The sequence below is a fragment of the Bacillus pfraonensis genome (genome assembly GCF_050768835.1).
Lineage (GTDB): Bacteria > Bacillota > Bacilli > Bacillales > Bacillaceae_G > Bacillus_A > Bacillus_A pfraonensis.
In genome coordinates this window covers 1-57,671 of sequence record NZ_JAHCDO010000013.1, presented here as the reverse complement: position 1 = coordinate 57,671, position 57,671 = coordinate 1, and the positions used below count along the sequence as shown (strand labels likewise).

61 protein-coding genes and 2 pseudogenes (1 of these 63 running past the window's edge) are annotated in these 57,671 nt (G+C 36.3%); 12 read left to right on the top strand and 51 right to left on the bottom strand.

Going from position 1 to position 57,671, the window contains the following annotated elements:
• The 16 genes and pseudogenes from ftsZ to KFD70_RS13935 all read right to left on the bottom strand — a co-directional run.
• Nucleotides 1-331: the 5' portion of a cell division protein FtsZ gene (gene ftsZ, locus KFD70_RS14010; protein ID WP_336452061.1), read on the bottom strand. Its footprint begins 827 nt before the window's first position; 331 of the gene's 1,158 nt are visible here — the first part of the coding sequence; its start codon is at nucleotides 329-331; the stop codon falls past the left edge of the window.
• A 39-nt stretch (nucleotides 332-370) separates the two neighbouring features.
• Nucleotides 371-1,678, bottom strand: coding sequence for a cell division protein FtsA (gene ftsA, locus KFD70_RS14005; protein ID WP_336452062.1), 1,308 nt, complete (start codon nucleotides 1,676-1,678; stop codon nucleotides 371-373).
• Nucleotides 1,679-1,836: 158 nt separating this feature from the next.
• Nucleotides 1,837-1,953, bottom strand: a pseudogene (locus KFD70_RS14000) (DUF1290 domain-containing protein); the annotation flags it as partial.
• A gap of 124 nt (nucleotides 1,954-2,077) precedes the next feature.
• Nucleotides 2,078-2,848, bottom strand: coding sequence for a cell division protein FtsQ/DivIB (locus KFD70_RS13995; protein ID WP_336452063.1), 771 nt, complete (start codon nucleotides 2,846-2,848; stop codon nucleotides 2,078-2,080).
• 98 nt (nucleotides 2,849-2,946) lie between these two features.
• Nucleotides 2,947-3,852, bottom strand: coding sequence for a UDP-N-acetylmuramate dehydrogenase (murB, locus tag KFD70_RS13990; protein ID WP_336452064.1), 906 nt, complete (start codon nucleotides 3,850-3,852; stop codon nucleotides 2,947-2,949).
• A gap of 60 nt (nucleotides 3,853-3,912) precedes the next feature.
• Nucleotides 3,913-5,007, bottom strand: coding sequence for an undecaprenyldiphospho-muramoylpentapeptide beta-N-acetylglucosaminyltransferase (gene murG / locus KFD70_RS13985; protein ID WP_336452065.1), 1,095 nt, complete (start codon nucleotides 5,005-5,007; stop codon nucleotides 3,913-3,915).
• Nucleotides 5,008-5,115: 108 nt separating this feature from the next.
• Nucleotides 5,116-6,207, bottom strand: coding sequence for a stage V sporulation protein E (gene spoVE, locus KFD70_RS13980; RefSeq protein ID WP_336452213.1), 1,092 nt, complete (start codon nucleotides 6,205-6,207; stop codon nucleotides 5,116-5,118).
• A gap of 90 nt (nucleotides 6,208-6,297) precedes the next feature.
• The gene (murD, locus tag KFD70_RS13975) at nucleotides 6,298-7,650 is read right to left on the bottom strand and encodes a UDP-N-acetylmuramoyl-L-alanine--D-glutamate ligase (protein WP_336452066.1); all 1,353 of its coding nucleotides are present in this window, start codon (nucleotides 7,648-7,650) and stop codon (nucleotides 6,298-6,300) included.
• A complete protein-coding gene (mraY, locus tag KFD70_RS13970; protein ID WP_241815805.1) occupies nucleotides 7,651-8,625 on the bottom strand; it encodes a phospho-N-acetylmuramoyl-pentapeptide-transferase in 975 nt (324 codons plus the stop codon).
• A gap of 22 nt (nucleotides 8,626-8,647) precedes the next feature.
• On the bottom strand, nucleotides 8,648-10,123 hold the full coding sequence (locus KFD70_RS13965; protein ID WP_431613208.1) for a UDP-N-acetylmuramoyl-L-alanyl-D-glutamate--2,6-diaminopimelate ligase: 1,476 nt from the start codon (nucleotides 10,121-10,123) through the stop codon (nucleotides 8,648-8,650).
• A 286-nt stretch (nucleotides 10,124-10,409) separates the two neighbouring features.
• Complete coding sequence (locus tag KFD70_RS13960) at nucleotides 10,410-12,332, bottom strand: stage V sporulation protein D (protein ID WP_336452068.1); 1,923 nt, start codon at nucleotides 12,330-12,332, stop codon at nucleotides 10,410-10,412.
• A gap of 100 nt (nucleotides 12,333-12,432) precedes the next feature.
• A complete protein-coding gene (locus tag KFD70_RS13955; protein ID WP_336452069.1) occupies nucleotides 12,433-14,580 on the bottom strand; it encodes a penicillin-binding transpeptidase domain-containing protein in 2,148 nt (715 codons plus the stop codon).
• 21 nt (nucleotides 14,581-14,601) lie between these two features.
• Nucleotides 14,602-14,964, bottom strand: a complete 363-nt coding sequence (gene ftsL / locus KFD70_RS13950) for a cell division protein FtsL (protein WP_336452070.1) — start codon at nucleotides 14,962-14,964, stop codon at nucleotides 14,602-14,604.
• Nucleotides 14,965-14,981: 17 nt separating this feature from the next.
• On the bottom strand, nucleotides 14,982-15,914 hold the full coding sequence (gene rsmH, locus KFD70_RS13945; RefSeq protein WP_336452071.1) for a 16S rRNA (cytosine(1402)-N(4))-methyltransferase RsmH: 933 nt from the start codon (nucleotides 15,912-15,914) through the stop codon (nucleotides 14,982-14,984).
• A 371-nt stretch (nucleotides 15,915-16,285) separates the two neighbouring features.
• Nucleotides 16,286-17,902 carry a bacillithiol biosynthesis cysteine-adding enzyme BshC gene (bshC, locus tag KFD70_RS13940; RefSeq protein WP_336452072.1) on the bottom strand — a complete coding sequence of 539 codons (1,617 nt, stop codon included), beginning with the start codon at nucleotides 17,900-17,902 and terminating at the stop codon, nucleotides 16,286-16,288.
• Between the two features lie 79 nt (nucleotides 17,903-17,981).
• Complete coding sequence (locus tag KFD70_RS13935; protein ID WP_336452073.1) at nucleotides 17,982-18,863, bottom strand: 2-dehydropantoate 2-reductase; 882 nt, start codon at nucleotides 18,861-18,863, stop codon at nucleotides 17,982-17,984.
• Nucleotides 18,864-19,173: 310 nt separating this feature from the next.
• Here KFD70_RS13935 and KFD70_RS13930 point away from each other — a divergent pair, with 310 nt between their 5' ends.
• Entirely contained in the window at nucleotides 19,174-19,647 is a 474-nt protein-coding gene (locus tag KFD70_RS13930; protein ID WP_336452074.1) for an N-acetyltransferase, read from the top strand.
• A 28-nt stretch (nucleotides 19,648-19,675) separates the two neighbouring features.
• Here the strand turns inward: KFD70_RS13930 and KFD70_RS13925 are convergent, their stop codons facing one another.
• From KFD70_RS13925 to KFD70_RS13915, 3 genes are all read right to left on the bottom strand, one after another.
• Nucleotides 19,676-20,197, bottom strand: a complete 522-nt coding sequence (locus KFD70_RS13925; protein ID WP_336452075.1) for an RsfA family transcriptional regulator — start codon at nucleotides 20,195-20,197, stop codon at nucleotides 19,676-19,678.
• Nucleotides 20,198-20,398: 201 nt separating this feature from the next.
• Complete coding sequence (gene rpmF / locus KFD70_RS13920) at nucleotides 20,399-20,572, bottom strand: 50S ribosomal protein L32 (protein ID WP_001984764.1); 174 nt, start codon at nucleotides 20,570-20,572, stop codon at nucleotides 20,399-20,401.
• A 61-nt stretch (nucleotides 20,573-20,633) separates the two neighbouring features.
• Entirely contained in the window at nucleotides 20,634-21,134 is a 501-nt protein-coding gene (locus tag KFD70_RS13915; protein ID WP_336452076.1) for a YceD family protein, read from the bottom strand.
• Nucleotides 21,135-21,287: 153 nt separating this feature from the next.
• Between KFD70_RS13915 and KFD70_RS13910 the strand changes: the two genes are divergently transcribed.
• Nucleotides 21,288-22,529 (top strand): nucleotidyltransferase, encoded by a 1,242-nt coding sequence (locus tag KFD70_RS13910; RefSeq protein WP_336452214.1) that lies wholly within the window; start codon nucleotides 21,288-21,290, stop codon nucleotides 22,527-22,529.
• A 120-nt stretch (nucleotides 22,530-22,649) separates the two neighbouring features.
• Here KFD70_RS13910 and KFD70_RS13905 read toward each other — a convergent pair whose 3' ends face one another.
• On the bottom strand, nucleotides 22,650-23,675 hold the full coding sequence (locus KFD70_RS13905) for a SepM family pheromone-processing serine protease (protein ID WP_336452077.1): 1,026 nt from the start codon (nucleotides 23,673-23,675) through the stop codon (nucleotides 22,650-22,652).
• Complete coding sequence (locus KFD70_RS13900) at nucleotides 23,668-24,459, bottom strand: patatin-like phospholipase family protein (protein WP_336452078.1); 792 nt, start codon at nucleotides 24,457-24,459, stop codon at nucleotides 23,668-23,670. The genes KFD70_RS13905 and KFD70_RS13900 overlap by 8 nt, the downstream gene beginning before the upstream one ends.
• A 113-nt stretch (nucleotides 24,460-24,572) precedes the next feature.
• Here KFD70_RS13900 and ylbJ point away from each other — a divergent pair, with 113 nt between their 5' ends.
• Nucleotides 24,573-25,805, top strand: coding sequence for a sporulation integral membrane protein YlbJ (gene ylbJ, locus KFD70_RS13895; protein WP_336452079.1), 1,233 nt, complete (start codon nucleotides 24,573-24,575; stop codon nucleotides 25,803-25,805).
• Here ylbJ and coaD read toward each other — a convergent pair.
• Together coaD and rsmD are read right to left on the bottom strand one after the other, a co-directional pair.
• A complete protein-coding gene (coaD, locus tag KFD70_RS13890) occupies nucleotides 25,797-26,288 on the bottom strand; it encodes a pantetheine-phosphate adenylyltransferase (RefSeq protein WP_017151158.1) in 492 nt (163 codons plus the stop codon). The two genes, ylbJ and coaD, sit on opposite strands and share 9 nt — an antisense overlap.
• The gene (rsmD, locus tag KFD70_RS13885; protein ID WP_336452080.1) at nucleotides 26,285-26,851 is read right to left on the bottom strand and encodes a 16S rRNA (guanine(966)-N(2))-methyltransferase RsmD; all 567 of its coding nucleotides are present in this window, start codon (nucleotides 26,849-26,851) and stop codon (nucleotides 26,285-26,287) included. Before rsmD ends, coaD begins: the two co-directional genes overlap by 4 nt.
• 567 nt (nucleotides 26,852-27,418) lie before the next feature.
• Between rsmD and KFD70_RS13880 the strand changes: the two genes are divergently transcribed.
• Nucleotides 27,419-27,808: a DUF7147 family protein gene (locus KFD70_RS13880; RefSeq protein ID WP_336452081.1), complete on the top strand. Its 390-nt coding sequence runs from the start codon at nucleotides 27,419-27,421 to the stop codon at nucleotides 27,806-27,808.
• A 71-nt stretch (nucleotides 27,809-27,879) separates the two neighbouring features.
• On the opposite strand, the gene KFD70_RS13875 is transcribed toward KFD70_RS13880, so the two are convergent.
• From KFD70_RS13875 to KFD70_RS13850, 6 genes are all read right to left on the bottom strand, one after another.
• A complete protein-coding gene (locus KFD70_RS13875) occupies nucleotides 27,880-28,146 on the bottom strand; it encodes a YlbG family protein (protein WP_026049165.1) in 267 nt (88 codons plus the stop codon).
• A 137-nt stretch (nucleotides 28,147-28,283) separates the two neighbouring features.
• The gene (locus tag KFD70_RS13870) at nucleotides 28,284-28,736 is read right to left on the bottom strand and encodes a YlbF/YmcA family competence regulator (protein WP_336452082.1); all 453 of its coding nucleotides are present in this window, start codon (nucleotides 28,734-28,736) and stop codon (nucleotides 28,284-28,286) included.
• A 119-nt stretch (nucleotides 28,737-28,855) separates the two neighbouring features.
• Nucleotides 28,856-29,428 (bottom strand): histidine phosphatase family protein, encoded by a 573-nt coding sequence (locus KFD70_RS13865; RefSeq protein ID WP_336452083.1) that lies wholly within the window; start codon nucleotides 29,426-29,428, stop codon nucleotides 28,856-28,858.
• A gap of 77 nt (nucleotides 29,429-29,505) precedes the next feature.
• Nucleotides 29,506-29,751, bottom strand: coding sequence for a YlbE-like family protein (locus KFD70_RS13860; RefSeq protein ID WP_336452084.1), 246 nt, complete (start codon nucleotides 29,749-29,751; stop codon nucleotides 29,506-29,508).
• Between the two features lie 12 nt (nucleotides 29,752-29,763).
• Nucleotides 29,764-30,177: a YlbD family protein gene (locus tag KFD70_RS13855; protein WP_336452085.1), complete on the bottom strand. Its 414-nt coding sequence runs from the start codon at nucleotides 30,175-30,177 to the stop codon at nucleotides 29,764-29,766.
• Nucleotides 30,178-30,266: 89 nt separating this feature from the next.
• Nucleotides 30,267-31,304 carry a CAP domain-containing protein gene (locus KFD70_RS13850; protein WP_336452086.1) on the bottom strand — a complete coding sequence of 346 codons (1,038 nt, stop codon included), beginning with the start codon at nucleotides 31,302-31,304 and terminating at the stop codon, nucleotides 30,267-30,269.
• A gap of 201 nt (nucleotides 31,305-31,505) precedes the next feature.
• Between KFD70_RS13850 and KFD70_RS13845 the strand changes: the two genes are divergently transcribed.
• Nucleotides 31,506-31,871 carry a YugN family protein gene (locus tag KFD70_RS13845; RefSeq protein ID WP_336452087.1) on the top strand — a complete coding sequence of 122 codons (366 nt, stop codon included), beginning with the start codon at nucleotides 31,506-31,508 and terminating at the stop codon, nucleotides 31,869-31,871.
• Between the two features lie 45 nt (nucleotides 31,872-31,916).
• Here KFD70_RS13845 and amiF read toward each other — a convergent pair.
• The 7 genes and pseudogenes from amiF to cyoE form a co-directional block, all read right to left on the bottom strand.
• Nucleotides 31,917-32,378 (bottom strand): annotated as a pseudogene (amiF, locus tag KFD70_RS13840) (formamidase); the annotation flags it as partial.
• Nucleotides 32,379-33,284 carry a cytochrome c oxidase assembly factor CtaG gene (gene ctaG, locus KFD70_RS13835; RefSeq protein WP_336452088.1) on the bottom strand — a complete coding sequence of 302 codons (906 nt, stop codon included), beginning with the start codon at nucleotides 33,282-33,284 and terminating at the stop codon, nucleotides 32,379-32,381.
• A gap of 88 nt (nucleotides 33,285-33,372) precedes the next feature.
• Complete coding sequence (gene ctaF, locus KFD70_RS13830; protein ID WP_017151147.1) at nucleotides 33,373-33,711, bottom strand: cytochrome c oxidase subunit IVB; 339 nt, start codon at nucleotides 33,709-33,711, stop codon at nucleotides 33,373-33,375.
• A 3-nt stretch (nucleotides 33,712-33,714) separates the two neighbouring features.
• Entirely contained in the window at nucleotides 33,715-34,338 is a 624-nt protein-coding gene (gene ctaE / locus KFD70_RS13825; RefSeq protein WP_000557899.1) for a cytochrome c oxidase subunit III, read from the bottom strand.
• Entirely contained in the window at nucleotides 34,338-36,173 is a 1,836-nt protein-coding gene (ctaD, locus tag KFD70_RS13820) for a cytochrome c oxidase subunit I (RefSeq protein WP_336452215.1), read from the bottom strand. The genes ctaE and ctaD overlap by 1 nt, the downstream gene beginning before the upstream one ends.
• 60 nt (nucleotides 36,174-36,233) lie before the next feature.
• Nucleotides 36,234-37,283 carry a cytochrome c oxidase subunit II gene (gene coxB / locus KFD70_RS13815; protein WP_336452089.1) on the bottom strand — a complete coding sequence of 350 codons (1,050 nt, stop codon included), beginning with the start codon at nucleotides 37,281-37,283 and terminating at the stop codon, nucleotides 36,234-36,236.
• Between the two features lie 96 nt (nucleotides 37,284-37,379).
• Nucleotides 37,380-38,303 (bottom strand): heme o synthase, encoded by a 924-nt coding sequence (cyoE, locus tag KFD70_RS13810; protein ID WP_336452090.1) that lies wholly within the window; start codon nucleotides 38,301-38,303, stop codon nucleotides 37,380-37,382.
• Between the two features lie 487 nt (nucleotides 38,304-38,790).
• On the opposite strand from cyoE, the gene KFD70_RS13805 reads away from it, so the two are divergent.
• Nucleotides 38,791-39,738, top strand: a complete 948-nt coding sequence (locus tag KFD70_RS13805) for a COX15/CtaA family protein (RefSeq protein ID WP_336452091.1) — start codon at nucleotides 38,791-38,793, stop codon at nucleotides 39,736-39,738.
• Nucleotides 39,739-39,854: 116 nt separating this feature from the next.
• On the opposite strand, the gene pyc is transcribed toward KFD70_RS13805, so the two are convergent.
• The 3 genes from pyc to KFD70_RS13790 form a co-directional block, all read right to left on the bottom strand.
• Entirely contained in the window at nucleotides 39,855-43,301 is a 3,447-nt protein-coding gene (gene pyc, locus KFD70_RS13800; RefSeq protein WP_336452092.1) for a pyruvate carboxylase, read from the bottom strand.
• Nucleotides 43,302-43,629: 328 nt separating this feature from the next.
• The gene (locus KFD70_RS13795) at nucleotides 43,630-44,811 is read right to left on the bottom strand and encodes an FtsW/RodA/SpoVE family cell cycle protein (protein WP_336452093.1); all 1,182 of its coding nucleotides are present in this window, start codon (nucleotides 44,809-44,811) and stop codon (nucleotides 43,630-43,632) included.
• Between the two features lie 123 nt (nucleotides 44,812-44,934).
• Nucleotides 44,935-45,222, bottom strand: a complete 288-nt coding sequence (locus KFD70_RS13790) for an Fpa/YlaN family protein (protein WP_336452094.1) — start codon at nucleotides 45,220-45,222, stop codon at nucleotides 44,935-44,937.
• A 153-nt stretch (nucleotides 45,223-45,375) separates the two neighbouring features.
• On the opposite strand from KFD70_RS13790, the gene KFD70_RS13785 reads away from it, so the two are divergent.
• Nucleotides 45,376-45,873 carry a molybdopterin-binding protein gene (locus tag KFD70_RS13785; RefSeq protein WP_336452095.1) on the top strand — a complete coding sequence of 166 codons (498 nt, stop codon included), beginning with the start codon at nucleotides 45,376-45,378 and terminating at the stop codon, nucleotides 45,871-45,873.
• Between the two features lie 180 nt (nucleotides 45,874-46,053).
• On the opposite strand, the gene KFD70_RS13780 is transcribed toward KFD70_RS13785, so the two are convergent.
• Together KFD70_RS13780 and KFD70_RS13775 are read right to left on the bottom strand one after the other, a co-directional pair.
• Nucleotides 46,054-47,382 (bottom strand): PhoH family protein, encoded by a 1,329-nt coding sequence (locus KFD70_RS13780; protein WP_336452096.1) that lies wholly within the window; start codon nucleotides 47,380-47,382, stop codon nucleotides 46,054-46,056.
• A gap of 278 nt (nucleotides 47,383-47,660) precedes the next feature.
• Nucleotides 47,661-48,113: a pyridoxamine 5'-phosphate oxidase family protein gene (locus KFD70_RS13775; protein WP_336452097.1), complete on the bottom strand. Its 453-nt coding sequence runs from the start codon at nucleotides 48,111-48,113 to the stop codon at nucleotides 47,661-47,663.
• A gap of 141 nt (nucleotides 48,114-48,254) precedes the next feature.
• On the opposite strand from KFD70_RS13775, the gene KFD70_RS13770 reads away from it, so the two are divergent.
• A complete protein-coding gene (locus tag KFD70_RS13770) occupies nucleotides 48,255-48,455 on the top strand; it encodes a YlaI family protein (protein WP_026049164.1) in 201 nt (66 codons plus the stop codon).
• Nucleotides 48,456-48,491: 36 nt separating this feature from the next.
• Here KFD70_RS13770 and KFD70_RS13765 read toward each other — a convergent pair whose 3' ends face one another.
• The 3 genes from KFD70_RS13765 to typA all read right to left on the bottom strand — a co-directional run bounded on the left by KFD70_RS13765 (nucleotide 48,492) and on the right by typA (nucleotide 51,164).
• Nucleotides 48,492-48,767: a hypothetical protein gene (locus KFD70_RS13765; RefSeq protein ID WP_336452098.1), complete on the bottom strand. Its 276-nt coding sequence runs from the start codon at nucleotides 48,765-48,767 to the stop codon at nucleotides 48,492-48,494.
• Between the two features lie 13 nt (nucleotides 48,768-48,780).
• Nucleotides 48,781-49,083: a YlaH-like family protein gene (locus KFD70_RS13760; protein WP_336452099.1), complete on the bottom strand. Its 303-nt coding sequence runs from the start codon at nucleotides 49,081-49,083 to the stop codon at nucleotides 48,781-48,783.
• Nucleotides 49,084-49,319: 236 nt separating this feature from the next.
• Nucleotides 49,320-51,164: a translational GTPase TypA gene (typA, locus tag KFD70_RS13755; protein WP_336452100.1), complete on the bottom strand. Its 1,845-nt coding sequence runs from the start codon at nucleotides 51,162-51,164 to the stop codon at nucleotides 49,320-49,322.
• Nucleotides 51,165-51,304: 140 nt separating this feature from the next.
• Between typA and KFD70_RS13750 the strand changes: the two genes are divergently transcribed.
• Nucleotides 51,305-51,484, top strand: a complete 180-nt coding sequence (locus KFD70_RS13750) for a DUF5325 family protein (RefSeq protein WP_336452101.1) — start codon at nucleotides 51,305-51,307, stop codon at nucleotides 51,482-51,484.
• Between the two features lie 44 nt (nucleotides 51,485-51,528).
• On the opposite strand, the gene KFD70_RS13745 is transcribed toward KFD70_RS13750, so the two are convergent.
• Entirely contained in the window at nucleotides 51,529-52,320 is a 792-nt protein-coding gene (locus tag KFD70_RS13745) for an inositol monophosphatase family protein (RefSeq protein ID WP_336452102.1), read from the bottom strand.
• Between the two features lie 88 nt (nucleotides 52,321-52,408).
• The gene (locus KFD70_RS13740; protein ID WP_001250169.1) at nucleotides 52,409-52,597 is read right to left on the bottom strand and encodes a hypothetical protein; all 189 of its coding nucleotides are present in this window, start codon (nucleotides 52,595-52,597) and stop codon (nucleotides 52,409-52,411) included.
• A gap of 207 nt (nucleotides 52,598-52,804) precedes the next feature.
• Between KFD70_RS13740 and KFD70_RS13735 the strand changes: the two genes are divergently transcribed.
• On the top strand, nucleotides 52,805-53,431 hold the full coding sequence (locus tag KFD70_RS13735; RefSeq protein WP_336452103.1) for a YktB family protein: 627 nt from the start codon (nucleotides 52,805-52,807) through the stop codon (nucleotides 53,429-53,431).
• An 82-nt stretch (nucleotides 53,432-53,513) separates the two neighbouring features.
• Here KFD70_RS13735 and KFD70_RS13730 read toward each other — a convergent pair whose 3' ends face one another.
• Complete coding sequence (locus tag KFD70_RS13730; protein WP_336452104.1) at nucleotides 53,514-53,783, bottom strand: UPF0223 family protein; 270 nt, start codon at nucleotides 53,781-53,783, stop codon at nucleotides 53,514-53,516.
• Between the two features lie 609 nt (nucleotides 53,784-54,392).
• Here KFD70_RS13730 and KFD70_RS13725 point away from each other — a divergent pair.
• On the top strand, nucleotides 54,393-55,865 hold the full coding sequence (locus tag KFD70_RS13725; protein ID WP_479846096.1) for an aminotransferase class I/II-fold pyridoxal phosphate-dependent enzyme: 1,473 nt from the start codon (nucleotides 54,393-54,395) through the stop codon (nucleotides 55,863-55,865).
• A gap of 75 nt (nucleotides 55,866-55,940) precedes the next feature.
• On the top strand, nucleotides 55,941-56,771 hold the full coding sequence (locus KFD70_RS13720; protein ID WP_336452106.1) for a protein-glutamine gamma-glutamyltransferase: 831 nt from the start codon (nucleotides 55,941-55,943) through the stop codon (nucleotides 56,769-56,771).
• Nucleotides 56,772-56,802: 31 nt separating this feature from the next.
• Here the strand turns inward: KFD70_RS13720 and KFD70_RS13715 are convergent, their stop codons facing one another.
• The 4 genes from KFD70_RS13715 to KFD70_RS13700 all read right to left on the bottom strand — a co-directional run bounded on the left by KFD70_RS13715 (nucleotide 56,803) and on the right by KFD70_RS13700 (nucleotide 57,512).
• Entirely contained in the window at nucleotides 56,803-56,934 is a 132-nt protein-coding gene (locus KFD70_RS13715; RefSeq protein ID WP_336452107.1) for a GapA-binding peptide SR1P, read from the bottom strand.
• A 62-nt stretch (nucleotides 56,935-56,996) separates the two neighbouring features.
• Complete coding sequence (locus tag KFD70_RS13710; protein WP_336452108.1) at nucleotides 56,997-57,128, bottom strand: GapA-binding peptide SR1P; 132 nt, start codon at nucleotides 57,126-57,128, stop codon at nucleotides 56,997-56,999.
• Between the two features lie 62 nt (nucleotides 57,129-57,190).
• Nucleotides 57,191-57,322 carry a GapA-binding peptide SR1P gene (locus KFD70_RS13705; protein WP_336452109.1) on the bottom strand — a complete coding sequence of 44 codons (132 nt, stop codon included), beginning with the start codon at nucleotides 57,320-57,322 and terminating at the stop codon, nucleotides 57,191-57,193.
• 61 nt (nucleotides 57,323-57,383) lie between these two features.
• Nucleotides 57,384-57,512: a GapA-binding peptide SR1P gene (locus KFD70_RS13700; RefSeq protein WP_000536782.1), complete on the bottom strand. Its 129-nt coding sequence runs from the start codon at nucleotides 57,510-57,512 to the stop codon at nucleotides 57,384-57,386.
• Nucleotides 57,513-57,671 lie beyond the last annotated feature (159 nt).

Genomic DNA, 57,671 nt, shown 5'->3' with positions numbered 1-57,671 from the left:
TACCAGTTCCACCGCCCATACCAGCTGTTACAAAGACCATATCTGCACCGCGAAGCGCTTCCTGGATTTGTTCTTTACTTTCTTCAGCGGCTTTTTTTCCTACTTCAGGGTTTGCGCCGGCACCAAGTCCACGCGTTAATTTCCCGCCAATTTGCATTTTTGTTTCAGCTTTTGATAAATTTAATGCTTGTGCATCAGTGTTCACGGCGATGAAATCTACACCTTGTACACCGTGCTCAATCATACGGTTTACAGCATTATTTCCGCCACCACCGACACCGATAACTTTTATGCTCGCTAATTGATCTTGAGTAGTATCAAACTCTAACATGTCGAAATCCCCCTAGAACCTCATTTTTCGTGTGCAATTTTAATCCCATAAATAGCGGAATACACGTTTCACTTTTGACATCATACGCTCATTGTCTTCATTATTTTTACTCTGCTTGCGAGTTGTTTGCTTTGCAGGTTGTTGCTGTACCGGCATTGGCATTGGTGCTGGTACTGGCTCAAAATGTTCTTCCTTTTCCTGAACATTTTTCCCACGCAATTTCGCTTTTTGATAAGAATGTTTAATTAATCCAACCCCAATTGTATACTGAGGTTCACGAACACCAATATAATCTGGAGTTGCTATACGAATATTTTCATGTAAAATATCATATGCAAGATCAAGAACACCCGGCATAGAAGCAATACCTCCAGTAAGTACATAACCAGACGCTACTTGTTTTACTCCTAGCTTCCGGACCTCTTCCTGAACAAACATCAAGATTTCCTCTACACGTGCCTCAATAATATCAGACAACTCTAGTTGTGAATATTGTTCTGTTTGATCGCTTCCCATAATAGGAACCGTAAATACCTCTTCTTCAGATGCCGTATCATAAAAAGCATGTCCATATTTCAACTTAATTTGATCCGCATTTTCAGTTGAAGTTTTAAGTCCTATAGCAATATCCTTCGTTATATGATCTCCACCTAAAGGCAATACACTTGTTGCTTGTAACTCTCCATCTTGAAAAATTGATAGAGTTGTAGATCCCCCGCCAATATCTACAAGAGCTACACCTCTATTTTTCTCATCAGAAGATAAAGCAACCGTCGCAGCTGCTAAAGGTTGAAGACAAATATCAACAATTTCAAGGCCCGCTTTTTCTACACAACGTAGTAAATTATGTAGTAACGTTCTTGAGCCTGTAATTAATGTGCCTTCCATTTCTAATCTTACACCGATCATCCCGCGTGGATCGTTAATCTCATCAAGACCGTCTACAATGAACTGTCGAGGCACCACATCAATAAATTCACGTTCAGGAGCAATTGATACAACTTGTGCTGCATCCAGAACGCGTAAGACATCTTCATTTCCAATTTCACGATCTTCATTTGAAACAGCGACAACTCCGTGACAAGGAAGAAGCTGTACCTGATTGGCATTTACTCCTACAACAACTTGTTCAATGTGAATTCCTACCATACGCTCAGCTTGTTCAATTGCTTTTTTAATTGATCGAACAGTTTCGTCTATGTCAACTATGGAGCCCTTTTTCAAACCATTTGATTTTACGTTTCCAACACCAATAATGTTTAAGCCGTCATTAACCATTTCACCAATGATGACTTTAACATTGGATGTACCGATGTCAAGACTAACATATATTTCATTGCTGTTCATTCTTTGGCACCTCCTTCTTTATTTATACCATACAAGTCAATATATGGAACAACAATCGCAGCTTTACTATTTATAAGAAAAATATTCAACGTCTTTATGCGTTTCCCTTTTTTAACCCTGTATTTTTCTTATTTTTATTTAACATTCACTTATTGATGTTACAGTAACCTATAAATGACTGCTTTATTTTGAAATAACTCGATTTCAAATGCAAAGATTACCGCCAAATATAAGTCTACACTAAGATGTACTCGTAGAAAAGCTAAACTTGTACCAATCCTAATATGAATCAAAGAAAATCTAGCTATTTTCACCCAATTGATTCTAATTGTAATGAAATTTACACATAGAAGAACAAACTTGTCATTATTGTATTTAAAAAGAAATAAAACTACTACTCTACTTCTTTTTTTCTTCCTCATCTAAATATTTAAAGTATGCGCCCACTTCTAAATCAATTAAAACTTTTCTACCTGATTCTATATTTTTTATAATCAATGGATATGCTTCCATACGCTTTGCAAAATCTTGTATCGTTGCACTCACTTCATAGCCTTCATTCATATATAAAGTAAGATGATCTTCATTTGCATTCGTTGGAGCATAATGAATTTCAGAAATAGACCTGAGGATAGTTGGAGTTAATTTTTCTAGTTCTTCAATTAACTCTTTCATTTTCTTTTCTTTAAACGGCTCAAAAATCGGAGCTGCAACAGGTAACTTCCCGTTCGGTAGTATCTCAAGCGTTTTGCCATTCTCTAAAAGCGGTTGTAATTTCCCGCCTTTATTTATATACCCTATCGTTACATACTCTTCAATATGAATGTCAATTTTATTTGGAAAACGCTTTTTGACATTCACTTTTTTAATTTCATTTCGTTTTGTTAAATTCTTTTCCGCCTTATGTGCTGTCACTCGAAAATAGCTCGTTTCATATGTAATTCCAGATTCCTTCATGACTTGTGCATCTGTCATATAATGATTTCCTAAAACACTTATCTTTTTTATATTACTAAGTGGAGATCGAAAGTAAATTAAAAAAAGTACTAGTAAAAACAAAATTGATACATATAAAATTAATCTCTGATTGACAGGCTTTTTATTCTTTTTCTTTTGATTCTTTAGTTTTGGTACACGATCTTGTAGTTTAATCACTTTACTATTTTTCATGTACGATCCCCCTATGTAACATAAAGAACGGCATGTAATGCATGCCGTTCTTATCTTCTTATTATACCATAAATGATAATGAGCGGAACAAATAACAGCTATCTTCCAATGATTTCTACTTCTGTATGCATATCGACACCAAATTTTTCTTTAATTGTTTTTTTGATAAACGCAATTAAATCCAGTACGTCTTGTGCTGATGCAGATCCTGCATTGACAATAAAATTCCCATGCATTTCAGAAATTTTCGCACCACCGATTTGATATCCACGTAGACCTGCCTTTTCCACTAAATCTCCAGCAAAATTGGGTAGAGGATTTCTAAATATACTGCCAGCGCAAGGGTGGTTCCATGGCTGCGTTTCACGGCGATAGTCTTTATTCTTTTGCATGATACTTACTATTTCTTCACGATTGCCTGCTTTCAATTGTAATTCCGCTTCTACTACAATGCCAGGACGTTTTGTTTGTAGTACCGAAGTCCGATAAGAAAATTCCATCTCTTCTTTTGTTAGCCACTTCATTGTACCATCCTCAAACATAATACGAGCTCTCGTTAAAACTTCTGACATATCTGATTTATGTGCACCAGCATTCATATATACTGCCCCGCCCATACTCCCTGGGATACCACTAGCAAATTCTAATCCAGCTAGACCTTGGCGACTAAGTAATGTTGACAACTTAATAAGAGGATATCCTCCTCCAACTCGTACAGTAGTTCCTTCTACTTCTAGGTGATCTAATCCTTCTCCTAAACGAATTACGACACCTTCAATACCTTTATCAGATACAAGAAGATTAGACCCACGTCCAATTGCTGTCCACTTTGCGTGATATTTCTTTACTAAACCTAAAGTTTTTTCCACACCAATCACACTACTTGGCACGATTAGAATATCAGCTGGCCCACCTATTTTCATAGTTGTATAACGAGCTAACGCTTCATTTTCTAATACTTTACCAACTTCTTCTTCGATAAGTTCCTTTGCTAATTGTTTCATGATGATCTCCCCCATATGAAATCTCCGTATTACAGTAGTATGCAGGGCATTCACCTAACGTTATTTCTGTGCAAGCTTTTTCATCACTTCAAATAACTTATTCGCTGCATCTGGCATTCCTAACTGAGTAGCAGCTAGTTTCATATTTTGTAATGTTTGTGTATTTAATAGAATTTCATCAATATCATGAAGAAGTGTTTCAGCAGTCAAATCTTTTTCAAGAAGCATTTTTGCTGCTCCCTTATCGACAACTGATCTCGCATTTTTCTCTTGATGGTTATTTGTCACATAAGGACTTGGAATTAAAATACTTGGTTTTCCTAAAGCTGTTAACTCTGCTAACGTTGTAGCACCAGCACGGGAAACAACAAGATCCACGCCAGTAAGTACCTCTGGCATATTATGAATAAATGGTTTAATGATTACATTACTTGGATTTCCCTTTTGTTTTACAGCTTCCATGACTTTATCATAATGCACTTCACCTGTGATATACAATACTTCATAATCTTTGTTACCAAATTGTTCAATTGCTGCTACAAATGCATCATTAATCGGTCTTGCTCCGCGACTCCCACCAAAAATAAGCACAGATTTTTTAGGAAGAGATAATCCAACAGAACGCTTTCCTTTCATGCCATTTTGATTCATTACTTCTGATGCACGTGGATTTCCTGTCATAACAACTTTCGACTTTGGAAAATGTTCAGCTGCCGCTTCAAAACAAACAGCTACCTTATCCACATAGCGACTTAAAAATTTATTCGTTACACCAGGTACACTATTTTGTTCATGTACAATCGTTGGAATTCCTAATTTTGCTGCAGCATAAACGACTGGACCACATACATAGCCTCCTGTACCAATTACAACATCTGGATTGAAACGACGAATATACCTTTTACTATCTTGCACCCCTTTTAGAAAACGCATCACTGTTTTGACATTATCAAGGGATATTTTTCTTTTAAATCCACTAATAACAATTGATTGAAATGGTATCCCTGCCTTGGGAACAATTGTACTTTCTAGTCCATTCTCCGTACCAATGTATAAAAACCTTGCTTCAGGATGTATTTTTTTTATTTCCCTAATTAAAGCAAGAGCTGGATATATATGACCTCCTGTGCCACCACCACTAACTAATACTCGCACTGCAAATTCCTCCGCTTCTCTGTTCTAAATTCAATTTTATATATTCATATACTTATTCATATATTTTCCGTTTTCTACACACGAAAAACCCTGTCTTATAAACAGGGTTTAGTAGCGAGAGTGACGACTTATATTCAATAATACGCCAACTGCCATTAGCATTAAGGTCAAACTTGACCCACCATAACTTAGAAATGGCAAAGTAATACCCGTAACAGGCATCAATCCTGTTACAACACCAACATTAATCATCACTTGAATCGCGATCATCGCCACAATACCTACTGCTAAAAACGTACCATATAAATCCGGCGCTCCTAATGCTATACGAATCCCGCGCCATAATAACAGACTAAATAATAATAACACAAACGACCCACCAATAAAACCTAATTCTTCCGATAAAATCGCAAAGATAAAGTCAGTTTGCGGCTCCGGCAAGTAAAGAAATTTTTGTCTACTTTGTCCAAGTCCAAGCCCAAATAAACCACCAGGACCAATTGCAAGTAGCGATTGAATAATTTGGAATCCACTCCCGAGCGGGTCTGACCATGGGTCCAAGTATGAAGTAATTCGTTTCATTCGATATGGTGCTGATGCAATTAATCCAACAAACCCCGCTACTCCGATTAACCCTAACATCGAAAAGTGAAAAACGCGTGCTCCTGAAATAAAAATCATTACGATACATGTCCCAACCATTACTGTCCCTGTCCCCAAATCTGGTTGTAACATAATCATGCCAAATGCAACAAATACAAAACTAAGCGCTGGAAGTAGTCCTTTTTTAAAAGAAGTGATTAACTTTTGCCTTTCTGCTAAAAATTTAGCTAAAAAAATGATCATCGCAAATTTCATAAATTCTGATGGCTGAATCGAAAATGCTCCAACCCCAATCCAACTTCGCGCTCCCCCCCGAACAAGTCCAACTCCAGGAATCAGAACAAGGATAAGGAGAATAAAACAAACCAGTAAAATCACCTTCGAATAGGTTCGCCATGTCCAATAGTCAATTCTCATAATAAAAAACATAGCAGCTACACCAAGCCCCGCAAATAACAGCTGTCGTTTTGCAAAAAAGAATGAATCACCCATCTTATAGGAAGCCCAGACAGCACTTGCACTGTAGACCATTATCATTCCAATTGTTAACAACAAAAGCGTAACGATAATTAAAATAAAATCAGGTGTTTTCTTCATTGGCAATGAGCACCACCTCTTTTGAAGAAGCTTTTTTGTTCTATGTAACAAAACATCAGTAGGTGTTAGCCTACTGATGTTTTGTTTACTTTATATAAGTTTATGCACAGCTTGTATAAAAATGTCTCCTCTTTCTTCAAATGTTTTAAATTGATCCCAGCTCGCACATGCTGGTGAAAGAAGAATTACATCTCCATCTGCTGAAAGAGCATATGCTCGTTCTACTGCCTCTTCTAAATTATCGACAGTTTCAATCATATCTAATCCTGCTTTTTCCGCTGCCTTTACTAATTTTGGTGCAGTTTGTCCATATGTCACAATTGCTTTTACATGTTCAAAATATGGAATTAAATCATCAAATTCATTTCCTCGATCAAGCCCACCTGCTAGTAAAATAACAGGCTGCGCGAATGCTGATAAAGCTTTTTCCGTCGCTAACATGTTCGTTGCTTTGGAATCATTATAAAACTTACGATTGTTAATCGTTGTTACATACTCTAGACGATGCTTTACACCCGTAAATCGTTTTAATACAGTAACAATAGCCTCATTTGCTACACCTAGTAATTTTGCAATGCTCATTGCTGCTAAAATGTTTTCTAAGTTATGTTTACCTGGTAAAACGATGTCCTTGATTTCAACAACTTTCTCACCCTTAAAATAAAGAGCACTATCTTTTATACATGCACCATCTTCAATTACTTTCGTGGCTGAAAATAATATTTTTTGTCCTTTACTATTTGCTGATAAGGCCATTACATCTGCATCATCAGCATTCATTACACTGTAATCTGCTTCAGTTTGGTTTTTAAAAATATTCGCTTTCGCTAAACCATACTCTTTCTTTGTGCCATGATAATCTAAATGCGCTTCAAATAAATTTAAAAATGCTGCAATTTTGGGTTGGAATGTGTCCACTCCCATTAACTGGAATGATGAAAGTTCTGTAACAACTACTTCATTTTCTTTCGCCGCCTGCGCAACCTCACATGCTACCGTACCTATGTTTCCAGCAATAACAGGATGTTTCTGCCCTTCTTTCAGCATTTCAAATGTTAGCATTGTTGTTGTTGTTTTACCATTAGATCCTGTAATCCCAACAAATGGGGCCTCTGAAATACGATACGCGAGTTCTACTTCTGTTACAATCGGAATTTGTTTTTCTTTCGCTGCAACAAGTAGTGGATTAGAATACGGAATCCCTGGATTTTTTACAACAAGTGAAATATTTCTTTCTAACAATTCTATTGGATGACCACCGCATACAACATCCATTCCCTTTGCTTGCAATTCTGCAGCTAATACATTTTCAGCTAAAGGTTTTCCGTCATTTACAATTACATTTGCACCTAAGCTTTTTAGCAAAGTTGCTGCTGCATAGCCACTTTTCGCAATACCTAATACAAGAATATTTTTATTTTGATAATCAGTTACAGTTTTCAATTACATCCACACCCCGATATAAATTCCTAATACTGCCAATAAAAATCCTACAGACCAGAATGTTACAACAACACGCCATTCTGACCAACCACATAATTCGTAATGATGATGCAGTGGACTCATTTTAAAGACACGTTTCCCTGTCGTTTTAAATGAAATAACTTGAATAATAACAGATAATGTTTCCATTACAAATACGCCGCCAATTACAACAAGTAATAGTTCTTGTTTTAATAAAATGGCTACAGCAGCTATTGCACCACCTAAAGCAAGAGAGCCTGTATCTCCCATAAACACCTTAGCTGGATTTGCATTAAATACTAAAAATCCAAGTACCGCTCCAACAACCGCCATACAGAAAATCGCTACTGCATACTGATTTTGCGCAACTGCAATAATACCAAATGCTCCAAATGCAATTGCAGCTGTTCCTGATAATAATCCATCTAGACCATCCGTTAAATTGACTGCATTTGATCCACCAATAAGCATAAACAGTACAAGAATAAAATACGCCCAGTGTAGATCAAATTTAATATCGGTTCCTGGAATCATTAAATTTGTATCAAATCCCTGTCCTTTTGCGATTACAAAAAATGCAATTGCAATAACTAACTGACCGATTAATTTTTGTTTTGATGTTAAACCAAGATTTCTTTTTTTAACAACTTTTATATAGTCATCTAAAAAGCCAATCAATCCATAGCCAAATGTAACTAATAACAATAATGATACTTCCGCACCTAAATGTTTAAATTTAATTGCCATAATAAGTGTTGTCACCATCATAGATACATAAATGACAATACCACCCATCGTTGGTGTTCCTGATTTCTTTTGATGTGATTTCGGTCCTTCATCACGAATACTCTGCCCAAACTTTAACTTACGTAAAAATGGAATAAACAATGGCGAAAGGGCAACTGAAATTAAGAAAGCTACCCCAGCCGTTACTAATAAACCTTGTTCAAGCACATGTAGTCCCCCTCTCATGTTGTTACTCTTTGTTGTTTAAACGTTCAGTGATTGCCTCTTTTGCAATTTCACGATCGTCAAAATGATGTACTTCTTTGCCAATAATTTGGTACGTTTCATGCCCTTTTCCAGCAATGATAATAATATCTTCTGCTTTCGCCTCTGAAACTGCATGGAAAATCGCTTCTTTTCGATCAACAATTACTTCATAATTATTTCCTTTTGCACCTGTTAACATATCATCTAAAATTGCTTTTGGATCTTCACTCCTCGGATTATCTGAAGTCAAGATTGCATGTGTTGCGTATTCTGTAGCGACACCCGCCATAATTGGCCTTTTCGTCCGATCACGATCACCGCCACAACCAACAATACAGTACACATTCCCTTTCGCAAATTGTTTTGCCGTAGTTAATACATTTTCTAAGCTATCTGGTGTATGTGCATAATCAACAATGACTGTATAATCCTGACCGCCATCCACAACTTCAAAACGTCCTGGAACTCCAGTTAATTTTTTCACAACATCAATAATTGTTTGTAGAGATACACCCGAAACAAGACCCGCTGCTATCGCCGCTAAAACATTGTATACGTTAAACTTTCCAATTAACTTCATCGTAATATCTCTACTCTCACTTGGCGTAACAAGAGTAAATGTTGTTCCACCGCTCGTCATCACAATATCTTTTGCCATAATATCACTATGTGTATCAATTCCATACGTAATAACTGTAGCCGCAGTACTTCTCATATACTCTTCTGCTACTGGATCGTCATTATTTAACACTGCGTACTTTTCACGACCATGATGATAGCTATTACCAAGCTGAGCAAACAGCAAACCTTTAGCATGTTTATATTCTTCCATCGTTTTATGATAATCTAAATGATCTTGCGTTAAATTTGTAAATACGGCCACATCATAATCACAGCCATGTACACGGCCAAGATCTAATGCGTGTGAAGAAACTTCCATTACTGCGCTATTTACATTTTGCTCAACCATACGGTGAAACGTTTGCTGAAGTGTCAGTGCATCTGGCGTTGTATTTTTCACCTCGAATGTTTCATCACCGATTTTCATATTAATTGTTCCAATTAGCCCTGTTTTATGACCATGTGCTCGCATAATTTCATCCATAATATGCGACGTTGTTGTCTTTCCATTTGTACCTGTAATTCCAATCAAATGTAACTTATGCGTTGGCTGTCCGTAAAAGTAATCAGCTAAAACCGCTAAAGAACGATAGGTATTTTTCACAAGTACAACTGGAACGTCAACATCAATCGGTCTTTCCGCAACAATAGCAGCCGCACCTTGCGCGGCTGCTTGCTTAGCAAAATCATGGCTATCAACCGTATACCCTTTCATACATACAAATAAGCTTCCATTTGTCACTTTTCGTGAATCTGCTTCAATGGATGTAATTTCTGGATTTTCTTTTGGAACAACTGGAAAATCATGCAAACATGATACAAGTGTGTGCAACTTCATTTCACTAAACCCTCTCTACATTGTTTATTTATCTCTTACTTAATAAGTAGTTCTTCCCATCCTTCATTCGTTAAAAATTGAGAAAGGAAGCATTTCCTAAGAGCCCTAGAAAATCAGACTCTTTTATCAGTATGGCGTATAATAGCCCACTGATAAATTTTTCACTCTATCTCTTATATTCGAGAGCAATATACTCTGTTTTCATAGAAAATAAATTTCTATGAAAACAGATATTTATATTAACTCAACTTCCACCAATTGTATCATAAAACACAATCTCTGACTTTTAATTACCGAAGTAAATTCTAATTTTTGAACCTTCTTTTACTTTGGCACCAGCTTCTGGTGATTGTTTAATTACTTTATCGCCTTCACCACTTACATCCAGCTGCAAGTCTACAAGTTGCGTTTGTAATTCTTTCTTCTTCATCCCAATTAAATCTGGAACTTCTATTGTAGGTGTATCTGTATCTCCCCATTTATATTCCTTTTCAACTTGCTCCTTACGCGGCTCTACTCCCATAACAGGAAGCACATCACGAAGAATATTCCCTACAATTGGCGCAGCAACAACACCACCAAATTGCGTAATTCCTTTTGGATTATCAACCGCAACATACACAACGATTTGCGGGTCATCTGCTGGAGCAAATCCAATAAAAGATACAATATAGTTATTGTCCAAGTATTTCCCGTCTTTTACCTTTTGAGCGGTTCCCGTCTTTCCACCAACACGATAACCATCAACGTACGCCTTTTTACCAGAACCTTTCGCTACAACATTTTCTAACGCATAGCGAACTTTTTCTGATGTTTCCTTGGAAATAACCTTCTTTTTTGCAACTGGTGTTTTCTTTCTTACAACTTGATTATTCAATGGATCAACAAACTCTTTCGCAATATAAGGCTGGTATAATGTCCCACCATTTACTGCTGCTGCTACCGCAGCGACTTGTTGAATTGGTGTAACAGAAACCCCTTGCCCAAAAGAAGTGGTTGCTTGTTCAACAGGGCCAACCTTATCTAAGTTAAATAAAATCCCTTTTCCTTCTCCTTGCAAATCAATTCCTGTTTTTTGCCCAAAACCAAAATCATGAATGTATTGGAATAACTTTTCCTTCCCAAGCCGGTCTCCAAGCTCAATAAAACCTGGGTTACAAGAATTTTGAACAACTTCTAAAAATGTTTGACTGCCATGACCACCGGCTTTCCAGCACCGTAGCCTAGCTCCCCCAACTTCAGCTGCTCCATCATCATAAAACGTATCTTTCTCTAAGTCTACTAATTTTTCATTTAAGGCAGCGGCTAATGTAATGATTTTAAAAGTGGATCCCGGCTCATATGTACTCCATACAGGTAAGTTTCGATTAAATACTTCTGGTGAAACACTCTGAAAATCTGCTGGATCAAAACTTGGCCGACTCGACATCCCTAAAATCTCACCATTTTTCGGGTTCATCGCGATTGCTATCATACCATCTGGGTTATACGTAGAATCTGCGATATTCATTTCCCTCTCTATAATCGTATTGATTCGAGAGTCAATCGTTAATTTCAAATCTAAACCGGCCTCTGGTTTTTTGAAATCATCTCCAACATTCGGCATTCTTTGTCCTTTCGCATCTGCAAAAAAGCGCACATGGCCTTTATCACCATTTAGCTCTTTATCATAATATGCCTCGAGTCCCATAAGCCCTTGGTTATCACTACCAGCAAAGCCTAGTACATGCGATAAATATTTTCCAAAAGGATAGTACCGAATAGAATCTTCAGCAATATAAACACCTTTTAAACTTAAAGCACGCACTTCCTTTGCTTTATCATGAGAAATTTTCCTTCCACCTTTATCCAATCTTACAATAGACTCTTTTTTTGTAATCCGTTTATAAATTTCCTCTTTTTGCACACCTAAAACTGCAGCTAACCTCTCTGCAGTCTCTGCTGGTTTTTCAATTTGTCTTGGTACAACAAAGACAGTTGGTGCACTTTTATTCGTTGCAAGCTCCACACCATTTCGATCTAAAATCTTTCCTCGTTCAGGTTCGAAAGTAATATTACGACTCCAAGAATCCTTCGCACGATCTGTTAACATATTCCCAAGAAAAAACTGTACATATCCAAGACGAATATCAATAATTGTAAAAATGAGTATACCTGATATCAGTATAAAAATGAGTCGTTTTCTAACTGTTACATTTGATACACGCATATTGGAACAAGCCTCCTTTACGCCTAGCTTGTTCCAATATATGCTTGTATCTGTTCAGATAGAACCTCTTGCACTTCTTGTATTATATACACTTAAAACATTATGGTGTTTCAGCCTCTTGCTGTGGTTCAAGCGGTGGTACAAGTGTTACAGCTAATTCCGTACCTGCTTGTAACGGCGTTCCTTCCGCCACGCTTTGTTCTGTCACATATCCAGTACCAGATGGTTTCAAATTAAGATTTAACGTTTTTGCTAGATTCATTACATCACGAAGTGCCCATCCTTGTACATTTGGCATCAACGGTTTCTCTCCTACTAAGAAGATTCGATCGCCCTTCAATGTTTTTTCAGTCGCTTTTGGTACCTGTTGTTTTACTTTTCCTTGACCTAGTATAATCGGACGGAATTTAGATTTTTCTAATGTCGCCTTCGCTTCTTCCATTGTTTTTCCAGTTACATCTGGTACAACCGTCTGCTGCTCTTTCACATATTTCTTCGGATCTTTCACTTCATTCGGTTTAATTTTTAAATACTCTAAGCTATTTTTCGTTACAGATTTGAACATTTCTGCAAGAGGTTGTGCTCCGTATTCATTGTCTTTTAATTTCGGTTGCTTAATTGCAAAGTAAACAATTAACTGTGGATCATCCATTGGTGCCATACCAAGGAATGAGAAAATATAATTTTCTCTTCCTGTCATATATCCACCTTTTCCATCCGGAATTTGCGCTGTCCCTGTTTTACCACCAACAGAGTATCCATCAATTTTATACGCATTCCCCGTGCCTTTTGGTGATGTAACAACTTGTTCTAATAATTGTCTTACTTGCGCTGCTGTTTCTTTTGAAACCGGCTTGCCTACCTCTTCTGGTTTGTGTTGTAACTCCACTTTATTCGTTATTGGATCTACAATTCGATCAATGGCATACGGTTTCATCATTTTTCCATCATTCGCAATTGCAGTTGCAGCTTGCACAAGCTGTATCGGCGTTACAGTTGATCCTTGCCCAAATGCAGTTGTTACCTGTTGAATCTGCTGGTCAAATATAATTGTATTTTCACCTTCACCAGGTAAGTCAATACCAGTTTTTTCATCTAGTCCAAACTTATGAATATATTGTCGGAAACGATCTGCACCCAGTTTTTGATCTCCTAAAATGGCAAACGCAACGTTAGAAGAGCGCTCAACGCCTTCATCAAATGTAATAGATCCCCAACCTGCACCACCATTATGGTCTTTTATTTTACGATTTCCAACGGGATACGTACCTGACTGGTAATATTCTTGGCCATTATATACACCTTCATTAATCGCTGCAGCTAATGTAAATATTTTCATCGTAGACCCTGGTTCATATGCATTTGCAATTGGATCATTTAAAAAGTATTCAATATCGCGCTTATTCGGATCATAGCTAGGTCGACTGGACATCCCTAGTACTTTTCCTGTTTTTGGATCTGCAACCACTCCAATTAGCATAGAAGGTTCATAGTGCTGATCAGCTGCTTTCATTGCCTCTTCTAAAAAACCTTGAATTCGTTGATCAATTGTTAAATACACATTTTGTCCATTTTTCGGTGGCTTTACACTTTGTTTTCCACCATCGAGAGAAACACCCTTACGATCTCCTGTATACGCTACACTTCCATTCGAAGCACGTAAGTACTTATCTAAACTCTTTTCTAATCCAAAAAACCCCTTCGCAATTCCTTTATCATCAGGCTTTGCATGACCTAACACGTAAGATGCGAAATCGCCATTTGGATACACCCTAGCTTTTTCAGTAACAAATGAAATGCCTGGTATATTAAGAGCCTCTATTTGATCTTTCTTCTCTTTCGTCAAGTTCTTTCCTATCGTTCCGAACTCTACTTGACTCTTATCTTTGTTTAAAGCAGCTAAAATTTCATCTTCGCCTTGCCCAAGTACACCTGCGATTTTTTTTGCGGTATCCTCTTTATCTTTTACAGGTTTTGCACCTTTTAATGTCGCAACAAGCTTGTATGAATTCGCATCTTGCGCTAACACATGTCCATTTTGATCATAAATCGTTCCACGACTCGCTTCCAGTACGCCATTCTTATTGTGCTTGTCTTGTGCAAGTTTCTTTAAATCTTGACCATGTACCGTTCCTGTTGCTTGAATATAAAAGAATCGGGCTAACAACAGCAAAAAGAGCAGGAGGAAAAATATCATAAAGTAACCTGCTCCTTTATTGGTATGAAATTTGTTCATATTCATCTTCATATTTTCTTCACACCTACTATATTAATGTAAACCTTTCACATTATTCGCATTAATTTCTAGCCCGTGTTTTTTTGCGATTTCTGCGATACGCTCATAGCGGCTTAACTTTTCCACTTCAGCTTGTAATTCTTGATTTGTTTTTTGTTGTTTTACAATTGAATTCTCTATTTTTGCTGCTTCCGCATCAACTTGGTACAGTCCCGCTTTATTTCCAATAAAAGCAACACAAGCGTATAATAAAAAGCCAACAAAAGCCACATACAATATTTTTTCAATTCTTGTAATCTTTGTTTTTACCTTTGGTTGTGCTTTTGGCTGTGGAACTTGAGTTTGTACTTGGTCTTGTACTTGTTGTTGTTTATACTTTACAGCTAAATTTGTCATACCTCTCTCTCCCTTTTTTATCGTTTTTCAGCGATCCGTAACTTTGCAGAACGAGCTCGATTATTTTCTTCTAACTCTTCGTCAGAAGGTAAAATCGGTTTTCTTGTAATAAGTTTTAATTTCGGCTTAAATTCATCCGGAATAATTGGTAATCCTGGAGGAAGCTGTGGCGTTGAACTATTTCGTTTAAATGTTGTTTTACAAATACGATCTTCTAACGAATGGAACGTTATAACACTAATTCTTCCGCCAGGCTTGACCATCCCAATCGCAGATTCTAGCGCTTCTTCAAACACTTTCAATTCGTCATTTACAGCAATCCGAATCGCTTGGAATACTCGTTTTGCAGGATGTCCACCCGTTCTACGCGCTGGAGCAGGAATTCCTTCTTTAATTAACTCCACTAACTCTCCTGTTGTTTCAATCGCTTTATTCTCACGATATGCTTCAATTTTCCTTGCAATTTGCTTTGAGAATTTTTCTTCACCATATTGGAAAAAGATTCTTACGAGTTGTTCATATGACCAGTTGTTCACAACATCATATGCCGTTAATGAGGCATCTTGATCCATCCTCATATCTAAGGGTGCATCATGATGATAACTAAAACCACGTTCTGGTGTATCTAATTGTGGGGATGAAACACCTAAATCAAATAAAATGCCATCTACTTCTGTTATTCCTAATTCGTGTAATTTCTCTGATAAATAGCGAAAATTACTCTTCACTGTTACAAATTGATCACCATAAGAAGAAAATTTTTCTTTTGCATTTTGAATCGCAATCTCATCTTGATCAAATGCAATTAATTTTCCCCCTTCCGTTAGTTGGGATAATAAATAAGAACTATGTCCCCCGCCACCTAGCGTACAATCCACATATGTACCGCTCGGTTTTATATCCAAACCATCTACTGTTTCTTGTAAAAGAACTGTTACGTGTTTAAACATTGTTGCACCTACTTTTTGCAAAATAATTACGTTGAATGTCTCCTTTTTCCTTTTAATAAACCTCACAATGTGCCAGGAAATTAATACTCCGAAAACATGTCACATCCAACTTGGCGTCAGTGGAATTTTAATAGCCACAAATCGCAGTTTCACTTTATTATATACTAAATTTTATCATTTTTTGCGGGAAATTAAATAAAAACATGTCGAAAAGCACAATAATACGTTTACATTTTGTTCTATTTTGTCATATGCACACGTTTCATTGTCAATATCATACTCCTGATTGATTCGTTCGATAATTCAGAAAAAAACACTTTACAGTTAATTCCACAAATCAAAAATAAAATCCTGCTCCTAAGAGCAAGATTTTATAGTTTTATAATATGATGTTTTCCGTCCCAAGAGTAGGATTGCTTCATCACTCGTTCAACAAAGTCTAATCCAAACTGATTTAAATAATAACATATATTCCATACCCGTTCTTGCGGAGCACCTAACGGGCGAAGCGCATATTGCAAACGACGGAATTTATTCAGCTCTACTTCATGTTTTTTCTCAACATTCCGCTTTAACGTTCTTTCTAGCAACTCCATTTGCTCTTTAATTTTCCATTCATTTTTCTCAGCAAACTGCTGCAATCCAGGATCTATTTTTTTCACAAACTGTTGTAAAGAGGTATGAATTTCTACGATTTTCTCTTTCGCCTCTGCAAACTGACTATCAATTGGCTCTTCTATTCGGTTAGAAAGCCAATCTTCACGTAGCATACCTATGTCATTTACAAACGGATCACTCTCTTGTAGTTGTAAATCATGTAAATCTGTTAAAATACCGCGTTCCATGTAACTAATTGTAAGTCTTGGAACAACAGGAGGCACACGAAAACCAAACACATGAAATACTTGCTGTAATTCACTCCAGTAAGCAATTTCACCAGGTCCTCCAATAAACGCTAATGTCGGGAATATATATTCTTGCATAAGCGGTCTTGTTACAACATTATTGCTAAACCGTTCCGGATTTTTTTCCATTTCTGCTATCAATTCTTCATACGAAAACGAATAAGTACCATCTTTTCCAACGAATTTCCCATTCTCTTCTTCTAACAACACACGTTCTTCATCAATTTGCATAAATATGTGCACTGCATTTGGTTTCGTTTCAATAATTGGCTTATATCCTTGCTCCCTTACTAATTGCTGTTGTTTTTGAAGACTCATCTGCACTTCTTTATATCGACTTAGTATTTGTTTAAAAAAGGAGACTTCCAATTTCCTTAACGCTGGATGATGCGAATCAACGAGAATCAAGCCTGAATCTACAAATAATTTCATAATAAGATGCGCAAAGAAATCTACATATGTACGTGAATTCTGCAAAGCATTTTCAACAACCTGTAATACATCCTTTGTAAAATTCGTTTCTGGATATGTCTTGAAAATTTCTTCCAGCCACTTTCTACAGTCTTCTATCGAAATGTCAGATTCAGACGCGCTCGCCTTTTTCGGATAACGATCATGAAAAATTGTCTTTTTTATTTTTTTATTTTTCATTACAAACACATGGTTAATTTCATCGATATCGTGGTCTTCACCAGCAATCCAAAAAACTGGAACGACGCGGACTCCTAAACTTGCTTCTTTTTCTTTTGCAAGCTGTAAAATCGAAATAATCTTATGCACAGTATAAAGAGGTCCTGTTAATAGCCCTGCCTGTTGTCCTCCAACAACAACATATGTATTTTCATCCGCTAGCGCCTCTATATTCCGAAGAGTATGCTCTCCAGCATGTAAATTCGTATTATATTCTAATAAATGTGCCACTAAGTCCTGACGGAAAAACTTCCTATTGCGCAAATCATGCAGACGTTGTCCGAATCCATCTTCTGTTAACGGATAATCGAAGTATGCCTGCACTTCTTTTTTATCCTTCATATAGTCCGCTACAACACCTTGTAGTGGAACAGAGATTTCTTTTATCTCCATATAATTCTTCCTTTCCTATCCTGTTCTCTCACCAATCCAAATTGTAGTCAATGTTTGATGTAAAAGCAAAGAATATCTCTTATAGTGCTAATCCTTTTATTGAATTGTATAAAAATTGTAGTGTGGGAACTTGTTTTTGTTGTTTTCTCGCTTCTTCTATCGCATAACCAATAATAGCATCAACTTCCGTCTCTCGATTCTCTCTTACATCAGCTAACATAGAAGATGTATTATTGGCTGTAGTTTCACATACACGACAAACCAATTGCCACAGCTCTTCTTTTTCGCCCTCCCCTGTAAGAAACACAACCTCTTGAAATATTTGCTCCATAACTTTATAAAAATAAGGATTCGACAACAATTCTCCATTTTGTATACCGAATAAAGCTGTTAGCGGATTAATGCAGGCATTTATTACAAGTTTATAACACATCGTCTGTTTCCAATTTTCTTCTACTTGCACCCGAAAATATTTTAGAGAAAAACATTCTAATAGTGATCCAAATTGAGACAAATCACTATGTACTACCCCAAATTTTGTAACCCCTACCCCTGTATGCTTCACTGTATATTCATTTTCTTTTTTTGCCCCATGCTCTACAATCCCCACCGCTACATTTTTACACTTTATTTCTTGCAAGATATGCAGATGAGACATCCCATTTTGTAAAAAGATAATCCGTCTTTGTTCTTTTATGAAAGGAAGTATATTCGCTAAATGATATTGTTTAACAGCAATGAACGTATAGTCCATTTGTTCGTCTACAATATTCTCTAACGGCATAACATTTATAAATACCGTTTCCACTTCTCCCTTACGAATACACCTTATCCCCTCCTGCATTAACTTTTCAGCTTGTTCTACTGTTCTTGTAAATAATGTAACATCCTGTTTGTTCTTTTTTAAATAAAAGGCAAATAACAGACCAATCGCTCCCGGACCAACAATCCCAATTCTCATCTCTCTCCTTCAGAAGCTCCTAACAAGTACTAAAAAGAAATATATTCTTCCATTAATTAGAAGCCTTCTGATTCCCTCCTCTCTATACTTGTCCTAACATTGATTATATCTTATTTATATTTCAACAATCGAAAGTACATTTCATAAATATGTATAAATCGCCTTCCTATGACTAGTGTAACAAACACTTCAAAAAAATACTGAAAGAAATATTCTATTTTCTTCATAAAAATGAAAAAATGAGTTATAATATTATTGAAAATATTTATACTTTTCTTTATTTTTCAAAACGAGAAAAGGATGTGATGTAATGACATTCCCAAAAGTTGAGCGTTTGCTCATCAATTATAAAACATTAGACGAATTTAAAAAATTTAAGGGCTGCGGTGCTCAAGAACTCTCCATGTTTGAAGAATTACAAGCAAATATTATTGAAAACGGCAGCGAGTCTCCTTTTTACGGCATTTATTACGGTGGATCCCTTATCGCACGTATGAGCTTGTACATGAGGAGACATGGTGAATCAAATCTTGAGATTACTGGAACTTACGTAGAACTTTCAAAGCTTGAAGTATTACCAAACTTTCAAAAACAAGGTTTTGGTCAAATGCTTGTTAACTACGCAAAACAGCTACAATTTCCAATCAAAACAACAGCCCGCATTCAATCTGCTGCGTTTTGGGATAAACAAAATTTTAGGCAAGTATCAACGACTGATGGTGAATTTTATATTTGGCATCCAGAAACTAATTTGAATGCGGTTACAAATGAAGAATCAGCATAAAATAAAAACAGCTGTTATTCAGCTGTTTTTATTTTTTCAACTTTTCTAATGTTTCATGCTCATAAATTGTATCTCTTCCTTTTGTTTCTAGCACCATCACACTTCTTTTTCGATCAATATAATCAAGCAAAGTACGATACTCTTCTTCATATACAGCTAATCGCTGAAGAAGCTGTTCTTTTTCCTTTTGTAACAACTCAATTTTTTGATGAGATTCTTTTACTTCTTCTTCACCTTTATATTTTTGTAAAAAAGCAATGACATCCTCTAATGTAATCGATACAGGAGAACACTTCGCCACTTTCGGTTGTCTTACTTCATAATTTTCTACCTTACGAATTTGTTTCGCCTCTTCAATACGTTCTTTATATTGCTTTCTAACGTAAGAATTCCATCTAAATCCACATGCCGCAGGTGTACGGGATAAATGTCTACCTACTTCTTTAAATGCGGAAAGTTGCGTTCCGCCTTCACGAATATGCCGGAGCACCACTTCTGCCAGAAGTAAATCTTCATCATCAGTCCATGCATCTTGTCTTGTTGTCGCCATCCCTCTAGTCCTCCTTATGCATTTTTTATTAAACATATGCAGTTACTAGAAAAGATAGAATACGAACATGTAAAGAATATATTTTTCTCCCCTTTCACTTCACCATTATTTTTCGAGGGGTATAATGAAAAATCTCTTCTTCCTAACAGAAAAAAACAAAAAATAAACGCAGAAGAATATCTTCTGCGTTTATTTCTGCAATTACTTGCTGATTACTTCTTTACCTTTGTAAGTACCGCATGCTTTACATACACGGTGAGCTAATTTCGCTTCACCACAGCTTGGGCACTCTACCATACCAGGTACTGATAATTTGAAATGCGTACGACGCTTTCTTTTTACTGTTTTAGAAGTTCTTCTAAAAGGTACAGCCATTCTTCCCACCTCCTTAAAAGAAATAGTTATTTTCATATGAAGGCCTGAACCAGTCTTCCGATTATTTGTCAAAAAACTTCGCAAGTCCTGCTAACCTTGGATCAACAGGCTTTTCTTTGCTTTCTTCCGAAATCACTTGCCAGTCTTGACCTTGCGTCGGTGCTCCACCGGAAACATCATCACTGAAAATTTGCATTGGAATCTCCAAAAGTATATTTTCCTTGATTATAGGGAGTAAGTCAAGTACTTCTCCTTCTAAGTAATGGATTTCCGCTTCCGTTTCGTACTCTTCTACTGAAGTTTGGAACACCTCAGTTGTTTTAATGTCAAATGGTAATGTTACATCTACTAAAGAGCGAGAACATGGTAAAACCATGCTTCCAGTTATATGTAGATGAAACGTAAACTTACTGGAGCCAAAATCAACTCTACCTGTTACATGAACAGGATTAATTTCGCGAATTTCTTTCTCGACTTCTTTTAGCTCACTTACATCTACCATCTCATCCAATGTCAATCCTTTATGTCTCAATTTGCTTAATTGATGGATGGACCATTTCATATCATATCACCTCAAGGCAACAAACAAAATTATAGCTAGCCATTTTATATTTGTCAATGTTTTTTCTTTACACTATAATGAAGTCATTATAGGAAATAATATATAGATTATCATGTTTTTAGAAAAGATGCTACATCGAAAGGAGAGATTATCATAAAGGCAAGCGGTATTATTGTTGAATATAACCCCTTTCATAACGGTCATGCTTATCATGTGCAACAAACAAAAAAGTTAACACAGTCTGACATTACAATTGCTGTCATGAGCGGACCTTTTTTACAACGCGGCGAACCAGCTCTCGTATCAAAATGGTATCGAACCAAGATGGCTCTAGCTGGTGGTATAGATCTTGTGGTTGAGCTTCCTTATGCATTCGCAACACAAAAAGCCGAAACATTTGCTAACGGAGCCATTTCTATTTTAGATGCCCTTGGCGTTTCTGAAATTTGCTTCGGCAGTGAGGATGGAGAAGTTCAAAATTTCTATAACACCATTTCTTTACGTCAAAAAGAAAATGATACTTTCAATCAACTTGTGCAGCAATTTATGGATGCTGGAAACAGCTATGCCAAAGCAACATCTCAAGCCTTCTCACAAATTTTATCGGATGCCAATACTGTTGATATGTCCCAACCAAATAATATATTAGGCTTACATTACATCGAAGCAATTCTTTCGCAAAAGAGTTCAATTCATGCACATACCATCGAAAGGTTCGCCTCCCATTACCATGACGAAACCTTTCAAGATAATCATATCGCAAGTGCAACTAGCATTCGCAAACAGTTATTTCGTAACAATGATTCATTCAAGACCATTTATCCATTTGTATCAAATGATACTGCATCTCTTTTAGAATGCTATAAACAAACATATCATACGCTACATTGTTGGGAGAATTATTTCCCATTTTTCAAATACAAACTCCTTACGATGTCTTCTCAGGAATTACAACATATATATGAAATAGAGGAAGGATTGGAGCATCGTATTTTATCAAAAATCCATAATGCCTCCTCATTTCTCACTTTCATGGAAGCGTTAAAAACAAAACGTTACACATGGACTAGATTACAAAGAGCATGTACACATATTTTAACGAATACAACAAAAGAGGAAATGGAAGCGGCACATATAGAACAACATTCACCATATATCCGTTTACTTGGTATGTCACAAAAAGGACAAACTTATCTTTCAAAACAAAAAAAAAATCTGGGACTCCCGCTTCTTACTCATGCGAAGACATTCAGGCACCCAGCTCTAGATATAGATCGAAAGGCAAATGCTGTTTATTTTTCAGTGCTACAAGAACCTTCACGCACAAAATGTATACAAAAGGATATAACGCAACATCCTATTCGGTACGATGAAACGACGAACAACTTTAATTAGCCCTCACCAATCGAGTTTTTACGGGCAATTACTCTCCCGCCTAACTTCTTTTACGGAATTTTAAGGTAGGGGTCTTACTTCCCGCGAATAGTATAAAAAAACCTCTCTGTAGCGAGAGGTTTACTTTTTTTCTGACATTTTTTCTAAATATGTTAACGCATCATCCAATGTATCTACTGGTACAATTTTCATCTTCGTCTTAATATCTTTCGCTGCTTCAAGCGCTTCTTTATAATTCGATTTCGGTGCCCCTTTTTCATTTGGAGCAAAGAATATTTCTGCACCTGCATCACTAGCTGCTACAACCTTTTGTTGAATACCCCCAATTGGACCAATTTCTCCATTTTCATTAATCGTTCCTGTCCCAGCAACTTCATGGCCTTTTGTCATATCTTTTTCAATTAATTGATTATAAATTTCTAATGTAAACATTAATCCCGCTGAAGGACCACCAATTTCATGTGAATCGATTTTCACTTTTGGATCTACTACTAATTCTTTATAAGGAGCAATTGAAACTCCAATTCCTACACGCCCCTTACCATCAGGAATTTGTTTTAGTGTTAACTTTTCCGATAAATGCTTTTCCCCTCGAATATATTCAATATTTACTACTTCACCTTCTTTTTTTCCTGCCATGTGCGCAATAAATTGGTCTATCGCTTCAAAAGGCTGACCATCAACAGCAATAATTACATCCCCAAGTTTTAATTTTCCTTCGGCGGACATATTTTTAGCAACCCCAGCAACTAATACTCCTTTCTCTTGAAAGGAAACTGAACGATTTGCACGTTTATAAGCATTATAAATTGCTGCATTTTGAGATTCTTTCATTGCATACGCTTGGCGAAACTGATACTCCTCATCACTCTCGCCTTTTTGTAAAATTTCCTCTGCTTTAGAAATGTGATTATATTTATTAAATTGGGCAGCTATTAAATTTATAACATTTGCAGGCCCCATTGAAACTGTCACGAGCATAAAATCACCTGATTCTTTCTTTCCACCATCAACTTGTACATAGGGTTCTAATTTTGCCGCCATGCCTGGCTTTGTTATATAATATGGAAGGCGTACATAGACAAGTAACATTGCCAATATAACCCCAATTAAAATTGCATAGAGAAACCGAAAACGCTTAAACATTATTTTTCTCCTTCCACTGCTCAATTAATAAGTAAATTTTCTGAATGTGTTTTTCAGCCTCTTCTTCTCCAACTCGAATAATGTCTTCAATATTGGTAAAAGCACGAGAACTAAACTGCTCTACTGCTGGACGCATCATTAAATCTGAAGCAATTTGCCGATTAACAACCAGTTCATGTTGCATAATTTCAATACTCTGCATAATAACATCGTAAATAGATGTGACTTCTCCGTTTACCTTAATGGGAGATACATCCACAGCAATTACAATATCAGCGCCCAAGTCTTTGACGACGGATACAGGGATACGATCAATCACCCCGCCATCTACTAGTAAGCGACCGTCTATTTTCTCTGGTACAAACACTCCTGGCACAGAAATACTCGCCCTCACTGCATCAGTAATAGGACCGCTTGTAAATACAACTTTTTCCCCCTTTAAAATGTCAGTGGCCACAACTGCAGTTGGGATATCTAACTCTTCTATTTTTTTATTATATGTAAACATTTTAATCATATCTTTTACACGTTTTCCAGAAATAAATCCCATTTTGGGTACAGTAAAATCCAAATAATACTTTCTTTTAAATACAGCCGCCATTCGATAGAGCCGCTCAACGTCACAACCCGCCGCATAAAATGTCCCAATTAACGCTCCCATGCTACTTCCTGCAATCATATCGATAGAGATATTCGCTTCACGTAGCACTTTAATAATTCCTACATGTGCAAAACCTTTTGCGCCTCCAGATCCAAGAGCTAAGCCTATTTTCGGTTCATTCATTTCCCTCACCCTTAAAATTTTTTCATCCTCTTTTTCATACTTATGGTCTAAACTCACCATGTATCCACGTATACTGAAATGAACGTTTTTGGGACAAAGGGGGTTACGTTAAAATGTATGAAAAATGGAAAACAGCTTTTCTCACCATAACGATGCTCTTTCTAACATTTTCTCTCGTACTTCACCCCCAAGCCGCTTTGCAATCTTCTATTCGCGGGTTAAATATATGGTGGGAAGTTGTCTTTCCTTCGCTACTACCTTTTTTTATCGTTGCGGAGCTTTTAATTAGTATAGGTGTTGTAAAGTTTATTGGTGTTATATTAGAGCCGCTTATGCGTCCGCTCTTTCGTGTACCTGGTATCGGCGGCTTTGTCTGGGCAATGGGAATGGCCTCCGGTTTTCCTTCAGGCGCCAAATTAAGCGCGAGACTTCGCCAAAGTAATCAGTTAACACAAATCGAAGCAGAACGACTCGTATCGTTTACAAACTCTTCTAATCCATTATTTATTTTTGGAGCTATTTCTATTGGCTTTTTTAATAATCCAAAATTAGGTTTCATACTAGCTGTTGCACATTATGTTAGCAACTTTACTGTCGGATTACTTATGCGTTTTTATGGTAATAACAATACTTACATAAAAGAAAAACAATCCACTCAAAAACGTCCCTTACAACACGCATTTTCAATTCTCCACGAAACACGTTTACAAGAAAACAGACCAATCGGAAAAATACTTGGTGATGCGATTATCTCCTCTATTCAAACTTTACTCATGATTGGTGGATTTATTATTTTATTCTCCGTTTTAAATAAAATGATTACTGTCTTCCAACTCACGGCAGCACTAGCTTTTATTATGCAAAACATTTTAACTTTCTTCCAACTATCGCCACACTTTAGCATTCCCATCTTATCAGGACTTTTTGAAATGACACTAGGTAGCCAAATGATTAGCCAAACCAATCAGACTACAATTCTTGAACAAGCAATGGTAACGAGCTTTATTTTGGCATTCAGCGGCCTTTCTATTCAAGCTCAGGTAGCCAGTATTTTAGCCGAAACTGATATTCGCTTTAAACCATATTTTTTTGCAAGGATTATCCAAAGCATTCTAGCCCCAATTTACACTTTTATATTTTGGGTACCACTTTATGAAAATTTACATTCTTTTTCACCGAATCAACAAGATATTCCTGTATTTTTATTAAACCATTCTTCTATTCTAACGAAAGCTTGGGAATTATTGCTTGACTACGGTCCCGCCTTTACACTACTTTGTTTATATCTATATGTTATTTTATTATTCTTGCGCATAATAAACAAAGAAAAACCCCGTTCATCTTAACGGGGTTTGAAACTTTTCTTTTAAAGCGCGCTCAACAATAGGAGGAACGAGACCAGCTACATTTCCACCATAGCGAGCCACTTCCTTCACAATGCTCGAACTTAAAAATGAATATTGATTATTCGTCATAATAAAAAAGGTTTCAATATTTTCATCCAACTTACGATTCATCGATGTAATTTGCATCTCATATTCAAAATCAGAAACTGCACGTAAACCACGCAAAATTGCGTTTGCATTACGCATTTTTGCATATTCAACTAACAGTCCACTGTGTGAATCAACTTTTACGTTTGGAATATCTTTTGTTGCTTCTCGAATTAACTCTAGGCGCTCTTCGACTGAAAAGAACGGTTTTTTAGAAGAATTATTTAAAACGACAACATATACTTCGTCAAACACCTTTGCGCCCCTTTTAATAATATCCAAATGCCCAAGAGTTATTGGATCAAAACTCCCTGAAGAAATTGCTATACTTGTCATTCGGTCCCCTCACCTTCATACTTATAAATCGAAATTGCCGTAATACCATAATTTTCTGCTCTTACCTTTACAAGTCCCCCAATTGTCTCAGGTAAGATTACATCGTCCCCATGTTCTGCCATAATCAATCCATCTTTATTCAATAATCCATGTTGATCTATAACACTAATTAATGAAATGATTTTTTGGTCTTTGTATGGTGGATCCAGCAGTATAAGGTCAAATGATAATTCACGTTTAATCAGTGCCTTTACAGCACGCTCTGCATCATTTCTGTACACTTCAGCTTGATTATGTACTCTGCAACTTTCTAAATTTTGATGAATCACCTTCACCGCTTTATTATCTCGATCAACAAAAATTACTTTGTCAATCCCTCTGCTAAGTGCTTCAATTCCAAGCCCTCCGCTACCTCCAAACAAATCGAGAGCAATCCCTCCTTCAAAATAAGGACCAATCATATTAAAGATGGCTTCTTTTACTTTATCTGTTGTCGGTCGCGTTGTATTACCTGGCACAGCCTTAAGCGGATGCCCTTTACATTTTCCAGAAACTACTCTCATTCGCTGTCACTACCTTTATTTCAATCTATCGAGCGATTATTACAAACGCATATCCGCTCCCGTAATCGCTATCAAATTCCACTGTTTTCTATATATTTTCCCATTAAAGAGTAATCGAATTCGCTGCCTATCAAAAGGAAAAATAATTTATTTCTTTAAAAAGCCATCAATTGCATGATAACTTTTCAGTGTTCCATATGTATATTCATCTCGCTATTTGCGAGTATAACCCTCTCTACTAACACAAGGTTCACTTTATCTTTTTTATCCTATCATAAAATAAAAGAAAGAAAAATAAAAAGCCTACGATAAATTTTAAATTCATTATGTATATCTTCATTTAGATTGGACATAAATAAATATAACAACATCACCTTCGATGTTGTTGCCAACCGCGGAGAAGACTTACGTTTCCCCATAAGTTCTTCCTCCGGTTTCTCCTCTCCCTTTGCCTTCTTACTAGTACATACTAGTATAAGAAGGGCCCTGCTTTGCAGGGTTTTTTTCTTTGCCTGCTTTTCATTTTAAAAATGAAATGATACAGTAAAAGAAAGAGGAGGAAATAATATGATTCAACGTTTTATTGAACTAGGAGAAGGCTACTCCGATTTATATGAATTACTTGAGATTGCAAATACAAATAAAGATCGTGTCTCACATATGTTACAATTCGAAACCTTAAAAAACGATAAAAAAGTATGCTCACTAGTTGTTGTTCTTAAACCGACCACAGTTGGTGACTTCCAACCGCTATACATATGCCGTGAAGGGATTCCTATACTTGAGGATTCAAAAAGTAAACGAATCGTCTTATTCGAAGAAACAGCTGAACAAATCGGGAAAAAGATTACTTCCTTTACAGTAAAACCTTCTACAATTTTTCCAGAAAAAGAATTATATTTTAATCACCTTATTGGCATTTTACGAATGAATCATTTCATTCCCCCAATGCAGTAACAGTTTTTATACTCATTGTATTTTTATTAATATAAAGAAACCCCCACCAAAATTAGTGGGGGCCTTTCTCTTTAACTATAGTCGTATTCTTTCGCGCGATCCGGACGTGAATTCTCAAATTCCGTTTTAAGAAACGGGCGATATGATTGCTCAATTTTTTTCACAAAAGGAAGTTTATTTAGTTTTTGCATCATATGCTCTATTTGTTCCATATCACAATATACGACTGCATATTTCAAACGCTTTGATATGTAATGTATATTACCATATTTCCTTAAAATCTTGGCATGTTTCAATGAATGTAAATAAACAATCATACTTTGTCGTTGCCCGAACATAATTTTCTCCATCTTCTCCTTTTATATACTCATATTATTGTATCTTATAAACATTAATCAGAAATTTGTGAAATTATAGTACGTTGTAGAATGAGTTCTGTATACGGTTTCTTTCATATTCTAAAAAACGGGGCATATCACCCCGTTTTTTTACAACCACAACTTCCACCAGAGCCACAACCGCCTCCGCATCCACCTGCATCAAAAAACGGATTTCCAGTAGGAACTTTAATAGCAGATGATACTTCTGAACCAATTGCTACACTGACTTCATCTAATAATTTTTGCAAAGCGTTTTCTGCTTTTTTAAAAGCAGCTATCTTTTCATGCAAGTCTACAGAACGTTTTAATTCCCGCATATTTTTCGAAACGAAAGTATAATCAGGATGGTATTTTCCAAAGCGTTGCACTTCTTCATATCGCTCTTTCATTACTGTAAATTGACCAATTAATGTTTGAGCCTCCAAATCTTCCTGTAACGCCTTATAACATTCACGATAACTCTCTGCTATATCTGAACAGACAATCGCTTTTGCAAGCTGTTCTGCCGCTTCTAATATCATTACGCTTTCAAGCGTCGCTACAATCATGAGAGACACCTCCGAGTACCCATCATAACACATTTAAAGCAGAACTACTAATTTGAGTATCACATCTACATACAAATTGAAAATTTCTATTGCCGAAAACACTCACCCATCATCATTTCTTATACACAAATATGCTCTGCGATATTATATCGTAGTACGTCCCAGCTTCCATTCTCCTCTTTTACATAACTAATACATGCATTTTTCAGTGGCGTTTTAAATGTAATTTCATCAGGTAAAATTGCGTGTAAAATTGCTTTTATCGCATGTGAATGTGCAACAATAATAATGCGCTTACCTTCATGTACTTGTGCAACATCCTGCAATGCAGCAAAGCAACGATTTACAATCTCTTCATCTGTCTCCATACCCTCTACATTTCCCTCTGCAATAAGTTCTCTAACTGTAGGAACTGGTTTTCCTGAAGCCTCTCCAAAATTCCGTTCAACAAAACGTTCATCAAGAAGAATGGACTGTATCCCAACAGCATCGCTAATTGCCTGTGCTGTTTCCTGTGCTCTAATTAAAGGACTGCTAATAATTACATCCCACGTTTCCAATTTTAGTGCAGCTGCACTTTGACTCGCTTGCTTTTTCCCAACTTCATTAAGCGGAATATCTTCAAGCCCTTGAATAATCTCTTGAAAATTCCAATCAGTTTGTCCATGTCGTACTAAACAAATTTCCGTCATGCTATAACTCCTTTTTTCAATAATCCGTTTCTATTGTATCAAAAGTTTCGTATGACGGACATAGTTTTTCCTGCCAATTACGTTGCATTTTGCTGCTTCATATATTGAAACATGTCAATCATAATAGAAGCAACCGCCAATTGATTTTGAAATTTTGCAACTTTATCTGGGATTGTCTTTTTATAATACTGTAAGGCAGCTAATTCAAATGCCTCTTTTTCTTCCGGATTACGGGATAACTTTCGATACCAGTGGGGTTGTTCACGAATATAGCGCTCTAAATCTTTATCAGACTTTATAAATTCCATAAGCTCTGCCCTCATCCTCTTTTCCTCCTAATCTTTCCGAAAGAAAAATGGATTATTTTCAGAAGTTCTTTGCTCAGGTCGTGTACGATTTCCTTGAAATTGCTGAATAACCTGTTGTACACTCCCTATCGCACTTGTTACATTAGCTAGATGTTGCTGCATTTGCTCTGCATCTAATTTTTTAAAAAAAGAAAGCATTTGCCCCATCAAATCAGCAGCTTTTTCATCATTATTTTCTTGTGCTGGAGAAGAAAGTGCTTCACCATCTGCTTTATAGACCTTCCACATTTCATCTTGCTCTCCAAGTAAATACCATTCCTCATAAAATTGTTGCCATGTTTTTTGACCATTTCGAACTTCATGAACCATTTTAGGGTGATGGTTTACAAACTCTTTAAATTGTTGAACAGAAGGATGTAATGGTCCTTTTGTTTTTGTCATAATCCTCACCTCTTCAGATGTATCTACTATATTGTAAGAAAAAAAAGGCGCATGGTTCGCCTATTTTTAAACGATTCATGCACCTTCCCCTATTTTCTAATGAAATTTTGCGTATAAAATTTATCAAAGACTCCAACACCTAGTCCAGTAAATTGTTCATTTAACAAATTTTTCCGATGCCCTTCACTATTCAGCCATCCTTGTACTGCAGCGATGCCATCAGTATGCTGCGCTGCTATATTTTCACCTGCAAGTTGAAATGCAACTTGACCGCGTTGTAATCGATCTCCTAAAGTCCCGAATTTGGGTGAATCATGTGAAAAATAATTATTTTCTTTCATATCTTTACTATGTCCAAAAGCCACTTCAGCTGTTTGTTGATCCCATGTTAATAGTGGTAATTGATGACGACTACGAATAATATTAGTCAAATCTAGAATTTGTTGCATATTCCCCTGTTCTATTTGTGTCATCTTTTCTGGAGTGATTGGTTGTTCCGCCCCTAATTCTCCAGAATAAACAAGCTGATACGGTCGTTGTCGAAGCAATACCTCGTCATCCATATACCGAATTCCAACAAGTTCATGTGTGAATCTGTCAAAATATAACTGCGCCCAACTATCTTCTTCTATCGAAACAAGTGGTTGTTCTGCAATTTCAGCATCAGATAATTCAAATTGATAGCTGTTCCTTCCTTCTTTCAAAGAAATTTCATGTGAGAATGGATTTTTTTTATACGTCTCCTCATATTTTTCATTCATACGAAATGGTGCTACATCCAGTTGATCCCCGGCAGCATAAGCTGTTACAATTTTATGTTCTGCAACACCAAACTGTACATATTTTGACAAATCCTGATTATAAATCCACCACTCGTAACCATACGCCGAAGGTTCAATTCGAGCTGGCTCACCCCATTTTGCTAATAAACTTTCTGAATCTCCCCCTATTAATTGGGAAATTGTCTCTGGGAATCCTTCATTTATCTGTTTCTTTTTCTTAACAATCTTATGTTCCTGCTTAGAATGAGATGGCTGTAATATATATTGTGAAACGAGTAATTTCCCGTACAAATCAATTGCTAAAATAAAAACCGTAATCATTACGATACGTAATAATTTCTTCAAACAATATACCTCCTGGTCAAACATAAAATTGAGATATACACAAATATTTTTTCTCTTTTGTGTACTATACTATTTTCACTATATCATATTTTTATGAAAAAAGCCGTGATTCCCCCTTTTCTCTCAATACGAATTGCGATTTCTCATTATTCATACTATTATAAAATTAAAGGGTATCAAATAAAAATAAGGAGGGATTCCATGCAATTTACAAATTCAAAAATTATAGGTGCAGTAGTTGATTTCACATTATTAACGGAGGTCATGCAAAATCAACATTTTGTACTTGCTGGGCAATGGGATTATGAGCGAGTTACATACGACTATAAATTTGAAATATTAAAGGATGTATACTATTTACGGGTACAAGGACTTGCTGTAGAAGGAGAAATCGGAGGGCGACATGCACAAGTGAAATTACTTCCTCCATTGTTAGGAAAACATTATTATCCACATGGTGTTGAATATGGAGAAAATGAAAATTTCCCTACAAACGTACTTCAAAAAAGCGAACAACTTCTGCAAAACATTGAAAAAGAGCTAAAGGAATTTCAAGTTATTGAATAAACAAAACAGGCGTGTCTATATGGACACGCCTGTTTTGTTTACAAATTAAGAATGAATTGTCTTTTTAACTGGATACCCATATATAGACCCGTCTTTTACTTTAATCTTATCTTCCCACGGAACTTTATACTTGCCTTCTGTTAAATCTTTTACAAATGTGTATGAGTTTTCTTTTACCCCTCCTGGCGTAGCTACATAACCTCTAGGCCCTAAATTGTAAATATTATTTTCAAGCCCCCATCCTAATCTAGCTTGATCTGCTAATTCCGTATACACTTCTGCAGTAACAATCTCCCACGGATTTCAGTGCCCTTGTACTAATGTAGTGCCATCAAAATTACACACTTGCCCTTCGCTAAAGTAATAAAACACGCCATCATATCCTGCTAAATTTACAGATAATGTATACATCAAATTTTACCATGTATTCGAACGATTCGTTAACATCCATTGCTCACTCACTTGTGTGCTATATCCAGAGATACGAATTAGGACGTTCGCACCTTTTTATTTCGTTTGCAAATATGGAGGCACTGCCTGTAGTTGCTCCTCATCTTTTTTGCGCTCTCTACGTGCCCATTTAAAAAATACATAACCAATAATCATACCGTACACTATTTCCTGGACAATTTTCATAATGATACCACCTGTTTGTTGATCTTGTACAATTGGCATCCAATGTAAAAACTCTGGTCCGGTTATATTTAAGTCAGTTAGTGTCCCTGCAGGCACGCAAAGCTCCATCGCTTTCATCCAGGCACTGGGATCTGTATATGTAGCAAACAATGATTCACTTGCAAAAATGATTAATGCACAAGCTGGTGTTAATAATACACCATTTGCAAACATATACCCTATTTTCTTTATTTCACTTAACGTTTGATACTCTGGTAATGGATTTAGCATCGGCCACCACATCATGATTGCTGTAAAAAATAGAACCGCAAGGAAGATAGGGTGTGCAATTTGACTTTGTTTTACAGTATCAAAAACTACTGGTAAATGATAAAAAGAAAATAAACCATTGAATACAAACAGCGCAATAAGCGGTTTTGTAAACAGCATTAATATAATTTGAACAACCTTAAAGGATGTAATATATTGATATAACCAAATCGGTATTCCTAATAGTAATAGCGGAGGTACTGCGATATACATCACCGCCATCTCAAACATATGTGCACTGAATATAATATGCCCAAGTAAATCAACAGGTCCCCCCTTCACAATATATAGAAGGATTATTCCTGCCGTAAAATAAAATATCTGCATTTTGTTTACCTTTTCTGCATTTTCGAACCGATTCCTATATGGCCCGATAATAAGAAAGTAACAGATAAGGACAGAAACCATAAACAGTAAAAAGATCGGGCTCCATAAAGCTTGAAAACCAAATATCCATAAGTTGCTCACTTTTACACCCACCCTTTCAATATGAACTCCTTACCCTCATAGGAAAAAGGGAGCGAAGATAACTTCAAGCTCCCTATTCTTTACTTTTTTAAACCCAGACAATCGTCATAAAAGCTAAAATTGTTAACAATCCTACTAATAATCCCGAATATAGGAAAAAAGCTGCTGCTTCATGTCCTTTATGACTCATGTGCATGAAATAGTACAATTGAAATATTACTTGCACAACAGCTAACAGTAGAATAAATGGTACCGAGAAAAGAGGACTAAATGTTTTCGGATAAGCGACCGCCACAAAAGCTACAATCGTTAAGAAAATCATTAAACCAAATGTAATCACTTGATGTCTCATTTCTTCTGCACTTTTTTTTCTACGATAAACGAGATCTACCTTTGAGTTACTTGTGTTTGTTTGCTTTATCGCCATTGTTTATCCCACCATTCCCATCAAATATACTACAGTGAAAATAAACACCCAAACTACATCAATAAAGTGCCAGTAAATAGATGCAACGTAAAACTTTGGGGCATTATATAAATTCAGTCCCCGCTTCGCATTCCGAAAAACTAATGTTAAGATCCATAACAATCCAAACAATACGTGCAATCCATGAGTTCCAACAAGTGCGTAAAACGCTGAACCAAATGCACTACTTCTCATCGTATGCTTGAATTCGTGTGTATAATGATAAAATTCATAAATCTCAAATCCTAAAAATCCCAATCCTAATAGTACTGTAACAATTAACCAAAGCTGCATTTGCTTAAAGTTAAAGTTCTTCATATGATACATCGCATATACGCTTGTTAAACTACTTGTTAACAAAAGCATCGTCATAATAAAAACAAGTGGCATTTGAAACATTTCTTGAGAAGTGGGGCCGCCGTTTGTAGAATTTTTCAGCGCTAAATATGTGCCAAATAAGGAAGCGAACAATACTGTTTCGCCTCCAAGAAATAACCAAAATCCAACAAACTTATTTTTTCCCTCAAGGGTTGCTTTTTCAGGTTCTGCTGGAAATGTTTCATTTGTTAATTTTTCCTCTACATGCATTACGCTGTGCCCCCCTTATCATCTAAGTCTTCTTTATGAATATGATAACCATGGTCATCAATTACTGAACGTAAGAACATTGCACCAAACGTAATGATAAGTCCAATAATTGCAACCAAGAGCCAAAACTTATCTTTTCCACCTTGCATATACATTGCACCAAATGCCGCTATAAATAATCCAAGAGATATAACAAATGGTGAAAATGAAGGGTTAGGCATATGAATGTCACTAACAGGCTCTGCCGGTGTCATTTCTTTATTTCCTTCACGTTTCTCAATCCAAAACGGATCCAATCCTCGAACGAATGGTAATTGCTTAAAATTATATTCTGGTGTTGGGGCTGGCATTGTCCATTCTAAAGTACGACCATCCCATGGATCACGTCCCGCTTTTTCTTTAGATAATGATGTTTTCACAACATTGAATAGAAGAACAATCGTTCCAAGTCCCATAAATATAGCACCAATTGAACTAATTAAGTTCCCCGTTTCTAACCCTTGTCCTGGTAAATACGTAAAGTAGCGACGTGGCATACCAATTAACCCAAGGAAATGTTGGATAAAGAATGTTAAATGGAAACCAATAAAGAACAACCAAAATGTAATTTTCCCTAGTGTTTCATTTAATACTCTGTTAAACATAAGCGGCCAATAATAATGTGCACCTGCTAGTAATCCGAACACTACCCCACCAACGATTACGTAGTGAAAATGCGCCACAACGAAATAGTTATCGTGGAATTGATAGTCAGCCGGAGCCGAGGCAAGCATGACTCCTGTTACACCACCCATTACGAATGATGGAATAAAAGCAACCGCCCACATCATTGGCGTTGTAAACCTGATACTCCCGCCCCACATTGTAAAGAGCCAGTTAAATATTTTAATACCGGTCGGAACTGCAATTGCCATTGTTGCAACTGAAAAAATAGCATTTGCAACAGGACCAAGACCAACTGTGAACATGTGATGCGCCCATACCATGAATCCTAAAAATCCAATCAACACTGTTGCAAATACCATAGATGAGTAACCAAATAGTCGTTTTTTAGAAAATGTAGCGAAAATTTCTGAGAATATTCCGAAAGCTGGGAGTATAAGAATGTACACTTCTGGGTGACCAAAAATCCAGAATAAATGCTCCCATATAATCGTATTACCACCTAAAGCTGGGTTAAAGAAACTTGTACCAAATAAACGATCTAACATAAGTAGTGCCAATCCAACTGTTAATGGAGGAAAAGCAAATAAAATAAGTGAAGACGTTACAAATGTTGTCCATGTAAACATCGGCATACGCATATATGTCATTCCAGGTGCACGCATATTAATAATTGTTACAAGGAAGTTAATACCACCAATCAGTGTACCTATACCCGATATTTGTAATCCTAGTACATAAAAGTCAACACCATGACCTTCAGAAGCAAGAGATAACGATGCATAAGATGTCCACCCTGCATCAGGTGCTCCTCCTAAAAACCAACTTAAGTTTAAAAATACTCCACCAAAGAAAAACAACCAAAATCCAAGTGAATTTAAAAATGGAAACGCCACATCGCGTGCCCCAATTTGAAGTGGCACAGCAGCGTTCATAAATGCAAACACGAGCGGCATAGCTGCGAGGAAAATCATTGTTGTACCGTGCATTGTTAATACTTGATTATAAGCATCCCCAACAAGAAAAGCATTATTCGGAATGGCTAATTGAAGACGGATAAATAATGCTTCTATTCCGCCAATGATAAAAAATAATCCACCTGCAATTAAATAGAGAATGGCAATCTTTTTATGGTCTACTGTCGTCAAATAATCCCATATAACAGCACCCATCCCCTGTTTTTTTGCTACAGAACTCACGTTTTCAACCTCCCCTTCGCAAATAATCCCTCTTTACTTCTCAACTTTTAACGTTTTCAAATATGCATTTAATGCCTCTACTTCGTCGTCCGTTAAGTTGCCATATTTACCAGTCATTTTATTTCCTGGCTTCATATTTTCAGGATCCTTTAGCCATTTTTTTAGGTTTTCTTCATTATTTTCAGCAATGCCGGCAACCATATCGCGATCAGCAAAATTTGCTAGGTTTGGTGCGATACGTGCAGAAGGTGGTCTACTATCATTTGATCCAGTTGCATGACAACCGATACAGCTTTTGTTGAATATTTCTTTACCTTCTTGTTCTTTTGTGGAAGCTACTTCTTTCTTACCATCAAGTTTCTTCATATCTGCAATCCAAGTTTTGTACTCGCTTTCATCAACAGCTTTTACTTTAAATTGCATTAAAGAATGTGATGGGCCACAAAATTCTGTACAAAAACCATTATAAGTGCCTGACTTATCTGCCTTTAACCACATTTTGTTGACATTATCTGTATTCGTATCCATTTTTCCAGCTAAAGATGGAACCCAAAATGAATGTTTAATATCAGCACCTTTCAGATTCAAATACACTTTTTTACCTGTGGGGATAACTAAGTCTTGCGAAGTCACTATCTTTTCTGATTTATAAGAAAATTCCCACCAATAAAGATTCGCTGTTACATCAACAACGATTGTATCTTTATCAATATTCTTTTTCTCCATCGCACTTACATCAGCAAGTTTGAATGTATATGTAACAGTCGGAACAGCCAATATTAGCAAAAGAATAATCGGAATGACTGTCCATATAATCTCTAGTTTGTGATTTCCTTCAACCTGCTTCGGGATATAATCCTCTTGACCCTTCTTTTGTCGGAAACGCACAATTACATACAAGAAAATAATAGTAACTACAAGTACAACGCCTACCATAATCGCACTTGCTAACAAGAGTAAATCATATTGCATTTTTGCTACTTCACCTTGCGGAATTAAAGTAGATTGAAAGGCTTTACCGCATCCCCCTAACAGTAAAGCCAGCAGTGAAACGAATGAAAGCAGTCGCCACTGTTTCTTCATACAAACAACCCCCACTTTCTTTGTGAATTAGATTGTACTTTATTTATAGTAAGTAAAGTAAATCTCAACGTAAAGAAATCCCCTCATGTCGTTGTCTTAGAAGAATGTAACTACAATCATTGACACAAATAAGATTGTCAAGTAATTCAAGGAGTAGACAAACATTTGTATGGACCATTTTATGTCATCCTTCTTACGGAATCCATAGAATCCTAATACGATCCATCCAATGTTAAGCAATGTTGCAATTACCATGAATGTTACTCCCAGTCCACTCATATAAAATGGTAGTGGTAATAAACATACTGTCCAAATCATGATTTGACGTTTTGTAATATCAAATCCATGTACAACAGGAAGCATTGGAATACCTGCATTTCGATATTCATCAACACGTTTCATCGCTAACGCGAGGAAATGTGGGATTTGCCAAATAAACATAATTAAAAATAGCATCCAAGCAATCGGATGACCTAAACTAGGATCAATTGCTGCCCAGCCAATTAAAGGTGGAACTGCTCCAGATACACTACCTACTACTGTATTTAGTGTATATGCTCGTTTTGTCCATAGTGAATATAAAACAACATATGTGAAAGCACCAATAAAACCTATAATTGCTGCCATTGGTGTTGTAAATAACAAGAATACAAAACCAAGAAGCAATAAAGTAATACCTAATGTTAAGGCAAACCCAGGTTTATATTTTCCTGTTACTGTCGGACGATTTTTTGTCCGTTCCATTAAGTGATCGATATCCCGATCAATATAATTATTCAAGCTACATGATCCTGCCATAATTAAAGCCGAGCCGACAATTGTAAAGAACATTTTATCCAAATGGTTCGTAGCATTTAATCCATTAAAGTGTAAAGCCAACCAAAACCCTGTAAACACCGTAAGTGTATTTGAGTTTACAATCCCCATCTTAACGAGCGCTAATAAATCTTGTACACGTGTTGTTTCCGGTACATCTGTTATAGCTGACTCATCATGCAGCTCACTTGTTGCATGGTTCATCATTTCAACCCCCTCTTAAAACTTTCATCCTTCTTTCGCGTCTTTACTAAAGAAAGTAATACGCTTCTATATAGCAATATTATTACAGTAGAAATGGTGTTTTCTCACTCTACTACTAATCTACGCTCATACTCGAATATATTAAATCATATTTCCCGAACAATTTGTGAAGAAAACATGAACTTTTTGTGTCGAACAACAAAAAAGTTTCTCCTATTACTCCCTATCATAACATGAGATTATCTTCTATAATAAACTATTTTGTCATATTTGGCCCTATTTCTTTTTATAATAGAAGTATTTCGCCCTAAAATAGGTGTTTTTTATTCCGTTCTTTTGTTTTTTGCAAGCACTTTATCAATCCACCCATTCCTTTGCTATTTTATTATTTTTTATATATCATAGGACTGTAGCGCGTTTTGTTCTATAAAATTGATGGAATGAAAATATTTCGCAATAACTTCATAACAGAAAGATGGTGAAAAGGTTGCAACGTTTTATTAAATGGTTAGCAGTCATTACAAGTCTCGACCTACTATTGGTTTTACTGGGAGGGGCATTAGTTACAAAAACAGGTTCAGGACAAGGTTGCGGTAAATCATGGCCACTTTGTAATGGTGAATTCGTTCCTTCAAATTTGTCAATGGAAACAATTATCGAACTAAGTCACCGTTTAACATCAGGATCTGCAGGGATTCTCGTTACACTTCTTTGTATATTATCATGGAAATATTATAAGCATGTACGTGAAACAAAAACGCTCGCTATTTTATCTTTCGTATTTCTAGTTGCACAGGCATTAATGGGAGCCGCCGCAGTTGTATGGGGACAAGTACCTGCTGTACTTGCTATTCATTTTGGTATTTCCTTAATTTCATTTGCTTCTGTTATTTTACTAGCATGTCTTATTTTTGAGATTGACAAAAAATTCGATGCACGCTCTCTCATTATGGACAAAAAAATGAAATTTCATATTTATGGTGTAACAATTTACAGCTATATTGTCGTCTATACAGGGGCACTAGTACGTCATGAACGTGCAAGTTTAGCATGTCCAGACTTCCCACTTTGTAGTAAAAATAGACCATGGCCTACCCAGTTACACGAATGGGTTCAAATGGGTCACAGGATCGCAGCAATGTTAATATTCGCTTGGATTCTATATGCGATGATTCTTGCTATTCGTCATTATAAAAAGCAACGAGTTGTATATTGGGGATGGATCACTTCATTTATTCTCGTTACCCTTCAAGCGATTGTTGGTGTCTTAGTTATATATACAGATGCAAGCTTGCCAATGGCACTGTTACATTCGCTCTTTATCTCTTGTCTCTTTGCCGTATTATGTTATTTAGTTATGTTAGGTACAAGAAGCAAAGCAAACGCACAAGACACACACCAATCAACTACAGCGAAAAAGAAACAATCATTTTAATAACTTGCCACTATGGCAAGTTATTATTTTTATATAAAGTAAAACTTCCACCCGTGAAGAATCTGTTTTACGAACACGAAAAAAGAGCTGCTTTTCGGCAGCTCTTTTCTTTATTATTATTGTTCTAGTTCAATGAGTAAATCTCCCGTTTGAATCGCATCGCCATCTTTTACATATACTTTCTTCACTTTCCCATTGAATGGCGCCTGAACCGTCGTTTCCATCTTCATCGCTTCTGTAATTGCCATAGAATCGCCTTTTTTCACTTCATCGCCTTCATGTACAACGACTTTAATGACCGTTCCTGGCATTGTTGCACTTATATGATTTGGATTTTCACGGTTTCCTTTCACACGCTGTGCAACTGTTGCTTTAACACTTTCATCTTTGACAACAATTTCACGCGGTTGCCCGTTGAATTCAAAGTAAAGTACACGAGTTCCATCTGGTTGCGGTTCACCAATTGACACTAATTTAACAATCAATGTTTTACCACGTTCAATTTCCACACCAATTTCTTCACCAAGCCTCATACCATAGAAGAACGTTGGTGTATCAAGTACAGATACATTCCCATAAAATCCAGTTACTTTTTGATAATCCATAAATACTTTTGGATATAGTGCATATGCAACAACATCAAAAATAGTTACTTCACGTCCAAGTTTATGGAATAATTCTTCTTTTAAAGCATCAAAATCAACCGGCTCTAATAATTCCCCTGGTCTTACTGTTAATGGCTCTTTCCCTTTTAAAATGATCTTTTGTAATTCTTTCGGGAAGCCACCATATGGTTGCCCAAGATCTCCAGAGAACATTTCTACAACAGAACCTGGGAAATCTAGCGAGTGTCCACGCTCAAAAATATCTTGTTCTGTAAGGTGATTTTGCACCATAAATAGTGCCATATCACCAACAACTTTTGATGATGGTGTTACTTTTACAATATCACCAAACATATCATTGACACGACGATACATCACTTTCACTTCATCAAATCGGTCTCCTAAACCAACTGCTTTCGCTTGTTGTTGAAGGTTACTATATTGCCCCCCTGGCATTTCATGCATGTATACTTCTGTATGTGGTGCATTCATACCACTTTCAAATGGTGCATAATATTTACGAACATCTTCCCAATAATGTGAAAGTTTTTCTAACGAATCGACATTCACATCTGGTTGTCTTTCATTTCCGCCTAATGCATAATATAACGTATTTGCACTTGGTTGTGATGTTAAACCTGCCATTGAGCTTACAGCTACATCGACAATATCAACACCCGCTTCAATTGCTTTCGTATACGTTAAAACACCATTTCCACTTGTATCATGTGTATGGAGGTGAATCGGAATCGATACCGTTTCTTTTAAAGCAGACACTAAATCGTAAGCTGCATTTGGTTTTAATAATCCAGCCATATCTTTAATACCTAGAATATGTGCTCCTGATGCTTCTAATTCTTTTGCTAAGTTTTTATAATAATTCAAGTCATATTTACTACGCATTGGGTCATGGATATCCCCTGTGTAACACATTGTTGCCTCTGCAATTTTACCGCTCTCTCTTACAGCATCAATTGTAACCTTCATACCTTCTACCCAGTTTAAGCTATCAAAAATACGGAATACATCGATACCAGCTTGCGCTGAACATTCTACAAATTTTTGAATTAAATTATCTGGATAGTTTTTATAACCAACTGCATTCGATGAACGAAGAAGCATTTGGAATAAAACATTTGGCATTCTTTCACGAAGATCTAATAAACGTTCCCATGGATCTTCTTTTAAGAAACGATACGCAACATCGAATGTTGCACCGCCCCACATTTCCGCTGAGAATAAATTTGGTAGCATTCTAGCTGTTGGCTCAGCGATTTTGTTTAAATCTTTTGTACGAATACGTGTTGCGAGTAATGATTGATGCGCATCACGGAATGTAGTATCCGTTAATAGTACACGCTTCTGATCTTGTACCCATTTTACTAGCCCATCTGCACCACGTTCGTCCAAAATTTGTTTCGTTCCATCTGGAACTGATTCAGAATATTTCATATTTGGTATACGTGCATCCGAGAAAATCGGTTTTTCTTTCTTACCTACTCCAGGAAAACCATTTACTGTTACTGTACCTACATAACTTAACATCTTCGTTCCACGGTCTTTACGTTTTGGGAAGACGAACAATTCAGGTGAAGCATCTATAAACGATGTATCATATTCTCCTGATAAGAAATTTTTATGTTTTACTACATTCTCTAAGAATGGAATATTTGTTTTAATACCACGAATACGAAATTCTTTTAAGTTACGCTCCATTTTCGCAGCTGCTTGTTCAAATGTAAGTGCCCAAGTTGTTACTTTAACAAGTAGTGAATCATAATATGGCGTAATAACTGCACCTTGAAAACTGTTACCTGTGTCAAGACGAACGCCAAAACCACCACCTGAACGATACGCCATAATTTTCCCTGTATCAGGCATAAAATTATTAAGCGGATCTTCTGTTGTTACGCGAGATTGAATTGCATATCCATGCACAATAACGTCTTCTTGTTTTGGTACACTCACTGTTGAACTATGTAAAGAGTGTCCATCAGCAATCAAAATTTGAGACTGAACAATATCAATTCCTGTGATCATTTCTGTAATTGTATGTTCTACTTGAACACGCGGGTTTACTTCAATGAAATAAAAGTCATTACCTTTTACAAGGAATTCAACTGTACCAGCATTTAAATAGTTAACATTTTTCGTTAACTTTACTGCTGCTTCACAAATACGATGACGAAGTTCATCTGATAGTGACACACTCGGTGCAATTTCAACTACTTTTTGATGACGACGTTGTACAGAGCAATCACGCTCATATAAATGCACAACGTTGCCTTCTTCATCCGCTAATATTTGTACTTCTATATGTTTAGGTTTTTCAACGAATTTTTCAACGTACACTTCATCATTACCAAAAGCTGCTTTTGCTTCTGATTTTGCACGATCATAAGATTCTTTTAATTCATCACCGCTACGCACAATACGCATACCGCGGCCGCCACCGCCAAGTGATGCTTTAATAATTATCGGGTAATCATACTGCTTAGCAAACTCTTCAACTTCTTCTAGTGAATTAACAGGTCCATCGCTACCAGGGATAACTGGAATATTAGCTAATTGCGCTTGTGTTCTTGCTTTTACTTTATCTCCAAACATATCTAAATGTTTACTTTTTGGTCCGATAAAGATAATTCCCTCTTCTTCACAACGTCTAGCAAATTGGATATTTTCTGACAAGAAACCATATCCGGGGTGAATTGCATCCACGTGATTGCTTTTCGCAATCTCAATAATACCTTCAATATCAAGGTAAGCATCGATTGGTTTTTTTCCTTCTCCCACTAAATAAGACTCATCTGCTTTATAGCGATGGTAAGAACCGCTATCCTCTTTTGAATAAATTGCAACTGTATTTAACCCAAGTTCTGAACAGGCCCTGAATACACGAATTGCAATTTCTCCACGGTTAGCTACTAATACTTTTTGAATACGTTGCAGCTTTGTCATGATTTTCCCCCTCTACTTTCCTACCACTCTAGAGATTAAATAGGTACACGCCCTAAAGAGCGTGAAGTTCTTCACTTTCTTTTCTAAACTATAATCGGAAAGCTTCACTTTATTTTTATACATCATACCTTATTTTTCAACAAATGATAAGTTTTCTGATCAATTTGTTTCACAAAAATAGTATAGCACAACTCTTCTTTTTCTGATAGCTTTATTGTATAACACATTAAAATAAATATGACACTCTATTAGCGCTTTAATCCCGCAAAGTATAACTTATTTAAAATATCATAATAAAAAGGCCTTGTGCATCCAACACAAAGCCTTTCTATTTCACAACAACAAGATGTGGCTCACCTTGTTCTTTTTTCTCATATATTTCTTTTTGTTGCTGCTCTTGTCGTTTCACATAGCTACCTACGTTCAACAATATACCCATTGCAAATAAATTCGCCATTAAAGAACTGCCACCATAACTGACAAACGGCAAAGGCACGCCAGTAAGAGGCATTAGCCCAGACATACCAGCAATATTAACAAACGTCTGCACACCAAGCATACTAGCAATACCTATAGCAATTAAACTTCCAAATGGCTCTTTACACTTTTGAGCAATTCGAAGTGAACGAATAATAATAAGCAACAAGCTAATCAAAACAATCGCTACTCCGATAAAACCAAGCTCTTCCGATATAATTGCCATAATAAAGTCTGTATGAGGCTCCGGTAGATATCCAAATTTTTGTATACTATTCCCAAGACCTCTTCCGTTTAATTCACCCGAAGCAATACCAATAAAAGAATTTACCAATTGGAATCCATCACCTTGTGGATCTTCAAATGGATTTAAAAACACTGAAAAACGTGCTTTTTGATAAGGCTTCAATGCAAAGTTACCGACTAAATACAAAAGCGGAATCCATACAATTGTACTTAATAAAATACGCTTTATCCACTTGTTAATCGGAATACCCGAGCAAAGGAACATAATTCCAACAATACCAATGTTTAATAGAACTGTCCCCAAATCATTTTGTTTTAGGATTAAAAATATAATTAACCCTATAAACAGAATTGTACCTGCCGATCCTTTCCATACTGACGTATCCGTTTCTTGCCTTCTTGCAAAGAAACGCGCGAGTATGATAATGATAGCTAGTTTAACAAATTCAGCTGGCTGTATACCAAATACCCAAGCTTGCGCACCATTAGTTTCTTTTCCTAATAATAACGCTAACGATAGCAAACCAATACTTCCTAGCATCATGAGTAATAAAACAATTCTTTTTCTCCAAAACTGGTATGGAATCACAGCGATTATCCCTAATCCCAATACTGTACCTATACTTAATGCGATTAATTGCTTATTAAAAAAGTAATTAGCCGCTTTTTCAAACCTTGTAATCGCTACAATAGAGCTAGCACTGTATACCATTATAACTCCCAGTACACATAAAATAACAAGTGGAAGCAATAATGAATAATCCATCGACTTCCATACTTTTTTCATTCAATATCCTCTTTCTGTTTTCAGTTTAATTGTTGTATTCCATATGTATTGGAATTCTTCCTGCTTTATTATACAAATAAAAAGCTCAAACTTAGCCAGTTTGAGCCCCCTTATTTGAACCCTTTATTGTTGTTTGGTTGTAAAAGCTTCATGAAGTGCTGATAATTCCCGTTCAAGCTCTCCTAACATGTCTTTTCCTTGCTCTTCTGCAATAAGACCAAGACGAACCGCAAAGTCAACTTCACGGGATAGTCCAAACATTTGTGTGTCGAGCACTTCTTCATATAATGGACATTGCGGCATTGTAAGATGGTCCATTTGCACCTTAATAAGTCTTAAAATCTTCTCCGCATCCGCTTGTAGAAGGGCAAGTGCCTTTTCCTGATGATTTGCTACTGTCTCAGACGCCAAATTGATTCCCTCCGTTTCCGTCCTACTCTCCTATCCTATCTATTAATATTAGCGATAGTTTTAATAAATTGCAATAGAAACATTTTTTGTGACAATCGTGTCTAATGCTATTATACTGAAAAGTGGGAGCATAATACAAATGGGGGAACAACAATGAGTGAAATCTTATTTATAAACGGAAAAGTCCGTTTTCCAATCACACTTGATCCAAGTGTTTGGATTTTTGATGATCGAAAAGTAGATTTAACAACTTACTTCACCGAAACGAAAGAAGAAACATCAGAATTAGAAGACTATCTCAAGCATACTTCTGAACATTGGGATCGCGAAATCCGTGATGGCGCCGCTTTCCCACCTATTCAAAAAAGCGTAAAAAAATTTAAAAAAGAACAGCTCATTACAGGCACGTTTGGCATACCACTTCATCCCTTTTTAAAAAACGCCGAAATTGCAGCTGAAGCGACGCATGTTGAAATTCATACACTGCATGATACAATCAGTCTTTCATTAGAAGAAGCAAACAATGTTATTCTTGGATTTTCAAAAGACGGAACACCATTACGAGAAGACGGACCTGTTCACCTTTATTTTGGTAATGGTTCTAATATAAACAATCCAATTCGAAACATCCGTAAGTTTACAATTATTTAGAAAAGGAGCGGGACAAAGTCCCACTCCTTTTTATCCCGCATTAACAGGCAGTAAGACCCCCACCTCAAAATTCAGAAAAAGCAAAGCAGGTAAGTGGGGGTCAGCTGCCCATAAAAGCCCGATTCGTGAGGGCTAATAATCAGTGGGGATGAAGAAAACCCCACTGATTAAAGTTTTACTTTATAATAAATCTGCTGCTAGTTGCGCTAAATTTGAACGTTCTCCTTTTACAAACTTTACATGTCCGCTAATTTTTTGTTCCTTGAATTTCTCTACAACATACGTTAAACCATTATTATATTCGTCTAAGTAAGGATGATCAATTTGTTGCGGATCTCCCATTAAGACAATTTTACTCTTTTCTCCAACCCTTGTTAATATTGTTTTCACTTCATGTTTCGTTAAATTTTGTGCCTCATCAATAATAATAAATTGATCTGGAATACTTCGTCCTCTTATATAAGTAAGCGCCTCTACTTCAATTGAACCCATCCCTGCTAAAATCGCATCTAATTCCCCTGGTTTTTTTGTATTAAATAAATACTCTAGATTGTCGAAAATCGGCTGCATCCATGGTCTTAATTTTTCCTCTTTTTCCCCTGGTAAATAACCAATATCTTTTCCAACCGGAACAATTGGCCGGGCAACAAGGAGTTTTTTGTACAAACCTAAATCCTCCGTTTGCATAAGCCCAGCGGCTAAAGCAAGTAAAGTCTTACCAGTTCCCGCTTTACCCGTTAATGTTACAAGCGGAATATCTTCACGAAGCAATAATTCCAATCCCATAGTTTGCTGCACATTCCGCGGACGTATGCCCCAAACCTGCTCATTATGAAAAACCAATTTCTTCACTTTTTTTCCTGAAAAATCAACAATTCCAAGTGCAGAGCTAGAACCACCAAGCGCATCTTTCATCACAATAAACTGATTCGGATAAAATGGATGATTTGCAATTTCTGATAAAGGAAGCTCTCCTTTTTCATAAAAATGATTTAATTTTTCTTTTGATATGTAGCCTTCTAAAAAACCTGAATATATATTGTCCACTTCAATTACACGATCACTTAAATAATCTTCCGCTTGTAAACCAAGAGCATCCGCCTTTACTCTTACAAGCACATCCTTACTGACTAAAATGACAGACTTTCCACTCTCTTTCTCTTGCTCTTCTAAAAATAAATTTTTCGCCACAGCTAAAATGCGATTATCGTTTGTTTTTTCAACAAAAATATCTTGTAGTTGAACAAATGAGCGATGGTTTAATTCAATACGAAATGTCCCTCCATTTTCAAGAGGTATACTATCATGCAATTTTCCTAATTCGCGAAATTTATCTATCAATTTAGATACATAACGAGCATTTCGTCCAACTTCATCCATGTAGCGTTTTTTCGAATCAACCTCTTCTAATACAACTGCTGGAATCACTACCTCATTTGTTTCAAAAGAAAAAATAGATAAAGGATCCTGCAAAAGTACATTCGTATCTAACACATAAATTTTATCCAACCTGTTACCCCCTGACTCCACTTTTAAATTTGTAGAACAAGGGTTTCATCCATGATCGTGATATGGACGAACCATTGTTATAATTATATGTAATGTATTAACGAGGTAGAATCGAAATTCATAGAAATTAAAACTTTTCTTAATCATTTGTCGCATTTATAACTAGATATGATATTCATTCATCAAAATTTATATTCTAACATGCAGCAAAGGCCAGCTATTCACTTTAGTTAAAATAGTAGAAAAGGATGAACAATTATAGCGCTCATCCATTTCTATCATTCTTTCATTGCTGTCAAAACTTGATTATCAAGTTTTTCAGCAGCACGAAGATCATATGTTTTTTCATATGTTGGTTCCGAAGTAAGCTTTGCTCCATAAAACATAACATCACGCACTTCTTGAACAGATACTTCTACTACAGTTAACTTAAGCGGAATACCTTCTAATCTCTCCTTTAAAATCTTTGCTTCACCGCTAATGGAAAATACAGATTCATTTGCCATTACAGTAAGTACAAGCCCTGGCTGATGGCGTAAATTTTCCACAATGCGGGAGCGTTGATCAACTGCAAATCGTATGCTTGTCTTATTCATTGCATATACCCATGAAATAGCACTTACATTTGGAATAGCCTTTTCAAAATCAATCGTTGCAATTGTAATAATATGCCCTTCACGTAAAGATTGAACTAAAGAATCTGTCAATGTAGGTTCTACTACATTTGCCATATTTCCACCTCCAAATTTTCTTCATCCTAATAATAACTTATTTTTTGAATTGCGAAAATATTATTTTTTCCCCCTATAGTTCAAAAATATCAAATTTACATGATATACTTATATCGATAGAATTTGTATTGAGGTGACGAAATGAGAGTCAAATGCATGCTTTGTGATAAAAAAGAAGAGTTAGATGACGAAAATCCTATGGCCAAAAGGCTTCGTAACCGTCCTATTCATACATATATGTGCATGGAATGCACAGAACGTATTGCAGAACGTACAATGGAACGCCATGCAACCGGAAAATTCCACTTATATCGTGATAAAACAATAGAAGATGAGTGGTAAACTGCCAAATAAGTCCTTAATCATTCAGATGAGGACTTATTTATATTTCTCCGGCTCTCGTTTCATTTGATCTAAGAAACAATCTATAAGCTCTACTGGAAATCTTGTAGAATGTTTTTCCCCTTCTCGTTCATATGTAACCAAATACATATCTTCTTTCTTTTCCACCATTACCTCTCGTAATTGATGATCTTCATGTAGCATGCTATGAAATAGTAAATATGTTTCTTGTGCAGCTCCATCATGCGGGCGTGCTTCCGCAACAGTTTTAATCGTAAGCCAATTGTATAATGTATCTTGTACAGAACGCATAAAACATCCCCCCTTAGTTCGCTCTCTGTTTCCTTGCTTGATGTAAGCGCAATCTATAAATGCCGAGCACAATCGCTGCCACAACGAGCCCTTCTCCCACTGGTAAAAAAACCGCAAAAAAAGTTAGAACCGTACTCCCAATTGCTAATACCACATAAATTACAACATTTTGTAATGGCGATAATTTCCTAGCAAAACCCAAATTATATACAAGTGCACTCAAAATAATCATTGTACCATAAAGCAGCCACATCCCCACCTCTGGATTCATATCTACATTATATAGCTTTGCAAAAAATGACATTCTCTCTAGCATTACACTTCCCCCTTATCTAGCAAAGATGAATAAAGATCCCCTAGCTAAAATAAACCATATGAACCTAATTCAACCCACAAACTAGTAGTGCCTTACTTCTTAATTTCCAAACTCTACGTTACCTACTATAAGAGTACCTTGCAGAAAAAATACTGTCCAGATAAAAGAGTAAATTTTCTAAAAAATAACCAAATAAAAAAGCTGCCTTTTCATAAAAAGGCAGCTTTCTCATTTTTTTACGCTTCTACAGATTTCTTTTTCTTAGCAGCTCTTTCGCGTTCGCTCTTATCAAGAATCTTTTTACGAAGACGAATTGATTCTGGTGTTACTTCACAGTATTCATCATCATTTAAGTATTCTAATGACTCTTCTAAAGTCATAATACGCGGTTTTTTCATTGTTGATGTTTGGTCTTTTGTTGCAGAACGAATGTTAGTTTGTTGCTTCATTTTTACAACGTTAACTGTTAAATCATTCTCACGTGTATGTTCCCCAACAATCATACCTGCATACACTTCTGTACCTGGTTCAACGAAGATTACGCCACGGTCTTCAACTTGCATAATACCATACTGTGATGCTTTTCCTGTTTCAAGTGAAACTAGAACACCTTGACGACGTCCACCAACTTGACCAGCATGTACTGGTTGATAGCTATCAAATGTATGGTTTAAAATACCGTAACCACGAGTTAAAGTTAAGAATTCTGTTGTATAACCAATTAAGCCACGTGCTGGAACCATAAATGTAAGACGAACTTGACCGTTCCCGTTATTTACCATATCTAACATTTCACCTTTACGTGCTCCCATAGATTCCATGATAGAACCCGTATATTCTTCTGGCACATCAATTTGTACACGTTCTACTGGCTCACATCTTACGCCGTCAACCTCTTTAATGATTACTTCTGGTTTAGATACTTGTAATTCATATCCTTCGCGACGCATATTCTCAATCAAGATTGATAAATGTAACTCTCCACGTCCAGATACAATCCATGCATCCGGAGATTCTGTATTGTCTACACGTAAACTTACATCCGTTTCTAGTTGCGCGCGAAGACGCTCTTCGATTTTACGAGATGTAATATATTTACCTTCGCGACCTGCAAATGGGCTGTTATTTACAAGGAATGTCATTTGTAGTGTTGGTTCATCAATACGTAATAATGGCAATGCCTCTTGATGCTCAACTGGACATACCGTTTCACCAACGTTAATGTCTTCCATACCAGAAACAGCTACTAGGTCTCCGGCTTTTGCTTCTTCAATTTCTTGACGTTTTAATCCAATGTAACCAAATAATTTTGTTACACGGAATTGTTTTACACTTCCATCAACCTTCATTAACGCAACTTGTTGTCCTACTTTCATTGTACCGCGGAATACACGTCCAACCCCGATACGACCAACATAGTCATTGTAATCAAGAAGTGCTACTTGGAATTGAAGTGGCTCTTCGCTATTATCGATTGGTGCTGGAATATGTTCAATGATTGTATCAAATAATGATTTCATATTCTCTTCTTGATTTGCTGGGTTTGAATCTAAGCTTGCTGTTCCATTCATTGCTGATGCAAATACAACAGGGAATTCTAACTGATCTTCGTTTGCTCCAAGTTCGATGAATAAATCAATTACTTCATCAACCACTTCGTCTGGACGAGCAAAGTCACGGTCAATTTTGTTTACAACAACGATTGGAGTTAAGTTTTGCTCAAGTGCTTTCTTTAAAACAAATCGTGTTTGTGGCATACAACCTTCATATGCATCAACAACAAGTAAAACACCATCAACCATTTTCATAATACGCTCTACTTCACCACCGAAGTCAGCGTGTCCAGGTGTATCTAAAATGTTAATTCGTTTATCTTCATAATGAATCGCTGTATTCTTCGCTAAAATAGTAATACCGCGTTCTCTTTCTAAATCATTTGAATCCATTGCACGCTCTTCTACGTGCTCATTTGCACGGAACGTCCCCGCTTGACGTAATAATTGGTCAACAAGTGTTGTTTTACCATGGTCAACGTGGGCAATGATTGCTATATTACGTAAATCTTGTCGTTTTTTCAACATGTCCAACTCCTAGTGTCTTTTTAATCCTTCTCTATTATAAGAGCGAAGGGGATACAATGGCAATCAAAATAAAATCAAGAATGAAAATATAGTTGTATTCTTACTTTTGTGAAAGTAAAATGAAATTGGAGGGTGAAGATATGGAACACATTCAATATCGCTTTTTACTAACAGCTATTATCGGTGTTATTTTCTTAATTGGTATTGGCATTATGGTTGCTGAAAATAGTCCCATCGGTATTATTATTTGCATTATTGGTACATTTGTTACAGTCGGATATGGATTTATAACAAAACGCAAAATGCGTAAATCACAGTAACACAAAAAAGTAAGAAGCTGCGTCTTGAGCCTCTTACTTTTTTGTTACTGTGATACATATGGTAATAACTCTTCATACACTCCAGGCTTTGCAACTAATACGCTACTCTTCTCCACAATAGAAAGCATAGTACCATGGAATGTCGTTACCTTACCACCGACTTCTTCTACAATAATCATTCCACCACCAAAATCCCAAGGAGATAGTCTAGGCGTCACGTAAGCATCCAATCTTCCTGTTGCAACATAGACCATTTCTAATGCTGCACATCCGTATGAACGTGTTCCTCTTGCTAATTTTACAAGCTGCATCATTTTCTCCATATTAAGTAATGGATTATCGGTTAGCCAAGTTGCGTTTAAAGCAATTATTCCATGTTCTATCGCATTTTTCTTTAAAGGAGGAATGAATACATCGTTACAAAAGGCCCCTTCTCCTTTTACAGCATGATAAAGTTCATCATGAACTGGATCATAGACAAGCCCAATTTTTCCGATACCGTTCTCATAAATACCAATTGAAATCGCAAAGTTTCTTTTTTGATGAACAAAATTCATCGTACCATCAATTGGATCAATTAGCCAAACGACTCCATCAGAAGAAGCTACTTCATCCCCATATCCTTCTTCTCCTAAAATATAATGGTCCGGGAATGTTTGTTTAATTTTCCTAATAAAAAACTGTTCTGTTTCTCTATCCATATTTGTTACTAGATCAGCTGCATTTGATTTCGTCTCTATGGTAAGTGTCTTTTGCAATGATGCCATTAAACGCTTACCAGCTTCTCGAATCCACTGTTTCGCATTTGTATCGATTTCTTTCCATACCTCTTGCATGTTTTAACACTCCGATCTATACTGTTCACAGAAAAAACGAACCCTTTATAAGGTTCGCACCAACTTAATTTTTATACATATACTATTATTACGCTTCTAAACGGATCATTTCAAGTCTTAGCACTTCTAATTTTTGCACGCACTCTTCTTTTTTCTGATTATCATTTTCCATCATTGCATCATATAGTGTTGCTAATTCATAATCTAACTCCAATCTTAGCACTGGAATTCTTTTTTCAGCATCTGTTCTCTTTAATGCGTTAATCACCTGTCTCATTTTTATTGCCTCCTCCCAATATTCGTCTGCCCTCGGACTAGAATTAACTTAATTTTCTGATTTTTTGTTTTATACTATATTATGTTGGATAAATCATCTATGCAACAAAATTATATTTTTTTACCGAAAATTTTTTTGTACTATTTTTTTATGAATCGTACAAGCTATGCTAAAATTAAAAACAAACTAGGAGTTGGAGGAACTATCATGACATTACAAACATTTAAATCAACTGACTTTGCTGTCTTTACAGTTGATGGTCTCGAAGAACGAATGAATGCTATTAAAACGAATATTCATCCTAAATTAGAAGCTCTAGGCGAGCAATTTTCTCATTATTTATCAGAACAAACTGGTGAAAATTTTTTCTATCATGTTGCGAAACATGCACGTCGTAAAGTCAATCCACCAAACGATACTTGGGTTGCTTTTTCAACAAATAAACGCGGATATAAAATGCTACCACATTTTCAAATCGGTTTATGGGGTACTCATGCTTTCATATACTTTGGTTTAATTTATGAGTGTCCACAGAAAGTGGAAGCGGCTCATGCCTTCTTAGAACATTTAAATGATTTAAAAACAAATATACCAAATGACTTCGTTTGGTCCATTGACCATACTAAACCGGATGTAAAACTACATAACACGCTTGAAGCAAATGATTTACAAAAAATGATTGAACGCTTAGCCACTATAAAAAAAGCAGAGTTACTAGTTGGTATTCACATCTCGCCAGAAGAATCTTCAACACTTACTGATGAACAATTTCTTGCGAAGGTTGAAACTACTATGCACTCACTCCTTCCTTTATATAAAATTTGCAATCGATAGTAGAAAACGGACAATATTTATATTGTCCGTTTTAAGTTGTTATCCCATTATAGCACTATGCGTTTTATTTTTCAAAATCTTTTTACATTTTTACAATCTTTTGTTCTTCTACTTCTTTCGCTCTTTGAATTGCCCGATATATTGAGTAACCACTTACCTCTTGAAACTCTTTGTCAATTTTCTTCTCTTCCGCTTTCGATGGTACAATTTCTTTAAAGCGACGATATAGTCTCATCAGTTCTTCTCTTGCGATACCTTTCTCATATGCCTTTTCAATCGCCTCATAGAATGTCACGATTGCAATCATCTCATCATTTGACCAGTCATAATCAAGTGGGTATTGATATTCCATATGTACACCTCATTCATTTTTATTCTTACCATTGTGCTATCTTAAAATATAACTTCCATCCTTCTTCACTATGGCCACTTTGCATTATACACTATTTCCCTTTTATGATGGAATTATCTCCCGCCAGATTGAAAATCGCAGAGTAATAAAAAACATAACTCTTCAGCCAACTAAAAATGTAACTTTAAGTATTATTTCCCCTCGCCTAACTCCTTTACTTCCGCTAAATTCCGCTGTAAAGGTATGTCTGACTACGAGCAGGATAAAACAAAACTTCTATTGCTGAGATTTCATGTATCTTCTCGCTTTCTTTAAACCTTAAGATGAGCGTTTATTACTCACACACAATGGGATAAACTTACTACTAATTATGCATATAATAAAAATAATCATTTTCCCTATACATATATAATCATTGGTGATATAATGCTTTTGTTTTATTGAAAATAAAGTGAAGCTTCCATGAAAAAACTTTTGAATGGTAAGTAAACAAATCAAGTTCTTCTAGACGGTTATATAACTATACAAAGGGAGATAACTTTCTTATTGAACAAGATACACATAAAACAAATCAATAATAAATATTACTAAGAAGAAGGGGTGTATAGATTGTCCCAATACAAAACACCATTGTTTACCGCTTTAGTAGAGCACAGTAAGCGAAATCCAATTCAATTCCATATCCCAGGTCATAAAAAAGGACAAGGAATGGATCCTACGTTTCGCGAATTTATTGGGCATAATGCATTAGCAATTGATTTAATTAATATCGCACCGCTCGATGATTTACATCATCCGAAGGGTATGATTAAAGAGGCTCAAGATTTAGCCGCTGCTGCGTTTGGTGCAGATCATACTTTCTTTTCCGTTCAAGGTACAAGCGGTGCAATTATGACAATGGTGATGAGCGTTTGTGGCCCAGGAGATAAAATTCTTGTACCACGAAACGTTCATAAATCTGTAATGTCAGCCATTATTTTCTCAGGTGCAAAACCAATTTTCATTCATCCTGAAATTGATCCGAAGCTCGGTATTTCACATGGGATTACGATTCAATCTGTAAAAAAAGCACTCGAGGAACATACAGATGCAAAAGGATTACTCGTTATTAATCCAACATACTTTGGGTTCGCTGCAGACCTGCAGCAAATTGTAGAATTAGCTCATTCCTACGAAATACCTGTATTAGTTGATGAAGCTCATGGCGTTCATATTCATTTCCATGACGAATTACCGATGTCAGCTATGCAAGCTGGTGCAGATATGGCAGCGACAAGTGTGCATAAGCTCGGCGGTTCATTAACACAAAGCTCCATTCTAAATGTAAAAGAGGGGCTTGTGAATGTAAAGCATGTCCAATCCATTATTAGTATGCTTACAACAACATCGACTTCTTACATTTTGCTTGCTTCTCTTGATGTTGCAAGAAAACGACTTGCAACTGAAGGAAAGACATTAATAACAGAGACAATACATCTAGCTGAGCAGGTTCGTAACGCCATAAACGACATCGAACATCTTTATTGTCCTGGAAAAGAAATGTTAGGTACAGATGCCACGTTTAGCTACGATCCAACAAAGTTAATTGTATCTGTAAAGGACTTAGGAATTACAGGCCATGAAGCAGAGTTATGGTTAAGAGAGCATTATAACATTGAAGTTGAACTCTCAGACTTATATAACATCTTATGCCTTGTTACATTAGGTGATACAAAAGATGAGACAAACATTCTTATTAAAGCCTTACAAGAGCTAGCAACGACATTTAAAGATCGAGCTGACAAAGGTGTTCAAGTACAAGTTGAAATTCCAGAAATCCCTGTACTTGCTCTCTCTCCTCGAGATGCTTTTTATTCAGAGACAGAGGTCATCCCATTTGAAAATGCTGCCGGTCGTATTATAGCTGATTTTGTAATGGTGTATCCACCAGGGATTCCAATTTTTACTCCAGGTGAAATTATTACACAAGAAAACTTAGATTACATTCATAAAAATTTAGAAGCGGGTCTACCAGTACAAGGTCCCGAAGACATGACATTACAGACATTACGCGTTATTAAAGAATATAAGCCTATCAGTTGATAGGCTTTTTTTTCACCATTTTTCCGTTTACTCATACCATACTAAAGAATGTAACGTATAGGTGGGGATACAGTTATGATTGTGATTGGTCGTTCCATTGTACATCCTTATATAACGAGTGAAAACGAACCGTTCGCTACTGAGAAGCAACAAATCTTAGCCATTATGACCGGAAATCAAGAAGTATATGCATTCCAAACAGCTAATCAACTCAGTTTTGATCTGAATTTACGAATTCATATTATTACATCAGCCTTAGAACTCTTTCAAAGCGGCCTTCAGTTCCGTACATTCCAAGAGTCCTATTGTAACCCTGAATTTTGGAAAAGGACACCGCTGGGAGGGTTTCAACTACTCCCAAATATACTACCCTCTGTCGCGATACAAGATATTTTTAAAAATGGGAAAAAGTACGGAACAGAATGTGCAACAGCAATGATTATTATTTTTTACAAAGCACTTTTAGCTTTATATGATGATCAAACTTTTAATCACTTATTCGCAAACCTTCTACTATATACATGGGATTATGATCGAGATTTAAAACTGGTGACAAAAACCGGTGGGGATATCGTTCCTGGCGATCTTGTTTACTTTAAAAACCCACAAGTGAATCCAGCTTCAGTTGAATGGCAAGGAGAGAACGCCATTTATTTAGGTAATTCCTTTTTTTATGGGCACGGTGTAGGAGTACAAACAAAGGAACAAATCATTTATTTATTAAATGAACGAAGAATTCCCTATGCCTTTATCTCAGCATATTTAACAGATTTTATTACCCGCATAGATAGCCGCCTCATGAGCCAATATACTTCTACTAATACTCTACAAACAACACTCAAATTTATTCCCATTCGAGATGATGCAATTGTTGCAACCATTGGTCACACAACTACAATTTATTAAAAAACGCCTGCAAATATGCAGGCGCTTTTAATTATTGGGCTTCTGTATGCTCTTTGTGACCACATTCGCAATGAGATCCACATTTTCCGTAAAGTACTGTTGTCTTTTCATCTTCAAAGTGTGCAATTGTTCCACCACAAACTTGACATACGATTGTTCCCATTTTTCATTTCCCCCTGAGTTTGAATTATGATTAAAAACCTTTATATTTACACGTTCTATATATTACTGAGCTTTTGTATGTTCCTTGTGATTACATTCGCAATGAGATCCACATTTTCCGTAAAGTACCGTTGTTTTTTCATCTTCAAAGTGTGCAATTGTTTCCTCACAAACTTGACATACGATTGTTCCCATTTTTCATTTCCCCCTGAGTTTGAATTATGATTGAAACTCTTTACATTTACACGTTCTATATATTACTGGGCTTTTGTATGTTCCTTGTGATCACATTCGCAATGAGATCCACATTTCCCGTAAAGTACTGTTGTCTTTTCATCTTCAAAGTACGCGATTGTTCCTTCACAAACTTGACATACGATCGCTCCCATTTTTCATTTCCCCCTAAGTTTAAGGTCCTAAAAACTTTTTCAGTAGCAAGATTCCTATATATTATTGGGCTTTTGTATGCTCCTTGTGATCACATCCGCAAGATCCGCATTTCCCGTAAAGTACTGTTACTTTCTCATCCTCGAAGTGTGCAATTGTACTTTCACAATCTTGACATACGATTGTTCCCATTTTCTATTTCCCCCTAAGTTTATAATCCCAAAAACTTTTGTAACCGCTTAACTTTCTGTCTTTATTTTAATATGTTATACTTTTTCCGTCAATAGGTTTTTAGTATAACACATTAAAAAAATAATTTTATATTAGTATGCGACAATAACAAAAAAAAAA

Coding starts and splice junctions, on each gene's coding strand:
- bshC (WP_336452072.1), bottom strand. CDS start 17,902: ATGGAGATAAAAGAAATCTCTGTTCCACTACAAGGTGTTGTAGCGGAC.
- KFD70_RS13870 (WP_336452082.1), bottom strand. CDS start 28,736: ATGATTGTAGCGACGCTTGAAAGCGTAATGATATTAGAAGCGGCAGAA.
- KFD70_RS13735 (WP_336452103.1), top strand. CDS start 52,805: ATGACATTACAAACATTTAAATCAACTGACTTTGCTGTCTTTACAGTT.
- KFD70_RS13760 (WP_336452099.1), bottom strand. CDS start 49,083: ATGCTAGAGAGAATGTCATTTTTTGCAAAGCTATATAATGTAGATATG.
- KFD70_RS13955 (WP_336452069.1), bottom strand. CDS start 14,580: ATGAAGATGAATATGAACAAATTTCATACCAATAAAGGAGCAGGTTAC.
- KFD70_RS13715 (WP_336452107.1), bottom strand. CDS start 56,934: ATGGGAACAATCGTATGTCAAGTTTGTGGTGGAACAATTGCACACTTT.
- KFD70_RS13770 (WP_026049164.1), top strand. CDS start 48,255: ATGAGAGTCAAATGCATGCTTTGTGATAAAAAAGAAGAGTTAGATGAC.
- KFD70_RS13865 (WP_336452083.1), bottom strand. CDS start 29,428: ATGACGGAAATTTGTTTAGTACGACATGGACAAACTGATTGGAATTTT.
- typA (WP_336452100.1), bottom strand. CDS start 51,164: ATGTTGAAAAAACGACAAGATTTACGTAATATAGCAATCATTGCCCAC.
- ctaF (WP_017151147.1), bottom strand. CDS start 33,711: ATGGCGATAAAGCAAACAAACACAAGTAACTCAAAGGTAGATCTCGTT.
- KFD70_RS13900 (WP_336452078.1), bottom strand. CDS start 24,459: ATGAATGAACCGAAAATAGGCTTAGCTCTTGGATCTGGAGGCGCAAAA.
- ftsA (WP_336452062.1), bottom strand. CDS start 1,678: ATGAACAGCAATGAAATATATGTTAGTCTTGACATCGGTACATCCAAT.
- KFD70_RS13720 (WP_336452106.1), top strand. CDS start 55,941: ATGATTGTGATTGGTCGTTCCATTGTACATCCTTATATAACGAGTGAA.
- KFD70_RS13765 (WP_336452098.1), bottom strand. CDS start 48,767: ATGCGTTCTGTACAAGATACATTATACAATTGGCTTACGATTAAAACT.
- ctaE (WP_000557899.1), bottom strand. CDS start 34,338: ATGCATGTAGAGGAAAAATTAACAAATGAAACATTTCCAGCAGAACCT.
- cyoE (WP_336452090.1), bottom strand. CDS start 38,303: ATGAACCATGCAACAAGTGAGCTGCATGATGAGTCAGCTATAACAGAT.
- KFD70_RS13710 (WP_336452108.1), bottom strand. CDS start 57,128: ATGGGAACAATCGTATGTCAAGTTTGTGAGGAAACAATTGCACACTTT.
- rsmH (WP_336452071.1), bottom strand. CDS start 15,914: ATGTTTAAACACGTAACAGTTCTTTTACAAGAAACAGTAGATGGTTTG.
- KFD70_RS13925 (WP_336452075.1), bottom strand. CDS start 20,197: ATGGCGACAACAAGACAAGATGCATGGACTGATGATGAAGATTTACTT.
- KFD70_RS13995 (WP_336452063.1), bottom strand. CDS start 2,848: ATGAAAAATAGTAAAGTGATTAAACTACAAGATCGTGTACCAAAACTA.
- murB (WP_336452064.1), bottom strand. CDS start 3,852: ATGAAACAATTAGCAAAGGAACTTATCGAAGAAGAAGTTGGTAAAGTA.
- coaD (WP_017151158.1), bottom strand. CDS start 26,288: ATGACAAGTATAGCAATTTCTTCAGGGAGTTTTGATCCAATAACTCTT.
- KFD70_RS13775 (WP_336452097.1), bottom strand. CDS start 48,113: ATGGCAAATGTAGTAGAACCTACATTGACAGATTCTTTAGTTCAATCT.
- KFD70_RS13700 (WP_000536782.1), bottom strand. CDS start 57,512: ATGGGAACAATCGTATGTCAAGATTGTGAAAGTACAATTGCACACTTC.
- KFD70_RS13785 (WP_336452095.1), top strand. CDS start 45,376: ATGAGTGAAATCTTATTTATAAACGGAAAAGTCCGTTTTCCAATCACA.
- ftsL (WP_336452070.1), bottom strand. CDS start 14,964: ATGACAAATTTAGCTGTAAAGTATAAACAACAACAAGTACAAGACCAA.
- coxB (WP_336452089.1), bottom strand. CDS start 37,283: ATGAAGAAACAGTGGCGACTGCTTTCATTCGTTTCACTGCTGGCTTTA.
- pyc (WP_336452092.1), bottom strand. CDS start 43,301: ATGACAAAGCTGCAACGTATTCAAAAAGTATTAGTAGCTAACCGTGGA.
- KFD70_RS13730 (WP_336452104.1), bottom strand. CDS start 53,783: ATGGAATATCAATACCCACTTGATTATGACTGGTCAAATGATGAGATG.
- ylbJ (WP_336452079.1), top strand. CDS start 24,573: ATGTATGAAAAATGGAAAACAGCTTTTCTCACCATAACGATGCTCTTT.
- KFD70_RS13880 (WP_336452081.1), top strand. CDS start 27,419: ATGATTCAACGTTTTATTGAACTAGGAGAAGGCTACTCCGATTTATAT.
- KFD70_RS13860 (WP_336452084.1), bottom strand. CDS start 29,751: ATGAGGGCAGAGCTTATGGAATTTATAAAGTCTGATAAAGATTTAGAG.
- KFD70_RS13960 (WP_336452068.1), bottom strand. CDS start 12,332: ATGCGTGTATCAAATGTAACAGTTAGAAAACGACTCATTTTTATACTG.
- KFD70_RS13875 (WP_026049165.1), bottom strand. CDS start 28,146: ATGTTCGGGCAACGACAAAGTATGATTGTTTATTTACATTCATTGAAA.
- KFD70_RS13750 (WP_336452101.1), top strand. CDS start 51,305: ATGGAACACATTCAATATCGCTTTTTACTAACAGCTATTATCGGTGTT.
- rpmF (WP_001984764.1), bottom strand. CDS start 20,572: ATGGCTGTACCTTTTAGAAGAACTTCTAAAACAGTAAAAAGAAAGCGT.
- KFD70_RS13905 (WP_336452077.1), bottom strand. CDS start 23,675: ATGTTTAAGCGTTTTCGGTTTCTCTATGCAATTTTAATTGGGGTTATA.
- KFD70_RS13795 (WP_336452093.1), bottom strand. CDS start 44,811: ATGAAAAAAGTATGGAAGTCGATGGATTATTCATTATTGCTTCCACTT.
- KFD70_RS13965 (WP_431613208.1), bottom strand. CDS start 10,123: ATGAAGTTGCACACACTTGTATCATGTTTGCATGATTTTCCAGTTGTT.
- KFD70_RS13740 (WP_001250169.1), bottom strand. CDS start 52,597: ATGAGACAGGTGATTAACGCATTAAAGAGAACAGATGCTGAAAAAAGA.
- KFD70_RS13935 (WP_336452073.1), bottom strand. CDS start 18,863: ATGAGAATTGGGATTGTTGGTCCGGGAGCGATTGGTCTGTTATTTGCC.
- ctaD (WP_336452215.1), bottom strand. CDS start 36,173: ATGGGTGCTGTTATATGGGATTATTTGACGACAGTAGACCATAAAAAG.
- KFD70_RS13745 (WP_336452102.1), bottom strand. CDS start 52,320: ATGCAAGAGGTATGGAAAGAAATCGATACAAATGCGAAACAGTGGATT.
- KFD70_RS13705 (WP_336452109.1), bottom strand. CDS start 57,322: ATGGGAGCGATCGTATGTCAAGTTTGTGAAGGAACAATCGCGTACTTT.
- KFD70_RS13915 (WP_336452076.1), bottom strand. CDS start 21,134: ATGAAATGGTCCATCCATCAATTAAGCAAATTGAGACATAAAGGATTG.
- KFD70_RS13930 (WP_336452074.1), top strand. CDS start 19,174: ATGACATTCCCAAAAGTTGAGCGTTTGCTCATCAATTATAAAACATTA.
- KFD70_RS13845 (WP_336452087.1), top strand. CDS start 31,506: ATGCAATTTACAAATTCAAAAATTATAGGTGCAGTAGTTGATTTCACA.
- KFD70_RS13855 (WP_336452085.1), bottom strand. CDS start 30,177: ATGACAAAAACAAAAGGACCATTACATCCTTCTGTTCAACAATTTAAA.
- spoVE (WP_336452213.1), bottom strand. CDS start 6,207: ATGAAGAAAACACCTGATTTTATTTTAATTATCGTTACGCTTTTGTTG.
- rsmD (WP_336452080.1), bottom strand. CDS start 26,851: ATGAGAGTAGTTTCTGGAAAATGTAAAGGGCATCCGCTTAAGGCTGTG.